This is a genomic window from Kitasatospora sp. NPDC058046 (assembly GCF_042885595.1).
GTDB lineage: Bacteria > Actinomycetota > Actinomycetes > Streptomycetales > Streptomycetaceae > Kitasatospora.
The window spans coordinates 1-56,949 of the sequence record NZ_JBHVRS010000012.1 but is presented as its reverse complement, the minus strand read 5'-3'; the positions used below and the strand labels follow the sequence as shown (position 1 = coordinate 56,949).

The window sequence follows — 56,949 nt, the reverse complement described above, 5'->3', positions numbered from 1 at the left end:
TGCGGGCGGAGCCCCGGCCGAAGCGCGCCCGTTCTCCCGGACCGAGCCGTAAGGTCACCGTGTCGTCGCCGTTCCCCTCCGGCAGGTGGACGACAATCCCGCTCACCGTTCCTCCGTCCCGCGCACCGCTCCCCCGTTTCGCGCGCCGGCTCTTGCCGGACGGACGAACGGTACCTCTTCGCGTACGACAATAAACCGGATGCCGCAGGCTACTTGACAAAGCGGGAGCGGAGGGTACAGGCGTTCGGTCAGCGCATCGGCGCCCCCGAACGCACGGGTGCCACCGCACCCATCGGCGCCCCCGGTCGCAGCGGCGCCACCGGCCGGTCGCCGAAGGCGGCCCACGGCCGCCAGCCGCCACCGGGCCGGTCCTGGACGCGGGTGCGCACCCGGCCGTCCTCGGCCACCGCGAAGACGTGCAGCCGCCCGGTGGAGTCGGCCGCGGCCGAGGGCGGCGCCGCGAGCACCAGGCCGGGCTCGCCGAAGTCCTCGCCGAGCACGTCCGTCGGTGCCCAGGCTCCGGCGGGCGCCGACTGCCAGCGGTGGGCGAGGCGTTCGCCGCCCGGGGAGAGGGTGAAGGCCTCCAGCCGGCCATCCGAGCCGGCGATCACCGGCGGCGCGGCGGTGGACCAGCCGAGCAGCGGCTGCCAGGCGTCCCAGCCCCCGCTGGGCACCGACTGGCGGCGATGGAAGGCGGCCGTGCCGGACGGGGCGATCGCGGTGACGTTCAGCCGCCCGGTGCCGTCGCGGGCCACCCGCGGCGCGGCCCCGGCGGGCGTCCCGAAGCGCTCCCAGGCGGACCAGGCGCCGCCGGGCGAGGTCTGCCAGCGGTGCAGCAGCGCGGCGCCGCCGGGCGCGAGCGCGAACACCTCCAGTCGGCCGTCGGCGTTGGCGGCGACGGCCGGCGGCGCGCCCGCCGGGCCGCCGAAGCCCGGGTCCCAGTCGTCCCAGCCGGTCGAGCCGGGCGTGGTCTGGCGGCGGCGGGCGATCAGGGCGCCGCCGGGGGCGAGCGCGAACACCTCCAGCCGGTCGTCGGCGTTCCGGGCGACGGCGGGGGCGGCGCCGGCCGGGCCGCCGAAGACCTCCCAGTCCGACCAGCCGCCGTCGCTCCGCTGGACGCGGTGGTGCAGGGCGGCGCCGTCGGGGGCGAGCGAGAACACCTCCAGCCGGCCGTCGGCGTTGCGACCCAGGACGGGCACCGCGCCGGCGGGTGTCCCGAACACCTCCCAGTCCGACCAGGTGTCGGTGTCCGGGCCGGTCTGGACCCGGCGCAGCACCGACCGGTCGGCGGCGTCGAGGGCGAACACGGTCAGTCGGCCGTGGACGTCCGGGGCGGCGACGGGGTTGTCCGGGCTCTGCCAGGGCGGCGGGGTGGACCGCCAGTCCAGCGGGGCCAGGTAGAGGCCGCGCCGGAACCAGCCGGCGGCGCTGGCCCACCACTGCCGGCCGTCGGTGACCACCTCCACCGCGTGGCCGGGCACATGGCCGGCGTAGCCGTCGAGAGAGAAGCGGAACGGGTCCTGGGAGGCGAGGACGTCGGTGCCCTCGTACCCGTTGCGCGGTCCGATGAACAGGTGGTACCAGCCGTCCCGGGCCACCACGAAGGGCGACTCGGTGACCGAGACGCCGTCCGTGGCGGTGGCCGCGTCGGCGAAGGCCACGCCGGGCTCGCCCCAGGTCAGCAGGTCGGCGGAGCGCCGGTAGCAGACCTGGTGGCGGCCGCCGGGGGCGGACAGCTCGGTGTAGTACATCACCCACTCGGTGCCGATCCGCAGCACCATCGGGTCGCGGGCGGCGGTCCCGCGGAACAGCGGACCGGACGGCAGCCTCGTCCAGGTGGACAGGTCGGTGGAGGTGGCGGCGTTGACCGCCGCCCCGGCGCGTCCGCCCGCCGCGTAGAACATCCAGTGCACGCCGCCCGACTCGACGACGTGCGGGGCCCACAGGTGCTCCTCGCCGAAGTACGAGGCGTCGACGGTCAGCGCGTCCGGGTGGCTCCGCCACGGCCCGGACGGGGAGGGCGCCGAGGCGTGCGCGAGCGAGACCTCGGCCGCGCTGTCGGGCGCCTGCCCGGGCGGCGCGCTGTCGCCGACGATGCTGAACAGGTGCCAGCGCCCGTCGGCCTGGACCAGGGTGTGGTCGTTGAGGTAGCGGCGGCGCGCGGTGGACGGGTCGTAGACGTGGTCGAACGGGCCGGCGCCGACCCAGGCGGCGCCGACGGAGGCGCCGGTCGGGACGGCGTAGGCCGCCGGGGCGGTACGGCCCGCGAGCGGGAGCACGAGGGCTCCCGCTCCGGCCGCCCGCAGCAGGCCGCGCCTGCTGATCGGGTGCATCGCTGCGCTCCAGAGGGCTTCCGGCGGGGTCTCCGGCGTGGTCAGCCGGCGGCGGGTCCGTGGGTGGTGTTCAGCCAGGCCCACTCGGACCAGGTGGAGAAGCCGGTCTGCCACTTGTGGTGGACGCCGTCGGTGTTGGCGCCGAAGACCTCGATCCGGCCGTCGGCGTTGTTCGCCGAGCCGATCTCGGTGCCGCCGGTGCCGAAGGTGTCCCACTGGCCGTACGGGGCGTTCAGGCCGGTCTGCCAGATGTGCTGCGCCGTACTGCCGTTGATGGCGAACACCTCCACCCGGCCGTCCGGCGAACGCCCGCTGGTCAGCTGCGCGTCGGCGGGGCCGCCGGTGGCCTCCCAGCCGGACCAACTGGTCGGGTCCGTCTGGTACTTGTGGTAGACGCCGGCCGGGCCGGAGGCGAAGACCTCGAGCCGGCCGTCCTGGTTGTGGCTGACGGTGAGGTCGTGGCCGCCGGTGCCGAAGGTGGAGTCCCAGGCGGACCAGCCGCCGTTGACGGCGGTCTGCCACTGGTGCTGGAAGACGCTGCCGTTGAGGGCGAAGACCTCCAGCCGCCCGTCGGGGGCCTTGCCGAGCTCGATCTCACTGTCGGCGGGGCCGCCGCCGGTGCCCTCCCAGCCGGACCAGCCGCCGTTGGGCGCCGTCTGGTACCGGTGGAAGACGCCGACCGGTCCCGAGGCGAAGACTTCGAGCCGCCCGTCCTGGTTGGCGCCGACGGCGAGGTCGTGGCCGCCGGTGCCGAAGTCCTCCCAGCCGGACCAGGCGCCCGACGGCTGGAGCTGGTAACGGTGCTGGAGGGTGGTGCCGTTGAGGGCGAAGACCTCCAGCCGACCGTCCGCGTTCAGGCCGATGGCGAGTTCGGCGCCGGCCGGGCCGCCGAGGTCCTCCCACTCCGACCAGCCGCCGTTGATCGCGGTCTGCCAGGCGTGCGAGACGCCGTTCTTCCCGGCCGCGAAGACTTCGAGGCGTCCGTCGGCGGACCGGGCCGAGACCACCCGGCCGGACTCCGCCGGGTACTCCAGCGGCGCGGGACCGGGCTCGTGGTGGCCGAGCCGGTCGACGGCGGCCTGGGCCTCCTCCATGTGCCGCAGGTGGGCGCGCGCGCTGTAGGTCGACCACTGGTGCCAGTCGAGGCCGCCGTTGGAGATCCGGTAGGTCTGGTCGGCGTTGCACTGGGCGTCGTAGGCGCACGCGTCGGAGACCTCACCGTGAAAGTGGTCGTTGATCTCCCACAGGCCACGGTCGACGGAGTAGTCCGGGGTGTTGCCCTCGCGGTTGGAGGCCAGCGGGTTGCAGCTGGACTCGGCGAGGCCGACGGCGATCGCGGTCACCAGGGCCTCGCCCCGGAAGCCCGCCTGGTAGGCGACCTCGGCACACAGGTCGCTGCCGGTGGCGGCCGGAGCGGAGGGGGCGGCGACCGTCAGGCCCGCCGTGACTCCCAGGGCGGCGATCGCGGACAGCAGGGCACGGTGGGGCGCCCGGCGGGCGCGCTGCTGGCCGGTCACGGGGTGGCTCCTCGACTGACGGCGGGTCCGGGGGTGGTGTTCAGACTGACGGCGGGTCCGGGGGTGGTGTTCAGCCAGGCCCACTCGGACCAGGTGGAGAAGCCGGTCTGCCACCGGTGGTGGACGCCGTCGGTGTTGGAACCGAACACCTCGATCCGGCCGTCGGCGTTGGCGGCGGCGCCGATCTCGGTGCCGCCTCCTCCGAAGGTCTCCCACTGGCCGTACGGGGCGTTCAGGGCGGTCTGCCAGATGTGCTGCGCCGTACTGCCGTTGATGGCGAACACCTCGACCCGGCCGTCCGCGGTCAGTTCGCTGGTGAGCCGGGAGTCGGCGGGGCCGCCGGTGGCCTCCCAGCCGGACCAACTGGTGGGGTTCGTCTGGTACTTGTGGTAGACGCCGACCGGTCCCGAGGCGAAGACCTCCAGGCGGCCGTCCCGGTTGTGGCTGACGGTGAGGTCGTGTCCCCCGCCGCCGAAGGTCGCGTCCCAGGCGGACCAGCCGCCGTTGACGTCCGTCTGCCACTGGTGCTGGAAGGTGTCGCCGTTGAGGGCGAAGACTTCGAGCCGGCCGTCGGGGGCCTTGCCGAGCTCGATCTCACTGTTGGCCGGGCCTCCGCCGGTGCCCTCCCAACCGGACCATCCGCCGTTGGGCGCGGTCTGGTAGCGGTGGAAGACGGCGGCCGGTCCCGAGGCGAAGACTTCGAGCCGCCCGTCCTGGTTGGAGCCGACGGCGAGGTCGTGGCCGCCGCCGCCGAAGTCCTCCCAGCCGGACCAGGCGCCGGACGGTTGGAGCTGGTAACGGTGCTGGAGGGTGGTGCCGTTGAGGGCGAACACCTCCAGCCGGCCGTCCGCGTTCGGACCGATGGCGAGTTCGGCGCCGCCCGGGCCGCCGAGGCCCTCCCACTCCGACCAGGCGCCGTTGACCACGGTCTGCCAGGCGTGCGAGACACCGCTCGCCCCGGCGGCGAAGACCTCCAGGCGCCCGTCCGCGGACCGGGCCGAGACCACCCGGCCGGACTCCGCCGGATACACCAGCGGCGCGGGCCGGGGACCGCTCCCGGGGACGCAGGGCACGGTGACGCCGCGCTCCGTGAGGTACGGCTCCGGGTCGGTGCGCTGGGACGCGTTCGGGTCGGCCCAGACCCGCAGGTGCAGGTGCGGGCCCGTGGAGTTGCCCTCGCTGCCCATCAGCGCGATCTGCTGGCCGGCCCTCACGTCGTCGCCCTCGAACACGTCCCGCCGCTGCATGTGCCCGTACTCGGTGATGGTCCCGTCCGGGTGCAGGATGCGGATCCACTGGCCGTAGTCGGACACCGGGCCGGAGATGACGACCTTGCCGTCGCCGACCGCGTAGATCGGGGTGCCGCGGTTGTTGGCGATGTCGATGCCGTTGTGCTCCGCGGTGTAGTGCTGGGTGATGGCGCCGTCGGTCGGGCAGGCCGCCGCGAACCCGGCGGCAACAGCGGGAGCAGCGGTAGCGGCGGGAACGGCGACAGCGGGGGCGGCCGGGACGGCGACCGGCAGCAGCAGGGCCACCACGGCCAGGGCCCGCCGCGAGGTGCGGGAGATCATCGGTGCGGCCCCCTCACGCCTTGCGGAGGCGGCCGATGATGCCGTCGATGTCGCGCCGCATCATGTCGGGCCGGATGAAGTGGCCGCCCGACTCCTCGTGGGCCTCGTACGGGATGCCGGCGCCGTCGAGCAGGGCGCGGAACTCCCGCTGCCCGGCCAGCACCGCGGTCTCGTTGAAGGTGTCGAAGGGGTTGGTCGGGTCGGGGCTGGTGCCGGCGACCAGGAAGATCCGCTTGTTGCGGTAGCTCTCCAGGCGCTCGACCGGGTTGTCGGCGGTCACCCTGGCCTGGTCCCACAGCGGCGCGCCGTAGATGGTGCCGCCGGCCAGGTCCTTGACGGCGGCGGAGACGTTGGCCCAGTGGACGACCGCGCCGTTGTCGCGGCGCAGGCTGGCCGGGCCGGAGTGGGCGCTGACCGAGGCGAAGTGGCCCCAGTACTTGGCGGCGTACTTCAGCGCGCCGAAGCCGCCCATGGAGAAGCCGGAGACGGCGCGGCCCTCGGGCTCGGCGAAGGTGCGGAAGTTGGCGTCGACCCACGGGATCAGCTGGTTGATGTGGAAGGACTCCCAGTTGCGGGGGCCGACGTTGGTGCTGACCGGGTTGGAGTACCAGCCGGCCTGCCCGCCGTCGGGCATCACCACGATCAGGGGCTTGCCGATGGTCCAGTCGCGGACGCCCTGGCGGTCGAACTCGATGAAGTCCTGGAGGCCGCCGTGCAGGAGGTAGAGGACGGGGTAGGTGCGCCCGCTGGTGTGGTAGTCGTCGGGGAGCAGCACGTTGACGGCCGGGTCCCAGCCGATCTCGGCGGTGTGGAAGCGGTAGTACCACATCCGGGCGTCGGCCTCGCCGCGGTCGGTGATGTGCAGGCCGAAGCCGTCGTCGGCGGCGTGGGCGGTCGAGGCCGTCGCGAGGACGCTCGCGCCGCCGAGCGCCAGCGCGGCGCCGAGCCCGCCGGCGGACTTGAGGATGCTCCTGCGGGTGGGGTGGTTCGCGGTCACCGTGACCTCCTGAGGATGCGTGTCGGCGGCCGGTCCGCGACCGCCGGATGTCCGTCGTTCGGACGGTTCGGACGGTAGCCACCCGCCGGGGGGCGCGGAATCCGGAACCATACGGACTGACAGCGGCGGGGCCGGGCGCGGAGACTGGTGCGTTCCCGGAGCGTCGGGTCGTCGGCCGCGCGTCCCTGTCCGACGGTGCGCTCTTGTCCGGCGGTGCCGCCGCCACCAGACTGGTGACCGGACGCGGACAGGAGGGGTGCTGTGGCCAGGATCAGGATGCCCGACCGGGTCTTTCTCGCCTTGGAGTCCGCCACCACTCCCCAGCACGTGGCGCTCCTGGCCACCTTCGGTCCGCCCGCCGGTGCCGAGCCCGGGCCGTACGTACAGCGCCTGTTCGAGCGGCTCCTCGCCGCGCCCGTCGCGGCCCCCTTCACCTTCCGGCCGCGCCACGCACGCTGGGGAGCCCTCGACGGCACCTGGGAGGTGCTCGCCGGGCAGGACGTCGACCGGTCGTACCACCTGCGCCGATCCGCGCTGCCCGCGCCCGGCGGCGAGCGCGAACTGACCGACCTGGTCTCCCGGTTGCACTCCCGGCCGCTCGACACCACGCGGCCGCTGTGGGAGTGCCATCTGATCGAGGGCCTGGCGGACGGCCGGTTCGCCCTGTACGTCAAGGTGCACCACGCGCTCACGGACGGGCTCGGCGTCCAACAGCGCCTGCGGCGCATGCTGAGCACCGATCCGCGGGACGAGGGGCTGCGCCCGCTGTGGAGCATCGCCGCCCCCGCCGACCACAGCACCGGGGCAGCCGGACCGACGGCCCGCGGGCTCGCGGCCACCGCGCTGGGCCTCGGCCGGGCCGCCAGGACCATGGCGCGGGGCGTGCGGGCCAGGGCCGACCGCACCCGCGCGGTGCCGTTCCTGGTCCCGCGCTCCCCGCTCAACGCCGCCGTCGGGCGGCAGCGCCAAGTGATCACCCGCAGCTACGAGTTCGACCGGTTCCGGGCGGTGGCGAAGGACGCCGGCACGACCGTCAACGACGTCCTGCTGGCGGTGTGCGGGGGCGCCCTCCGGCAGTGCCTGGCCGCGGCCGGGGCGCTTCCGGCGCGGTCCCTGACCGCGGGCACCCCCGTCTCGACGAGGGAGGCGGGCGACGCGTCCACCGCCAACTCCTTCGCCATGACGGTCATGAGCCTCGGCACCGACGTGGCCGACCCGCTGGAGCGGCTGCGCGCCGTGGCCCGGTCCAGCGCGCTGGCCAAACGGGAGCTGGGCGAGCTGCCGAAGGGCTCCACCGGGCTCTACGGGGCCCTGTTCACCTGGCCGTTCGTCGCGCAGAACGTGCTGGGCCTGGGCGGCGCGACCCGCCCCCCGTACAACGTCGTGGTGTCGAACATCCCCGGTTCCTCGCAGCGGATGTACTTCGCCGGCTGCCCGTTGGAGACGGTCCACCCGCTGGGCAGCGTCTGCCACGGGGTCGGCCTGTTCATCGCGGCCCGCTCGGCGGGCGGCCGGTTGAATCTGGGCCTGGTGGGGGACCGCTCCCTGCTCGCCCCGCTGGACGGGCTGGGGGACGCGCTGGGCGACCAACTAGGCCTCCTGGAGGAGGCGTTGGAAAGGACGTAGGTCAGCGCAGCAGCCCGTCGGCCCGCAGCCGGTCGAAGATGATCTGGTCCACGGGGGACGTCCGGTGCCGGTCGGCGTGGGTGAGCCACACCAGCTCGGCGATCTCACTGGCCGGCGCGAGCACCCCCTCGTACGCGGCGGTGTAGCAGGTCATGCGGACGACCACGCCCTGGCCGTGCCCGTGGGCCTGGGCCTCGAAGACGCCCAGCAGGGCGGCCGAGTCCCGTACGACGGCGACGGACAGCTCCTCCTCGATCTCCCGGCACAGCGTGTCGAGGTCGCTCTCCCCCGGCTCGCGCTTCCCCCCGGGCAGGTAGTAGGCGTCCTTGCCGTGGGAACGCGTGCTCAGCACCAGGCCGTTCTCCAGGTGGATCCACGCCACCTTGTCGATGAGCGCCGCCATGGACCAGTCCTCCTGTTGCTCCGACCGGTTGCTCCGGCCGGTCCCCGAGGATACCGCCCCACCGGCCGTCAGCCGTCCAGCAGTTGCTCCGTACAGGTGGTGACGACCTGCCGCACGGCGTGGGTCAGGTCGGCCGCCAGCGCTTCGTCCAGCGTGAGCCAACGGGGCGCCTCACCCTCCTCGTTGACGGTGACGCGGCCCCCGTCCGGCACCGTCAGCAGGTACACGTGCCAGACGTGCGCGTCGGATCCGCGTCGGCAGGAGTCGCCCGGGATCGGGAACGTGGCGACGAACCGGAGCCGGTCGCCGGCGGTCAGGCCGACCTCCTCGCGCAGTTCGCGGGCCGCGGCGTCGGCCGGGTCCTCGTCCCGGTCCACATGGCCGGCCGGGACCGTCAACGCGTAGGGGAACGCGACGCGTTGGAAGAGCAGGAACCTGTCCGCCGGATCGCGGACGAAGACCGCCGCGGTCTCGTGCCAGTACTCGCCGTCCTCGGCGGACCACCAGGAGAGGCCGGGGTCGATGACGATGGCCCGGGCGCTGCGCCCACCGCAGTTGCCGCAGCGGACCTCCCGCCTGCCCCCGGCCGTGGTCCAGGTGACGGGGCCGCCCCGGCAGAGCACGCAGTACTCCGCGTAGGTGTCCGGGGCCGGGCGTAGCGTCTCGATGTTCATCCTGGCCTTCCGCGCTGGTGGACGCCCACGGGCGCCCACGGACGCCGGCGGGCGGGGTGCGCCGCCCCGGTCAGGGCAGCAGGTCGGGCAGCTGCCGTACGTCGTCGAGGACGTGCTCGGCACCGGCCCGTTCGAGGTCCTCGCGCGTGTGGAAGCCGGTGGCGACGCCGACGAAGCGCAGCCCGGCCCCGGTGGCCGCCGCGAGGTCGATGAGGGCGTCGCCCACGTACCAGACGTCGTCCACGCCGACCCCCCTTCCGCTCAGCGTCGCCAGCGCGGCGTCGAACACCCGGGGGTCCGGCTTGTGGTGGGGGCTGTCGTCCGCTCCCTGGAGCAGGACGAGCCGGTCCGTCCGCACACCGATCCGTTCGACGTCCCGGAGGGCCGAGAGGCGGTTGGTGGACGTGACGACGCCGACGCCGACGCTCCGGCGCCAGAGCTCGTGGACGACCTCGACGGCGCCGGGGAGGGGCCGTTTGAGGAACTCCTCCTCCAGCGAGAGGTTCGCCTCGCGCATCCGCTCCAGGGTGTCGCTGTCGCGGTAGAGGGCGCGGATCATCGCGTCGAAGGGCTTGCCCCAGTGCAGCGCCAGCTCGGCGTCCGTCAGGTCGATCCCGTAGAACCGCCGGGCGACCGCCTTGTGGTGCGCCCACTTGACCTCCGCGGTCACCACCAGGGTGTCGTCCAGGTCGAAGAGGACGACACGGGGCCCGCGGCCCGCACGCGTTCCGGACGTCATGACGTGAGATCCCTTCCGCCGGGTCCTCCGTACGGTACCGCCGCCCGGTCCCCCGCCGCCTCCGCCCGACCGTCGCGTAACCGGGGTCGGGCGGGACCGCGCGGCGCGGGCAGGGAGACCGCCAGGAGCAGCGCGACGCCGACCAGCGTGAAGGCCAGCGCGGCCAACCCGGCGCCGGCCCATCCGGCGCCGTCCACGGCCAGGCTGAAGGCCGGCGGCCCGACCAGTGTGCCGAGGCTGCCGAGCTGGGCGACCAGCCCGTTGGTGACGTCGGCGCGCCGGGGGCTGCCGGCGATCCGCGGCACCGCCGCGAACATCGCGGAGATCATCACCCCGTCGACCACCAGGCCGAAGCAGGCCAGGACCATCACGGCCACCACGGGGAGGCGCAGCGCGAAGACCAGGAGCGCCGAGACGGGCAGCAGGGCCAGCACCGGAGTCATCGCGAGCAGCCCGACGCCCCGGCGCAGCAGCAGCCCGCTGAGCGCGCTGCCGAGCACGCTGCCGAGGGAGACCACGGCGGCGACGACGCCGGCGGTGGCCGTGGACGCGCCGCGTTCCTCCGTCAGGAACGTGGGCAGCAGCACGACGATCGCGACCCCGGCCAGGCAGACGCAGGCGAAGCTCAGCGCGAAGAGCACCGGGGGGATCCAGCCGGTCCGCGGGGGCGGCGCTCCGGTGCCCTCGGCGGCCGGGTCCGCCGTCGGCGCGCGGGCGGCGGCGGGGCGGGTGGCGCCGACCGCGACCGCCAGCACGAGCGGGAGGAGCGCGGTCGCGCCCATCCAGCCGCGCCAGCCGATCGCGCCGCTGACCGCTCCCCCCAGGGCGGTGGCCAGGGCGAGTCCGGTGGGGACGCAGGTGCCCCACAGCGCCAGCGCCGTGGCCTGCGCCCGCCCCTCGGCCAGCCGGGTCAGCATGATCGGCCCGCCGACGAAGACCAGGAGGTAGCCGAAGCCCTGCGCGGTGCGCGCCGCCAGCAGCGGCGACCAGCTGCCCGCGAAGGCCGTCGCCGCCACGGACAGGGTGGTGAGGACGAGCCCGCCGGCCAGCGCCTTCCGGGCGTCGAGCCGGCTGATCCACCACCCGGCGGGGACGCCGAGGACGGCGCTCACCGCGGTGATGCTGGAGGTCGCCCAGGCGAACTGGCCGAGGGAGAGGTGCAGGTCCCCTCGGATCTCGGACCCGAGCGGGGAGAGCGCGCCCAGCCCGAAGGCGGCGAAGACCCCGGAGAGCCAGGTGGTCACGATGGCCGGCCACGGTGACCCGGTGCTCTCGCGGCGCGCGACACCGTTCTTGCGCATGGTTCGCTCTCCAGGGAAGTGGACGGGCTGACGGGCGGGCCGGCACCGGCCGGTCGTGTGATGAGAGGGGAGGAGGAGTCGGCACCCTCCCATCACACGACGCGTCAGTGCTGCGGGCCGTAGGCCGTCAGCAGTTCGACGTCACCGGTCACGTACGTCGTGTCGGTGATGACGGTCTGGTCGGACGGGCCGCGGCTGCACATGCACATGTGCCGGCCGCTGGACTCCACGCGGACGGCGCGGGCCCCGCCGGAGGCCATGATCTCCTCGGCGATGTCCTTCACCAGGTGCTCCTGGATCTGGAACCGCTTGCTGAAGGCCTGGACCAGGCGCGGGAACTTGCCGAGCCCCAGGATCCGGTTCCCGGGGACGTAGGTGATGTCGACCTTGCCGTAGAAGGGCAGGAAGTGGTGGGCGCAGATCGAGTAGTAGTTGATGTCGTGCACCCGGACGACGCCCTGGTGGTCGCCCTCGACCAGGACGGTCGTCTTGAGGATCTTGGAGGTGTCGGTCTCGTAGCCGCTCAGCAGCTCCCGGTACGCGCGGACGATGCGGGGCTCGCACTCGGGCTCGGTGTACCAGTCCAGGGCCCGCTTGTCCGTGGTGACGTTGTCCCGTAGCCACTCGGCGATCGTCATGTGGTCTCCGTTCTCGGTCCGTCCGGCGGACTCCGCCGCCGGCCTCGCCGGGGCTCCGGCGAAGTCTTTTGGTGGGGTGGGAGGTTGAAGACCGTCGGCGGTGCTCAGCGCGGCGGCTCCCCGGGTGCCAGGCGCGCGTCGGCGTAGGCGTCGAGGGAGGCCGTCTCCGCGTACTCGTGGGCCCGGCGTCCCAGCGCGTGGAGTTCGGCGTGGTCGACGCCGAGGTGCCGGACGTTCTCCGGCGCCGCCCAGCCGATCCCCTCCAGCCAGTCGTCCAGGGGGCGGGCGTACCGGTCGAGTCCGGCGGTGCTCCGGCCCAGGTCGGCCAGCGAGAGCCCGGCGGCGCTCCCTCGCCGTCGCACCTCCGTCCACCAGTCCGCCCGGAACCGCCGGTGCTCGCCGGGCGTGAAGGCGCGCACGCCGCCGTCGTAGACGGCGCACTTCTCGAAGAGGCTGTCCCGGTGGCCCAGCCGGTGCAGTTCGAAGTCCGGGGTCGACCAGCGGGGGGACCGCAGGAAGTCGAAGGGCAGTTGGGGGAAGGACTGCCCGAGCCGGGTGCGGTCGGGCAGCTCGAACAGTGCCTCCAGGGCCACGATGACGGCGCTGAACCGCTCGCCCCGGTGGGCCAGTTCGGCGAAGTAGTCCCGCAGGCGCCGCACGCCCTGCCGGGATCCGACGGTCAGCACCAGGTAGCCGGCGATCTCCGCGCCGCGGCCGTGCGCCGCCTGCCGGGCGGCCCGGAGCACCTTCTCCACCGTCGCCCCGGTGCCGATGATGTCCCCGAGCACCAGCAGCTGCCGCCCGGCGAACTCCCAGCGCTCGTACGAGATGTCGAGCGGGTGGGCGGCCCCCCGGTCGGTGCCGACGAAGCTCACCGCCTCGGGGGGGCCGAAGCGGTGCGACAGCGCGCTGTCGACGCCGAAACTGAGGCCCCCGCGCAGGATGGTGACGACCGTCGTCGCCTCGGTCGCCAGGGCTCCGGCCACCGCCGGATCGGCCTCCGCCACCAGGTCGAGCGCGGTCGACACCGCGGTGCCGAGCAGCGAACGGTACCGGTGGCCCGAGACGGCCGGGTCGGTGAGGAGGGTGCGCGAGGCCGCGGTCGAGCAGACGAGGACCCGGGTCGGGGAGCCGGCGGGGTCCAGGCCGTAGCAGGCCGCGTCGTCGCTGTGCAGGAGGTACTTCACCGGATGATCCACCAACTCCACGGGTAGGGTCACGGTTTGAGCGCGGGCCGCCTCGGCGTTCGCCCGGTGCGTTCGGCCAGCACCCTCTCCACCTGGTACGAGGACTCGACGCCGTCGACCGTCTTCAGCGCGTCCGGTGCGGGTGCCCGGTTGTGCACGGAGGCGATCAGCACCGTGCCGGACAGCGGCAGCACCTCCGGCACCTGGTGCGGCGCTTCGACGAGGACCGACTTCAGTCCGACGGCGCCGAAGAGCGCGCTCCAGTCCAGGGCCGTCCCACGACTGGGCAGCCCGCCGCCGGACTCGTACAGGTGGTTGTCGATGACGGCCAGCGTGTAGTTGCCGAGCCTCGGCAACTGGTCGCCCAGTGCGGTGAGTACGGACAGGTTCATCAGGAAACCGCCGTCGGTGTCGATGCCGACCACGGACAGCGGGGCCGCCGCCATGGCCATTCCCAGGGAGATCGCGGTGACGTCGCCCATGGTGTCGGTGAAGAGGGTGTCGGCGGGACGGAGCGCGTACATCACCTCGCTCGTCCGACCGAGCGGCGCGACCGACACCGAGTCCGCGGGGAGCCTGGCGTACAGGGCTTCGAGGAATTCGGCGGTTTCTATGGCGCACCCCTCAGTTCCGCCGTCATCCCGGCGTTCGCCACGAGTGCCACGCTCCGCTGCCCGGTGTCGAGCGTGGCATAGGCCTTGCGGAGGCATTCCGCCAACTCCGCGCAGGAATGGACGTCCGCGGTCACCAGCGAGAGCATCGCCGTGTGCCGGTGCATCGTCTCCTCGTGCGGAATTCCCCACCAGTTCGGTTCGCCGAAGGCCCCGCGCCGGGACATCAGCAGCGCGGTGTGCAGCCGGTGGCTCATGGTCAGGCGGGCCAGGGTCTCGCAGGCCCGGCGCAGCCCCGAGTTCTCCATCACGACCAGCGAACGGGCGCCGGCCAGTCGGGCGCCGGCCGCCAGGCCGACCGCCGTGGCCTCGTCGTTGACCTGCACGTACCGGATCTCACGCCGTGCCGACGCCTCCCGGCACAGCGGTGCCAGGAGCGAGTCGGGCACCGCGTAGACGATCTCCACACCCGCCTCGACGAGCGCCTCGTACGCCGCGACAGCCGACATGGGGCAGCCTCACCTGGTGGTGGCCAGCAACTCGACGATGATGTTCGAGTAGTGGCCGTCCCCGATGTTCCGCAGCAGGTGCGGCTGCCCGGCCTCGTGGTAGACGGCGTCGCCGAGCTTGTCCTCCCCGACGTAGCCGGTGCCGTCCTTGTGCACGGTCTCCGCCCGGCCGCTCTCCGTGGCGACGTAGACGTAGTCGCAGGGGTGCTGGTGGATGATCGTCTCCTCCCCCGGGTCCAGCTCCAGGACCCACACCCTGACGCGGTCGTCGGAGTAGACGAGTTTGGTACCGACCTGCTCGATGTGCTCCTGCATGTGCGTACCCCGATCTGTCCCGTGAGCCGCTGCTGGTGGCGTGTTTCGCGTGACCGAGAATCTGCGGGTATCGAACGTCGTCAGACCACGGCCGATGCCGAGACTCTAGAGGCGCGCCCAACGGACAGCAACGGGCCACTATCACCCCAACTCGTAATGAGCCAACCTGAGTTGGGCCAACCCGCGGACGGCGCGGCGCCCCGGGAGACGGATCCGCCGACCCGCCGGACCGACGCCTGACCAGCCGTCTCCCGGCGTCCGCCGACCGGCCGGGGAAACCGGAACCCCGTCACCCGGAAGTGGCATGACATGACCGAAAGCAGCCACCGGGCTCCAGGGGGCCTTGTCCTCCCCGGCCCGGCGGGGTCTCCTGAAGCCCGTCAGAAGGTGCGCCCGCACGACTCATGAGGAGCCCTCGGTTCTATGGACGTCGAGGTCGGGGAAACGACGACGAGAACGGCGTTACCGGAAACCCGGTGGGAGACACCGGCCTACCTCTACGACCTGGCCGCCGTGAGCGACGCCCACCGCCGACTGGTGGGCTCACTGCCCGGCCCGGCCACCCTGCTCTACTCCCTCAAGGCCAACCCGCACCCCGCCGTCCTCGGCCGGCTGGCGGCGCTCGGCTGCCACGCCGAGGTCAGCTCGCCCGGCGAACTGCGCGCCGCCCTCCAGGCCGGCTTCCCGGCCGACGGGGCGCTCTACACCGGCCCCGGCAAACGCGACGAGGACGTGGGCGAGGCCCTCGCGGCGGGCGTCCGGCAGTTCTCCGTCGACTCCCCGCACGCCCTGGACCAGCTCGACCGGATGGGCCGCGCCGCGGGCACGCGGGTGCGCGCGCTGCTGCGGGTCAACCCGCCCGTCCCCCCGGCCGGGGCCGGTCTCGCGATGACCGGCGGCCCCTCCCAGTTCGGCGCCGACCTGGCCTGGGTGCTGGAGCGGCCCGAGCTCTTCGCGGACCGGGAGCACGCGGAACTGGCCGGCCTGCACCTCTACATGGGCAGCAACCTGACCCGGGTGGACGCGCTGCTCGCGGTGTTCCGCTACGGGCTCGACGTCGTGCGGCGGATCGAGACGGCGCTCGACCGCCGGCTCCCCGTGATCGACCTCGGCGGAGGCTTCGGCGCACCGTACGCCGTCCCCGGCGAACTGCCGCGGTTCGACGCGCTCAGGAGCCGGCTCGACGCCCTGCTCGAGGAGGGGCTCCCCGGCTGGCCGGACGGGGAGCGGCGGGTCGTCTTCGAGTCGGGCCGCTACCTGACGGCGGGCTGCGGCCGGCTGCTGGCCAGGGTGCTGGACGTCAAGCGCTCGCAGGGGCGGCGCGTCGTCGTCCTGGACACCGGCGTCAACCACCTGGGCGGGATGTCGGGGCTCCGCAAGGAGGACCGGATCGAGCCGCGGTTCCAGTGCGGTGACGATCCCCACGCGTCCGCCGTCCCCGACGGGACCATCGTCGCCGGTCCGCTCTGCCACCCGCTGGACGTCTGGACCAGGGACGCGCGCCTTCCGGACGTGGCCGTCGGAGACCTGCTGACGGTGCCGAACGTCGGCGCCTACGGCCTGCACGCGGGGCTGGCCCTGTTCCACTGCCACCCCATGCCGCTGGAGGTGGTGCTCGACGGGGAACGGGAGGTCGCCCGCGGCAGGTACGTCCTGGGCCGCGAGCGGAGCCCGCGGTGATCCGCGCCGTCCCCGGCCACCACCTCGCGCACCCCGACCACCACCTCGTACGCCCCGACCCGGGCTCCGACGTCACGACCCGCATCGAGGCCCCCGCCACGGGCGCGTTCACCATCGTCATGCGCGACGACACCTCCTACTGCGTACGGACCCTGGGCCGCGCACCGGCCGGGGGCGGCACCGTGTCGCCGGGCGGCTCGGCTCCCGCCGTCGCGGAGGCCTACCGCGCCTTCCAGCGGGACCTGAGGGACGCGCTGCGCACGGTAGTGCCACGGCCGGGCGGCCTCCGGTTCCACCTGGTCGACGCGCACCACCTCGAACTGGCGGTCCGCCGCCGGGTCACCGGCGGGCCGCCGGTGAGCCTCGATCCGCTCCTCGACCGGGCGGTCCGGCCGCTGCGGGTATCCCGGGGCTTCCTGCTCGGCGGCCGCCGGCAGGTCGGGCTGGTGCCGCGGCCCGGCGCCGCCCCCATCCGCGACCAGATCGCCTCGCTGCCACCGGACCCGGCCGGGCGGGGCTACACCCTCATCGAGGACGACATCGCCACCGGCGGGACCGTCGCCGCCGTCATCCGCCTGTTCCAGGACACGGGACGGCGGGTCCGGCACGTCATCCCCGGTATCCGGCTGGGCGGTTCGGCACATTCCCCCATCCTGGGCGCCGCCGTCGACCCCGTGCTCCACTACCGGACCGCCGCCGGGCCGGACGGGCCCGCCCTGGAACTGCTCGACCCGAGGAACTTCCTGCTCGGCCTCTCGGGGCTCGTCGTCCGGCTGCCGGACGGAACGTGGGGCCGCACACCGTACTGGCTCCCCTTCGTCCGGACCTCGGCCCGGCTCGGCAGCCCCGCCGGGGCCGACCGGGAGTTCGCCGTCCTCATGCTGGAGGCCAACGCGCGCTTCGTCGCCCGCGTCGACCACCTGCTGCGGCGCACCCTCCGGGTGGCCGACCTGCGACCCGACGCGCGCCGGCCGCTGTTGTCGCTGGGGATGGCGGAGCCGGGCGAGCCGGTCAGATCCGTCCTGCGCAAACTCCAGGCAGGGATGGACAGTTGGTCCGAACTGATCGCGGAGGTCGAGGAGCGGAGCACGGACGTGCCGGCCGGATCGGCCGCCCGGTGACCGGGCCCGGCCACGAGCCGTTCGCCGTGGTGCTCCTCGACGTCAACGGCACCCTGGTGCCCTCCGTCCCCAGCGGCCCTCCGGACGCCCTCGCCCTGCAGCGCTTCCGGCGGCTGGTGCGGCACCTGACCTCCGCGGGCGTCGCCGTGGGCCTCTGCTCGGACTCGCCGCTCCGGCAGCTGCGGGAGTTCGGCACCCGGATCGGCCTGGGCGCGGCACCCGGGTTCCCGGTGATCGCCGAGAACGGCAACGTGGTCGCGGTCGACGGGACCGTGCGCGTCACCACCCCGTTCCCGGCGCTGCGGAGCCTGCGCGCCGAGGTGGCGGAGGCGGCCGCCGCCCACGGACTGACCCGGGTCGGCGACGCGGTGGCCCCCGAGTTCGGGGGCCGGCCGCCGACCGGCCGCACCTGGGCCTTCGGGGCGAACCGCCTGGCGTCCGCCAGCGTCTTCGGGCCCCCGGACTTCATCCACGACGTACGGCACCGGCTGACCGGCTGGAGCGCCGGGAGCCGCGTCTCCGTCTCCGTCGAGCTCGGTCCGGGCGGCTCGTACGCCGGGATCCACCCCTATCCGCGCACGGAGTCCGGAAAGCGCGTGGCCCTGGCCGGACTGGCCGCGCGCGACCCGAGGAGCACCCTCCTCGTCGGGAACTCGCCCGCCGACTGGGTCCCCAGGGTGCCGGGCGTCAGGTGCGCGTTCGTGGCGGACCCCGCCGTGCCCCGGCACGTACGGGACGCGGCCTGGTACGTCTCGCCGGCGGCCGACCTGGAGGGGGTCGTCGACGTCCTGGGGCACGTGCTCCGACGACAGCCGCCGGCACCAGGACCAGCCCGTTTCTGAGGAGGCCGATATGGTACGTGTCCGTGTGGGGGTCGTGGGCTGCGGGATGATCGCGCAGCTGGTGCACCTCCCGTATCTGGCGGCGCTGCGCGACCGCTTCGACATCGTGGCGCTCTGCGACCGGTCCTACGACCTGGCCCGGTCGGTGGCCGAGCGCTTCCACGTCCCGAACGCCTACGCGGCCGTCGAGGACATGCTGGCGAAGACACCCGAACTGGACGCGGTCCTCGTCCTCACCACCGACCACCGGGAACCGGTGCTCACCGCCCTGGAGCACGGCAAGCACGTGTTCACCGAGAAGCCCCTCGGCCACACGATCGCGGAGACCGAGGAGGTGATCGCCGCCGCCGACCGCACCGGCTCCAAGGTCATGGTGGGCTACATGAAGCGGTACGACAGCGGCGTCCGGCGGGGCCTGGAGGAGATCGCGCGGATCACCCGGCCCGTCATGGCGAGGATCCACATCGTGGTGGGCCCCGAGTACGGGAACTGGATCATCCCCGAGCTGTCCCGGATCACCCGCCCCGGCGATCCCGACGGGGCGGCGGGGCCGGACGAGCGGCGCGGCCGGGTCGCCCGGGAGTTCGGCGCCGCCTCGCCCGAAGCGCTGGAAGCGTACATGGACATGTTCGGGGTGTGGAGCCACGACGTGAACGTCTACCGGGCCGCCTTCCCCGCGCCGCCGGCCTCCATCAAGGCGCACTGCTCGCCGGACGGCACGACGCTCACCGCCTCGCTCCTGTACTCCGACGGGTTCCAGTGCGTCTTCCAGGGCTCGTCCACCTCGGTCCGCCGGTTCGAGGAGAGCCTCACCGTCTGGGGCGAGGACCGCACGGTGATGCTGGACATCTCCAACCCCTTCCTGCCCAACGCGCCGTCGACCGTACGGATCTGGCGTGACGAGGCACCGGCGGGGCCGGGCTCCGCCAGGGGGGCCGCCGTGGAGGAGACCGTCACGGGGTCCTACGAGGAGGCGTTCAAGGCCCAGCTCGCGCACTTCCACGAGTGCGTCGGCGCGCCGGGAGCGCAGCCCCTCACCAACGCGCACGAGGCGCTCCTGGACACCCGGCTGATGATCGACATCGTCCGGGCAGCAACGGAACGGCCGTAGCGCCGTGAGCGGTTCCCCGCACGACCTCGACGGAGCACGGGCCGACGCCGGGACCCGGGCCGACGCCGGGGCGCGCCTCCACCGGCTGTTCGCCGAACAGGTGGCGCGCACACCGGAGGCGCCGGCCCTGCTCTGGCAGGGCCGGCGGATCTCCTACCGTCGGCTCCTCGACAGGTCCCACCAGCTCGCCCGGTTCCTGCTCGCCCGCGGGACCGGCGCGGGGGACCGCGTCGGGATCTGCGTGGAGCGGGGGCCGCACCTGATCAGCGCGCTGTTCGGCATCCTCCGGGCCGGCGCCGCCTACGTCCCGCTCGACCCCGACTACCCCGTCGAGCGGTTGCGGTACGTCCTGGAGCACAGCGGCGCCGCCACCCTGCTGACGCGGAAGGGCCTCACCCCGCTCTTCGCCGACTACCGGGGCGGGATCGTCGACCTCGACGACGTCCGGACCCACCTCGACACGCTGCCCACCGAACCACCGGCCGGCTCCACTTCAGCCGACTCCGGAGCGGACCCCGCCTACGTCATCTACAGCTCCGGCTCCACCGGCAGGCCCAAAGGCGTCCTGGTCGGTCACCGCTCGCTCGCGAACCACAGCTCCGCGGTGAACCGTCACTTCCGGTTCGGGCCGGGCGACCGGGTCCTGCAGTGCCGGCCCCTCGGCTTCGACGCCGCCGCCGAGGAGATCTTTCCGCCGCTCCTGCACGGCGCCGCCCTGGTCCTCGACGGCGACCCGCTCCGGCAGACGTACCGCGCCCTCACCCGGCAGGTGATCGACACCGGAACCACCTTCCTCAGTGTCCCCACCGCCTTCTGGCACGGCTGGGTGCGGGAAGAGGACTGCCTGGTCCGGCTGGCCGAGGAGTCGTCGCTCCGTCTGCTGGTCGTGGCGGGCGAGCAGGCGTCGCGCCAGGCCCTGCTGACCTGGCGGCAACGGGTCGGCGAGCGGATCCGCTGGTGCAACGTCTACGGCCCGACCGAGGCGACCATCACCTCGACCGTCTTCGAACCGGGGGCCGACTGGAGCCCGGACCGCTTCTCCTCCGTCCCCATCGGCCACCCCGTCGCGAACGTGCGGTGCCACATCCTCGACGAGTCCCTGGCCCCCGTCCCGGCGGGCACGGTGGGCGAGCTGTACCTGGGCGGCGCGGGCCTGGCCATCGGCTACCTCGACGCGCCGGCCCTGACCGCGGAGCGCTTCGTGGCGGACCCGTTCCCCGGAGCGCCGGGAGGCCGCCTCTACCGCACCGGGGACCTGGCACGGTCGGACGCCGACGGCTGCATCGAGTTCGTCGGCCGCCGGGACCACCAGGTGAAGATCCGCGGCTACCGGGTCGAGCCGGGCGAGATCGAGGCGGTGGCCGGCGAACACCCCGCCGTCCGGGCGTGCGCCGTGGTGCTGGACGACAGCGACCCGGACAACCCGGCCCTGGGTCTTCACGCGGTCGTGAACGCGCACATGGCCCTGACGGAGCGGGAGTTGATCGGCTTCCTCCGCCGGAGACTGCCGTGGTACATGGTTCCCCCCGGCGTCCGCTTCCTCGCGGAGCTGCCCCTGACACCGCACGGGAAGATCGACCGCGCCGCCCTCACCTCCCCCGTGGACACCGGCTCCGCCGACGCCGGCGCCGCGTACACCGCTCCGCGCACACCGGTCGAGGCCGCGCTGGCGGCCATCTGGGAGGAGCTCCTCGACCGGCGCGACATCAGCGTGGACGCCGACTTCTTCCAGCTCGGCGGCCACTCCCTGCTCGCCGCCGGCCTGATCACCCGGATCCGCGCGCGGCTGAACGTCAGCCTTCCGGTCCGCGTGCTGTTCGAGTCCCCGACCATCGAGGGGCTCGCCGCGGCCGTGTCGGACGCCCTGCTCTGACCGCGCTCCCGCCGACCGTTCACACCCCACTTCCACCTGCCACCTCCACCGACATCCGGAGTCATGGATGACCATCGACCTGTCGGATCCGCTGCTCTACCAGACCTCGGATCCGGAGCCGGTGTGGGCGCGGCTGCGCGCCGAGCAGCCGGTGTACCGGAACGAGCGGGCCAACGGCGAGTTCTTCTGGGCGGTCATGACGCACCGCCTGTGCACGGACGTGCTGACGGACCCCCGGGTGTTCAGCTCCGAGAACGGCATGCGGCTGGACTCCGACCCGCGGGTGCTGGCCGCGGCGGCGGGCCGGATGCTCAACGTCACCGACCCTCCCCGGCACGACAGGATCCGCAAGGTCGTCAGCTCGGCGTTCACGCCCCGAACGGTCGACCGGCTCGAAGCCACCATGCGGCGGACGGCCGCGCGCGCCATCGAGGAGGCGGTGGCCGAGGGCGGCTGCGAGTTCACCCGCGTCGCGCAGACGCTGCCGGTCTCGGTCATCTGCGACCTGATGGGGGTCCCGGAGGCCGACTGGGAGTTCATGGTCGACCGGACCCGCTTCGCCTGGAGCTCCACCGCGCTCGACGCGGCGGAGGAGGCCAGGAAGGTCCAGGCGCACACCGAGATCCTCTGCTACTTCCAGGAGCTGGCCGAGGAGCGGAGGAAGCAACCGCGGGACGACCTCCTGAGCGCCCTGGTGTGCGGCGAGATCGACGGGGTGCCGCTGACCGAACAGGAGGTCTTCTACAACTGCGACGCCCTGATATCCGGCGGGAACGAGACGACCCGGCACGCCACCGTGGGCGGGCTGCTGGCCCTCGCCCGCGACCCGGAGCAGTGGCGAATGCTCCGGGCGGACCCCGGCCTGATGCCCTCCGCGATCCAGGAGATCATCCGCTACACGTCCCCGGTCATGCACTCCCTCCGCACGGCCAGGGAGGACGTGGAACTCGGCGGGCGGCCCGTCCGCGCCGGCGACCACGTCGTGGCCTGGCTGCCGTCGGCCAACCGCGACGAGGAGGTCTTCGCCGACCCGGAGCGCTTCGACATCGAACGCTCCCCCAACCGCCACCTGGGTTTCATCGTGGGCAACCACTACTGCATCGGCGCGGCGCTCGCCAGGCTCGAACTGACCGTGCTGTTCCAGGAACTCACCCGGCGGGTCCGGACGGTGGAGGTCACCGGCCCGGTCCGTCGCCTGCGCTCGAACCTCCTCTGGGGGTTCGACTCGCTCCCGGTGGCGTTCGTCCCGAGCCTCGACAACCACTAGCGGAAGCCGATCCGAGGAGGCCGGTCACCAGTGCCCCGTACCGTGCGAAGAGACGCTCTCCTCCCCGACGCCCGGCGCACGGTGGAGACGTACGAGCGGAACCACGACACCCGCTTCACCCACCTGCTGCGGTTCGACCCCCAGGCGCTGGAGTCCCTGCACGCCCCGGGCGACCTGCCGGACAGCGTACGGGTCGCCTCCGACGAGCACCCCGGCGTGGTCGAGCGGATGGCGGTGGTCACGGCGGTCGCCAACCTCCCCGAGCAGCAGGCGGCGCACCGCCGCCGCTACCTCCGCGCCCTGCTCGACATCTACGGCATGCTGCCCGTCCGGGTGGCGGACGCCGCGTCCGTGCCGGGGGCGGTCGTCGTCGCACCGGAACGCGAGGGGCGGATCCTGGCCGAACTGCTCGGTGTGCTGCCCCGCCACCAGGGCTGGACACCGCAGGCCAAGCGCATGCCCGCGGCCGGCGGCCTGCTCGTCGGCGTCGACCACCGGCTTCCCGCCCGGAGCGACCGGCTGGTGGTCGTCGACGGCGTCGTGGCCAGCGGAGTGACCCTCATGGCGGTGATGCACCTGACGGCCCGGCCGGGCGCCGCCGTCGACGTCTTCACCTGCCACGCGACCGCCGAGGGAGCGCTCGCGCTGGCCCGGTACGCGGAGCGGCGGGAGGTCTCGTTGACGCTCCACGTCGGCCACCTGTCGGGCGTCCTCGACGAGAGGTTCTACTCGGTGGACCCGGAGGACCGGGCGACCCTCCTCCTGGGCGACATCGGCGACACCATCAGCCCGGTCGCCCCGGGGACGTAGAGACGCCGGAGCGGTACGGCGGCGGCCGGACCGCCGCCGTACCGCTCCCCCCGACGGGCGGTCGCGCGGCGAGCGGGGCCGATTCGTCGTGACGGGCTTTCACACCGCGGGCGGCGGCCTGCCAGACTGGTGCCGGGGGCCGGTCAGGGGCGGATGGCCACGGCGGCGAGGCAGGACGCCTCGGCGTCGCTGACGTGCGGGGCGTCCGGTTCGGGGCGCCAGCGGGGGGTGGAGGTGATGCCGGGGGCGAGGATGTCCCAGCCGGTGAAGAACCGGGCGAACTCGTCGGCGGCCCGGGCGCGGACCGGGTTGCCGTTGTCGCGGTAGACCTGCTCGATGCGGGCCGCGTCCTGGGGGGCGTAGTCGGGGGTGAAGTGGCTGATCACCAGGGCGGAACCGCGGGTCGGCAGCGCGTTCCCGAGCGTCTCGGCGATCTCGTGGGCGCCCTCGGGGACGAAGTGGAGCAGGGCGACGAGGCTCAGGGCGATCGGCCGGGTGAAGTCGAGGACGCCGGTCGCGCGGACCGCGTCCAGGAGGGCGTCGGGGTCCCGGACGTCGGCCTGGACGTAGGCGGTCCGCCCTTCGGGGCTGCTGCGCAGGAGCGCCTGGGCATGGGTGAGGACGATGGGGTCGTTGTCCGCGTAGACGATCCTGGCCCGCGGTTCGATGCCCTGGGCGATCTCGTGGAGGTTGGGCGAGGTCGGGATGCCGGTGCCGATGTCGAGGAACTGGGTCACGCCGCCGCGGGCGAGCGCGCGGGTGGCGCGGTGCATGAACGTCCGGTTGGCGCGGGCCGCCGACCGGGCCTGGGGGAAGACCGCGAGGGCGTGCCCGGCGGCCTCCCGGTCGGCGGGGAAGTTGGTCGTGCCGTCGAGGAAGTAGTCGTAGATCCGCGCCGAGTGCGGGCGGTGGATGGCGAGGTTGACCTCGGCGCCCGGCGGAGTGGCGATGTCGTCGTGCTGCTCTGCTGCCATGGTGCGTTGTCCCCCTGCGTCGGCGTCATGTCGTGCCCGCAGGCCGGCGCGCCACAACCCGTGGCGCAGCGTGGCGAACCCTTGCGCGGGCCATCGTTCAGCTCAACGTGACGATATCTGATCGCATGTGACTGATCACCATCTGACAAGTCATCACATGCCAGTTCATACAAACCTTTTTGGGATCCCCTTCACATCAGGCTTTTCAGGACGATTGGATGTCCGTACGGAGGACGGCCGTTCTCCACCGGACTCCACCGTTCCCGACCCCCGGGTCGGCCGAACGTCGTCCGCACGGGCGACGAGGAGGATCATTTGACCAGCGACGACGAGTGGGCAGCCGTGCGCCCCACTCATCGGCTGTCCTACCAGGCTTTCTGCGACAGCCGCGAAGAGACCTGGCGCGGAGTCGCCTGGGCCCGGTTGCACGACCAGGAACTCGTCGACCAGGCGGTCCGCAGCACCCGCCGGGAACTGGGGCAGGACTGGCTCGGCGCGCTGAGCCAGCCCGACATCGAGGCCCACGCCTGGATGATCGCCAAGCGGTGCATCGCCGACCGGGAGATGAGCGCCGGCCAGGCCCCGCCCAGCGCGGTCGTCCCGGACTGGATCGTCGCCATCCGAGGCGCCCAAGCCCTGGCCCGCGTCAGCCTGGAGAACCTCGACAACGACTACGAGGAGCTCTACAAGGCGATCCTGCGGCTGCCGGAGCGCCAGTACGACATGATCGTGCTCCGCTACATGCTGGACATCGACTACCCGACGATCGCCACCTACCTCGGCATCACCGAGACCAACGCCCGCACCACCACCAGCCACGGCCTGGCCAAGCTCCGCCGCCTCCTCGGCACCGACACCACCATGGGGGACATGCAGTGACACGGGGACACGACCGCCGGGCAGCCACCCCCCGGAACCGGTACGACGGGAACGGCGACGGACCCGACGGACCGGTCGAGCTGCCCGACGGCGTGTCCGGTCCCGACCTGCGCCGACTCGTCCGCGCCCGCGCCCCCCTCGGCGCCGAGCACCTCCAGGCCCGCCACGAACTCGACCTCGCCGCGACCCTGATCATCGCCCAGCCCGAGGCCACCGACTCCCTGGAGGCCCTCACCAACAACCGGCGCCGCATCCACCCCGGCGGCGCGCTCGTCCTGGCCGCACTGCTCCACCTCGCCGGACACGACGACGGCTGCCAGTTCTGGCTGCAGTTCGCCGCCGGCGGCGGCAGCACGACCGCCGCCAGCTGCCTCTCCTTCCTGCACGCCGCCCGCGGCGAGTTCCGCGACGCCGACTACTGGCGCAACCAGGCCGACCAGCTCGCCGCCGAAGCCCGTAACCCGACCGCGCCGCCCGCGCCCTGGCCCGGCCGGCCGCTCCCCCCCGCCGTGTGGGCCGACACCCTCGCCGCCTGCCACGACGGCCTGACCCTGCGCCTGCCACCGCGCGTGGCCGCCGTCGTCCACCAGCTGCCCGTCGCCACCGACGACGAGGACCACGGCGAGATCCCCCAGCCCTCCCCCACCCTCGTGGACGACCTCGCCCACGCCTCCGCCCCCGCCGCTCGCGCCTGAGCCCCGACCCGCCCCCGCCCCGCCCCGCCCCGCCCGGGCGGTCGCGCAGCGGGTGGGCGGATCCGGCCATCTAAGATGCCTGAGTCACTGGTACGGGCCCAAACCTCCGTGCCGGCGGCGCAGGCCATGTCCGATGCGGTGACGGCGAGACGAGGGAGCACCGGTGCCCAGCCAGCGGTCCATCAACGAGGCGGAGCGGCTCGTCCAGGCGAAGCTCGGCGGCATTCCGATCCGCCGGGAGCGGATGGCCGCGGTGGCCAACATCTACCGGGCCGCGTCCGCCGTCCGGCAGCACCTGGAGAACTCCGTGCTGCGGGGCTCGGACCTGACCTGGACCGCCTTCGTCGTGCTGTGGGTGGTGTGGGTCTGGGGCGAGTCCGAGACCCGGCACGTCGCCGAGGAGGCGGGGATCTCCAAGGGGACGCTGACCGGGGTGTCCCGCACGCTGGAGTCGCGCGGGCTGCTGCGGCGCACCGACCACCCCACCGACGGACGGCTGGTGCTGCTCGCGCTCACCGAGGAGGGCGAGGAGTTCATGCGCGAGGTGTTCCCCGCGTTCAACGAGGAGGAGTCCTTCGTCACCGGCCGGCTGAGCGACGCGGAGTGCGTCGGCCTCGCCGACGGGCTGCGGCGCGTGGTGCTCCAGGTCGAGGAGTCGGGCGAGGAGCGACGCCGCGCGCTGCTGAACGGCGAGGAGCCCGCCCCGCGCCGCAGCGGCCGGCGCGCCCGCCGGTAGGACTCAGTCGGCGGCCCGCACCAGGGCGTCGAAGAGGCGCTGCTGGGCCGGGTCCTCGTGGGCGGTGTCCTCCGGGTGCCACTGCACGGCGGCGAACCAGCCCTCGTAGTCGGGGAGTTCGACGGCCTCGACGGTCCCGTCGGCGGCCCGGGCGGTGACGGCCAGGCCCTCCCCGAGGCGGTCCACGTGCTGGTGGTGGTAGCAGGACACCCGGACCTCCCCGGCGCCGGTGATCCGGGCCAGCGCGGAGCCGGGCGCGAGCGGGACGGGGTGCCGCAGGTGGCGGTGGTCCCGTCCGGGGCCGCCCATGTCCTGGTGCAGGGTGCCGCCCAGCACCGTGTTGACCACCTGGAGTCCGCGGCAGACGGCCAGCAGCGGCAGTCCGCTCGCGAGGGCCCGCCGGGCGAGTTCCAGGTCGAACGCGTCCTGCTCCTCGTCCACGTCGTAGACGGCCTCGTGGGCGTCGGGCGCCCCGTAGCGGTGGGGTGCCAGGTCGCCGCCGCCGGGGAGCAGCAGCGCGTCGAAGCGGGAGAGCCGGGCGGCGACCTCCTCGGGGTCGGCGGTGCCGCCGGGCGCGTGCGGGTGCAGGGTGGCGGGCTCGCCGCCGGCCCGCCAGACGGCCTCGACCAGCGCGCGGGCGTTGACCTCCGCGGCGTACCGCAGCGCGGAGGTGGTGGCGGCGAAGCGGGCCGGCACCGCGATCAGCGGGCGACGGGCCGTGGGCGGGCGACGGGTCACAACTGGATCCAGGTGGTCTTGAGTTCGGTGTACTTCTCCAGCGCGTGGGCGGACTTGTCGCGTCCGTTGCCGGACTGCTTCATGCCGCCGAAGGGCACGGTGAGGTCGCCCTCCTCGTAGCAGTTGACCCAGACCGTGCCGGCCCTGAGGGCGCGGGAGACCCGGTGGGCGGTGGACAGGTCGGAGGTCCACAGGCCGGCCGCGAGGCCGTACTCGGTGGCGTTGGCGAGGGCGACGGCCTCGTCGAGGTCGTCGAAGGCGAGGACGGAGAGCACCGGGCCGAAGACCTCCTCGCGGGCCAGCCGGCTGTCGGGGGCGACCCGGTCGAAGACGGTCGGTTCGAGGTAGGAGCCGCCGGTGCCGGTCAGGGTGCGCCCGCCGCCCGCGCGCAGGCGGGCGCCGTCGTCGAGGGCGGTGCGGACGTGGCCGAGCACCCGGTCGAGGTGGTGCTCGCCGACCAGGGCGCCCATCTCGGTGGCCGGGTCGAGGGGGTCGCCCACCCGCAGGGCGCGGGCGCGCGCCACGACGGCCTCGGTGACCTGCTCGGCGACGGAGCGGTGCACCAGCAGCCGGGAGGGCGCGGTGCACATCTCGCCCTGGTTGAAGAAGATCCCCCAGGCGGCGGTGGCCGCGGCCCGCTCCAGGTCGGGGGCGTCGGGCAGGACGATGTTGGGCGACTTGCCGCCCAGCTCCAGCCAGACCCGCTTGAGGTTGGAGTCGGCGGAGTAGCGCAGGAAGTGGCGTCCGACGGCGGTGGAGCCGGTGAAGGCGAGGACGTCCACGTCGGGGTGGAGGCCGAGGGCGCGGCCGGCCACCGGTCCGTCGCCGGCCACGACGTTGAGCACGCCCGGCGGCAGCCCGGCCGCGAGACCGATCCGTCCGAGCAGCAGGGCGGACAGCGGGGAGTGCTCCGAGGGCTTGAGGACGACCGTGCAGCCGGCGGCCAGGGCCGGGGCGATCTTCCAGCCGGCCAGGGTGAGCGGGAAGTTCCACGGGACGACCGCGCCGACGACGCCGGCGGGCTCCCGGGTGACGAGGGCGAGGGCGTCGGGCGCGGTGTGCGGGGACTCGTCGGTGAGCTTGTCGGCGAGCCCGCCGTACCAGCGGAAGGTGGTGATGACGGCCCGCAGTTCGATGTCGTGGGCGTCGGTGACCGGTTTCCCCATCTCCAGGCTGATGGTGAGCGCGAGTTCCGTGCGCCGTTCCTCCAGGAGGTCGGCGAACCGCAGCAGGATCCGTCCGCGGTCGGCCGGGGAGAGCCGCGGCCAGGGGCCGTGGTCGAAGGCGCGGCGGGCGGCGGCGACGGCCGCGTCGACCTCGGCCGGGCCGGCGTCGGCGGCCTCGGCCAGCACCCGGCCGTCGCGGGGCGACACCACGGGGAACGCGCCGTCGCCGGGTTCGTCGGCGCCGTCGATCAGGTGCGTGACGGCCGGTTCCAGCGCCTCGGCCCGGCGCAGCCAGTCGTCGTGGGTGGCGAGGGTCATCGGGTCCTCCGGAGCACGTGGGTGCGGGGTGGGTGGCGCGCGCCCTGCCTGCGGGCGCGCGCCGGGGAAAGCGTCAGCTGGGGGGGGCGCGTCAGCCGGTGCGTCGGCGCCGGATGCGCTGGTTGGCCACGCCTAGCGCCATGACGACCGGCACGGACAGGACGAGCCACAGCGCGGTGCCCGCCTCGCCCCCGATCAGGGTGGTGAAGTTGGCCAGGATGAGCCAGATGGCACCGGCGATGCCGAGCGCGCCCAGCACGGGGGCGATCACGGTGTTCCACAGCCTGGTGTCGACCCGTCGGCGGCGGAAGTACACCACGACGGACACCGAGGTGAGCAGGTAGAGCAGCATCATCGCCAGGACGGCGAGTCCGCTGAACCAGGAGAAGAGGGTGAGCACCGGGTCCTTGCCGGCCAGCGCGAAGGGCACGACCAGGAGGACGGCGATGGCGGTCTGCACCCGGCCCGCGACCGCCGGGGCGTGCCGCCGGTTCAGCCGGCACAGCGGCGCGGGCAGCTGCCGGTCCCGGCCGAGGCAGAACAGGTACCGGCTGGCGGAGTTGTGGAAGGTCAGGACGCCGGCGAACAGCGAGGTGGCGAGCAGGACCGGCAGGACGCCGCCGATCCAGCCGCCGAACAGGTCGGCCACGGGGGCGAAGACGAACCCGGCGGAGTCCCCGGCGGCCACCGCCTTGGCGGCAGCCGCGGGGGCCTTGGCGGCGCCGTACGCGGAGATCAGCATCCACGAGGTGAGGGCGAAGAAGACGGTGACCACGGTCACCGAGAGGTAGGTCGCCCTCGGTACGGTCTTCTTGGGCTCCTTCGCCTCCTCGCCGTAGATGGCGGTGGCCTCGAAGCCGAACATCGAGGCCAGGGCGAACATCACGGCGACGCCCGGCGCGCCCTGGAGGGCGGCCGACGGGGAGAAGCTCTCGGCCACCCCGAGCCCTTCCGGCCCGCCGCCCTTGACCAGGGTGACCACGCCGAAGACCAGCAGGATGCTGAACTCGGCGAGGACGAACGCGGCCAGCACCCGGGCGCCCATCTCGATGCCCAGGGCGCCGAGGGCCTGCACCACGGCCATGGTGACCAGGGTGTAGACCCACCACGGGAGGTGGAGCGGGGTGTGGTCGGAGACGAGCCCGCTGACGATCGAGCCGTACAGGCCGTACATCGCCGCCTGGATGACGCAGTAGGCGAACAGGGCGACGCTCGCGCTGCCCGCGCCGGCGGCCCGGCCGAGGCCGGTGCCGATGTACGTGTAGAAGGCTCCGGCGTCCACGACGTGCCGGCCCATGGCGATGAACCCGACGGAGAAGAGCAGGATCACCGCCCCGGCCACCACGTAGGCCGCGGGGGTGCCGGAGCCGTTGCCGAGGGCGACCGAGATCGGGGCGGCGCCGGCGATGCCCGTCAGCGGGGCCTGGCCGGAGAGGACGAAGAAGAGGATGCCCAGGACACCCAGGGCGTTGGGTTTGAGCGTGGCCGCGGTGGGGGCGTCCCGCTCGGTCCGTTCGGAGGACGTCGTCCGACTGTCCACACGGATCACCTGCCAGGTCGAAGTGGGGGAAGGTCCGGAGAAGGTCGTTTCAGGTCAAACGAGTTGCCTCATCGTGGGGCGGCGCCATGCGTTTGACAAGGGGTCGGGACGCAGGAAAAAAGGGGGGTGGGGCGACGCCGCGTCAGCGCCCGTCGGGCTCCTCGGCCAGCCCGGCCAGCAGGCCCCTGAGCTCCGCCAGCGCCTCCTCGGTGGCCTCCCGCTCACCGAAGACCAGCTGGTGCAGCACCAGGCCCTCCAGCGCGGCGAAGACCAGCCGGGACATGCCGCGGCTCACCGGGCCGGGCAGGATCCGGCCCAACTCGCTCCGGCTGGCCTCGAAGTACTCCTCGTAGAGGCCGCGCAGGTGCGGCAGCAGCTCCGGCCGGCGGCGGGCCTCCAGCAGCAGCTCGTACTGGAAGGCCTGCACCTCGGGACCGGACTCGACCATCTCCACGAGACCGGTGGCGAAGTCGGCCGCGGGGCCGGTGCCGACGCCGAGCGCGCTGACGCTCAGCGAGGAGCGGATGGCGTGGGTCAGCGCCTCCTCGATCAGCGCGTCCCGCGTACCGAAGTAGTGCACGACGAGCCCGTGGGTGACACCGGCCTCCTGGGCGACGGCCCGGTAGGTGAGCTTGCGCAGACCGCCCCGGGCCACCACGCGCACGGCGGCGTCCAGCAGGGCCGTCCGTCCCGTCCCGTAGTTCGTCACGCGCTTGCGGGGGCCGCGCTCGACGGTGGTGGGCTTGACGGGATCGGTCATGTGATCGACCCTACCGGCGCGCACCGGTCAGCGCTTCGGCGGCCGGATGCCGCGGAACTCCCAGTCCCCGCCCAGGGCGGTGGACAGCACCTCCTCCGACTCGGTGGGCTGCGCCCCCACGTCGGTGCGCACCGGGGTCGGCCCGGTGACGATGCGGTTGGCGAGCCGGCCGAGGCCCTCCACCTCGACCTCGACGAGGTCCCCGGGCGCCACCGGCCGGGAGTTGGCCGGGGTGCCGGACAGCAGCACGTCGCCGGGGTACAGGGTGATGGTGCGGGCGATGTCGGCGACGAGGTAGTGCATGTCCCAGGTCATCTCGTCGGTGGAGCCGTCCTGGACGACCTCGCCGTTGACGTAGGTCCGCAGCCGCTTGCCGTGGAAGTCCCAGTCGGTGACCAGCCCGGGGCCGAGCGGGCACAGGGTGTCGGAGCCCTTGACCCGGAGCATGGAGCCGGCGTCGGTGTCCCGGAAGTCGTGCAGGCCGTAGTCGTTGGCCACGGTGTACCCGGCGATGTACTCCCCCGCCTCGGCCGGGGAGACGTTGCGCGCGGTGCGGCCGATCACGATGGCGACCTCGCCCTCGTAGTTGAGCCACTTGCAGCCCTCGGGGCGGACGACCGCGCCCCGGTGGGAGTTGAGCGCCGAGGTCGGCTTGTGGAAGTAGGTGGGGCTGTCGGGCAGGCCGATCCGGAACTCCTCCACCCGGCTGCGGTGGTTGAGGTGGACGGCGATCACCTTGGAGGGGACGACGGGCGGCAGGTGGTGGGCGTCCTCGGCCGCGACGCGCCGGCCGTCGCCGGCCACCAGGTCGTCGCCCTCGCGCACGGTCTGGACGGCGGCGCCGTCGAGCAGGATGCGGCGGTACTCGGGCATGGCGGGGCCTTTCTAGCGGAGGCTGTGGGGGTTGCGCGGGCCGGCCGAGGCGGCGGACGGGCCGGTGCCCGTCCAGCCGCCCTGCGGGCGGTCGAACCAGAGGTGGGCCTGGCCGGTGCCGATCGCGTTCTCGTACTCCCCGTACTGGCGCGCCGTCGCGGTGCAGGCCCGCTCGCCGAGGGCGCCGGCCATCATCAGGTAGTGGGAGAACCCGGCCTCGGGCCGGTGGCGCCGGAACTCGTCCATGGTGTCGAGGACCCGGTCGTGGCGGCCCTCCTTGAACCAGGCGATCCGCTCCCGGTCGGCGGCCCGGGCCTCGGGGGTGAAGATGTGCGCCGGGTCGCCGGACTCGTGGTCGCGCAGCTCGCGCAGCGGCCAGAAGGTGTGGGACAGGGCCCCGGAGGCGATCAGCAGCACCCGCCGGCCCGGGGTGGCGGCGATGCCGTCGGCCAGGGCGCGGCCCAGCCGCAGGTGGTCCTCCGCGTCGCCGGTCTGGCAGACGCCGATGGTCACCCAGCGCTTGTCCGGCAGGCCCTCGCCGAGGAACTTCCACAGGTTGACGGTGGCGTAGTAGATCGGCAGGTACGCGTCGTCGACCGGGGTGATCCAGGTGCCGTGCCGGTCGGCGAACGAGGCGATGGCGCGGGCGAGTTCGGGGTCCCCGGGGAAGTCGTACGGCATCCGGCACATGCCGCGCGGCAGCTCCTCGGAGGTGAACAGCCCGGCCCGGCGCTGCTGGGCGGTGACCACGAACTCGACGGTGGTCGCCCAGTGGGAGTCCAGGACGACGACGGTGTCGTAGTCCGCGCGCTCGAAGACCTCCTCGCGCAGCTGCCGCAGGCCGGTGACGAGGGTGATCTCCCGGCCGTCGTTCAGTCGGCGCCTGGTCTCCTCGGGCAGCACGATGGTGGGCACGTGGGCCAGCAGGCCGGCCCCGACGATCTCACCCATGGCTGGTCCACCCCTTCGGCGAGGTGACGGTGTTCTTGACGTCGCAGTAGAAGTCGAAGCTCCAGGTGCCGCCCTCGCGGCCGACGCCCGAGTGGCGGGAGCCGCCGAACGGGGCCTGGAGGTCCCGGACGAAGAAGCAGTTGACCCAGACGGTGCCCGCCACCAGCCGCGCGGTGACGCGGCGGGCGCGCTCCGGGTCGCCGGTGGCCACGGTGGCCGCCAGGCCGAAGCGGGTGTCGTTGGCCAGCCGGACGGCCTCCTCCTCGGTGCCGAAGGTCTGGAGGGTCAGGACGGGGCCGAAGACCTCCTCCTGGACGATCTCCGCGTCCTGGGCGACGTCGGTGAGCAGGGTCGGCGCGTAGTACCGGCCGTCCCGGGGCCGGCCGCCGATCACGGTGCGGGCGCCGGCCGCGACGGCCCGCCGGACGAAGCCGTCGATCTTCTCCAGCTGGCGGGGGTGGACGGTGGGGCCGATGTCGGTCGCCTCGTCGCGCGGGTCGCCCTGCACGAGGCGTGCGGCCCGCTCGACGAAGCGCCGGGTGAACTCCTCGGCGACCGTCTCCTCGACGAGGAGGCGGGTGGCGGCCAGGCAGACCTGGCCGGCGTTGTCGTACTGCTCCACCGCGAGGTCGACGGCGAGGTCCAGGTCGGCGTCGGCGAAGACCAGCAGCGGGGACTTGCCGCCCAGTTCGAGGCTGAGCGGGGTGAGGTTGGCGGCGGCCGACGCGGCGATCCGGCGGGCGGTCGGCACGGACCCGGTGAAGCTGATCCGGCGCACGTCCGGGTGCGAGGTGAGGGCGTCGCCGATCTCGGCGCCGTACCCCTGCACCACGTTGAGCACGCCGGCCGGCAGCCCCGCCTCGGCGGCGATCGCGGCGAGCAGCGAGGCCGTCAGCGGCGACCACTCGGCGGGCTTGAGGACGACCGTGTTCCCGGCCGCGAGGGCCGGGGCGACCTTCCAGGTGGCCAGCATCAGCGGCGCGTTCCAGGGGGTGATCAGCACGCAGGGGCCGGCCGGGTCCCAGCTGACGTGGTTGGTGTGGCCGCGGGTGTCGAAGTCCTCGTGGCCGAGCCGCAGCAGCCAGTCGGCGAAGAAGCGGAAGTTGTGCGCGACCCGGGGCATGACGCCGCGGCGGTGCGAGCGCAGCAGGGCGCCGTTGTCGGCCGTCTCCACGACGGCCAGCTCCTCCAGCCGGCGCTCCACGCCGTCGGCGACGGCGTGCAGGAGGCGGGCCCGCTCCTCGCGCGGGGTGGCCGCCCAGGCGGGGAAGGCGGCCTTGGCGGCGGCGACCGCGGCGGCGGCCTCCGTCGCGGTGCCCCGGGCGATCTCGCCGAGGACGGCGCCGTCGACGGGCGAGACGTCGGTGAAGGTGCCGGCGGAGGCGACGCGTTCGCCGCCGATCCAGTGCCGGGTGTCGACGGCGACCCCGGCGACGGTGGTGGTGTGTTCGCTCATGTCCTGCGCTTCCTCGTGTCTCCGGGTTCCTCGTGGTCGGTGCGGCGGGGGGTCACTCGGCGCCGGAGGTGCCGGACTCCAGCAGCCGGCCGCCGTCCCACACCACGCCGACCTGCCGGTAGTAGGCGGCGATCGGCTCGCGGACCTCCAGCCGGGCCAGCTCCTCGGTGGGCGCCTCGAACAGCTCCAGCTCGGCGTCGCCCACCCAGGGCTGCCCGGCCTCGAAGGAGGCGGCACCGGACTCGACCAGCTCGTCCAGGGCGAGGCCCTTGCCCTTCTCGATGGAGGGCAGCCAGCGGTGGTGGAGCATCGGGTGGCCGTTGACGAAGCCGTTGCTCTCCGACGGCTCGCGCAGCGTGACGACGGCCTGGGCCAGGCGCCGGTCCGCGGCGGCGAGGGTCGCGCCGAACCGGGCGCCGGCCTCGATCCGCGGGGCGGGCCCGTACGGGTGCGGCCGGGTCTGGTGGATGGAGCCGAGCTTCTTCGGGTAGCCCTGGTGCAGCCCCCGGGCGATCGCGAAGTCCTTGTCGACCCAGATGTGCGCGCAGCGGCTGTACGTCCGGCCCCGGTACGCGCAGCGGACGACGGCGAACGCCTCCTTGTACTGGGCGCGCACCGGGTCGAGCAGCTCCCGTCCGGAATCGGAGCAGGACTGCCAGTCGGCCCAGATCAGCGCGACGGCGCCCGGGTCCTCGTCGGCGAGTTCCAGCGGCTCGGGCAGCAGTTCGCGCACCCGGGCCGGGTCGGTGCGGTACTCGACGGTGAGCAGGTCGCCGGAGTAGCGCCACGGCGGCGGGGGGATCAGCGACGAGTCGCCGGTCGCCGTCTTGGGGTGGAAGTATCCACGGACACTGGCCACTTGGGGTTCCTTACGCGGTGGGAGCGGGGTGGGGGAGGGCGGGCCGCGCTACGGCCGGCTGCGGGAGGGCGGGCTGCTCTACGGCCTGCTGCCCTACGGCCGGCTGCTCGACGGCCGGCTGCTCGACGTCCGGCCGCCGCAGCAGCTCGGCGCGGTAGCGGGCGGCGGCCGCCGCGGCGCCCCGCCCGCCGAGGGCGACGACGCCGACCAGGCGGCCGGCCCGGTGGTAGCCGACCAGGACGTCCCCGTCGGGGTCCCCGTCGAGGTCGCCGTCCAGGACGCGCGCGTCGTCCCGGCCGAGGCCGGGGGCGCCGAAGGACTGCAGCCGGAAGTCGTGCTGGTCGCTCCAGAAGGTCGGCAGCGGGGCGAACGGCGCGAGACCGTGGTCGGCGCCGGCGAGGTGGGCGGCGAGCACCCTGGCGGCGTGCTTGGCCGTGTCGGTGGGGATGGACCAGTGCTCGACGCGGCGCGGGACGCCGTCGTACCGGGCATTGGGGAAGCGGGCGACGTCACCGACGGCGACCACCTCCGGCCGCCCGCCGGCCCGCAGGTGCTCGTCCGTGCGCACGCCGTCGGAGAGGTCCAGGCCGTTGCCCTCGAGCCACTCGGTGTTGGCCACCGAGCCAACCGACTCCACCACCACGTCCGCGTCCAGCACCCTGCCGTCCGCCAGCGCCACCCCGGTGACCCGGTCCTCGCCCCGGAAGCCGGTCACCCCGGTGCCGAGGGCGAAGCGGACGCCCCGCCGCCGGTGGCGGCCGAGCAGCGACCCGGCGAGCAGTTCGCCCAGCGGGCCGACCATGGGCAGCGGCTGCGGGTCGACCACGGTGACCTCGGCGGCGCCGAGGGCGACGGCGGTGGCGGCCACCTCGCAGCCGATGAAGCCGGCTCCGACCACGACCACCCGCGCGCCGGGCCGGGTCAGCGCCTCGCGCAGCCCCCGGGCGTCGGCCTGGGTCCGGACGGTGTGCCGTCCGGTGGCGGGGCCGGGGCAGCGCAGCCGCCGGGCGCGCATGCCGGTGGCCACGACGAGGGCGCGGTAGGGCAGGGTCTCGCCGCCGTCGAGTTCGACGGTCCGGCGGTCGAGGTCGGCCCGGACGACCGCGGTGCCCAGGCGCCAGTGCACGTCGGAGACGCCGGCCCGGGGCCGGAGGGCGAGCGAGTCGAAGGAGGCCGTGCCCGCCAGGACCTCCTTGGACAGCGGGGGCCGGTTGTAGGGCATGTGGGGCTCGTCCCCGACGAGGGTGATCGGCCCGTCCCAGCCCGCGGCGCGCAGCTGTTCGGCGGCGCGCAGCCCGGCCATGGAGGCGCCGGCCACGACGACGGGTGCGCCGGCCCCGGCGGTCGGCGTGCCGGCCCCGGCAGTGGGTACGCCGGCCCCGGCGGTGGGTGCGGTCACGGCTCAGTCCTCGATCCGGATGGCCTGGAGCGGGCAGACGTCGGCGGCCTCCTCGACGTCGGCGCGCAGGCCCTCGTCGGGGTGGGCGACGTACGCGAGGTGTCCGTCCTCGTCGAAGCGGAAGACGTCGGGGGCGGCGAAGACGCACTGGCCGTGGTCCTGGCACTTGTTCATGTCGACGACGACCTTCATGGCCGGTCCTCCTGGTGGTGGGGGAGCGTCGCGGGAAAGGGAGGGAACGGGAGGGAACGGGGGGATCGCGAGGGGCGTGGGGCCGCGGGGGCCGGATCACGACCGAGGGGGCGGCGGACGCCGGAGGCAGGGGGCGATGGCCGCCGAGGAAGGCGGTGACGAGCGACCGCCAAAACGTTTGATGTCAAATAACATAGGAAGCAGCCGGCCTCTGGTCAAGAGCTATCCGGATGGATAAATTTCTGGGGCAGACCCCTTGCGGGAGAGCGACCGGCGTCCCTACCGTTTGCCACCAGCGAGCGAGCGTGTCCTGCCCCACCCCGCAGCCCGAAGCCGCCGCGCCCCCTCCCCCACCCCGCCACTGCCGTGCGCCCTGGCCCTCCCGACGCCGTGAACGCGGGGAGGCGCCCCACTTCCCCCAGAGGAGACACCGGTGAGCGCATCCGACATCCCTCCCGTCCGCCACCACCTGGAGCGGCTGGCCGCCCAGGGCATCGACGTGGTCCGGGTGACCTATCCCGACCTCATCGGCACCGAACGGGCCCGGGACGTCCTGCTGGACCACCTGCCCTCGGCCTGCGAACACGGCCTCGCCTTCTGCCGCGCCGTCTACCACACCAGCCCCCAGGGCGACGTGGTCCCCGTCCCCGGCGGCCTGGACGCCGGCCTGCCCGACATCTGCGTGCGCCCCGACCTCGACACCCTGGCCGCCCTGCCCTGGGAGCCCGGAGTCGCCAGCTGCCTCGGCGACGTCACCGACCCGGCCACCGGACGGCCCGCCCCGGAATCCCCCCGCGACCTGCTGCGCACGGTCGTCGACCGGTGCCGGGAGCACGGCCTGCACCCGGTCGTGGGGCCGGAGTTGGAGTACTTCCTGTGCGACGCCGCACCCGGGACGCCGCAGGGCTGGCGCCGCTACAGCGAGGCCGCCGGCGTGGTCTACACGGCGGGGCTGCGCGCGGACGCCGACAACCACCTGCTGCGCACCCTGCGCCTGCTGCGCGACCTCGGCATCGGCATCACCAACGGCAACCACGAGTTCGACGGCTCCCAGTTCGAGATCAACCTCAACCACTCCGACGCCATGGCGGCCGCCGACCGCGCCTTCCGCTTCAAGTCCGCGGTCAAGGAACTCGCCCGCAAGGAAGGCCGGTTGGCCACCTTCATGGCCAAGCCCTTCCAGGGCGCCGGCGGTTCCGGCTTCCACCTCCACCTGTCCTGCGTGGACGGCGCGGGCGGCAACGTCTTCGCGGACCCGGCCGCGCCGTACGGGCTCAGCGCGACCGCGCGCCACGCGGTGGCCGGCGTCCTCGCCCACGCCCCGGCGCTCGCGGCGCTGGCCAACCCGACGGTCAACTCCTACAAGCGCTTCGGCCCCGACACCCTCGCCCCCTGGCTGATCGACTGGGGGCTGGACAACCGCAGCGCCATGGTCCGGATCCCGCCGGAGCGCGGCTCCGGCAGCCGCTTCGAACTGCGGCTGGGGGACGCGAGCGCCAACCCCTACCTGCTGATCGCGGGGACCGTCGCGGCGGCCCTGCTGGGCGTCCTCGCCGGCGAGGAGCCCACCGCCCCGCTGGAGGGCTACGGCTACGACCGCGCCAGGTCCGCGCTGCTGCCGACGTCCCTGCCCGAGGCGCTCGACGCCCTGGAGGCGGACCAGGCCCTGACCGGGGTGCTCGGCCGGGACTTCGTCGACGCCTACCTCTCGTACAAGCGCGACGAGGTCGCCCGCTTCCAACGGCACGTCACCGACTGGGAGTTCACCGAGTACGCGTACCACCTGTGAGACCGAGGAGACCAACCGTGACCACCGTGCCGTCCACGCCGCCCGCCTCCGGCGCCATCGACGAACCGCTGCCCCTCGACCAGGTGGACCTGGCCGACCTCGACAACTTCACCGACGGCGTCACCCCGTGGCGGATGTTCCACACCCTGCGCCACCAGGACCCGGTGCACTGGCAGCCGGAGGAGGCGCCCAACTCCGGCTTCTGGGCGGTCACCCGGCACGCCGACATCGCCCGCGTCGACCGGGACGCCGAGACCTTCACCTCGACGAGGTTCGTGAACCTGGAGGAGGTCGACGACGACCAGATCAAGAAGCGCGCCTCCATCCTGGAGCTGGACGGGGTCCGCCACCGCGCCCTGCGCAGCATCCTCCAGCGCCAGTTCGGCGCGGGCGTGATCAACAGCTACGCCGACTTCCTGCGCGGCCTGACCGCCACCACGCTGGACGCCGCCCTGGCCAAGGGCCGCTTCGACTTCGTCAAGGAGGTCTCCGCCGACTTCCCGATCAACGTCCTCGCCCGCCTCCTGGACGTGCCCCCGGAGGACAACCAGCAGCTCATCGACTGGGGCAACCGGATCATCGGCAACACCGACCCGGACTACGCCGACGTCCTGCTGCACAGCGCGGAGAGCGAGAAGTACCGCGACCTGCCGTTCCGTTCGCCCGCCTCGCTGGAGGTCTTCGCCTACGGCCGCGAACTCGCCCGGCAGCGGCGCGGCGGCGCCGGCACCGACCTGGTCTCCAGGCTGGTCAACGAGACCCCCCGCGACGGGGTGCCGCTCTCGCCGCAGGACTTCGACAACTACTTCCTGCTGCTGGTCGTCGCCGGCAACGAGACCACCCGGCACACCATCAGCCACTCCATGCTGGCCCTCCTCCAGCACCCCGAGCAGCTCGCCCGCCTCCGGGAGGACCCGTCCCTCATCCCCGGCGCGGTGGAGGAGTTCCTGCGCTGGGCCTCCCCCGTCTACCACTTCCGCCGCACGGCCACCCGAGACGTCGAACTCGGCGGCAGGCGGATCAGGGAGGGCGAGAAGGTCGTGATGTGGTTCGCCTCCGGCAACCGCGACGAGGAGGTCTTCGGCAACCCCTACGACTTCGACGTGACCCGCCGCGACAACGACCACGTCACCTTCGGCAAGGGCAGCCCCCACCTGTGCCTGGGCAACCTGCTCGCGCGCACCGAGATCCGCATCATGTTCGAGGAGCTGATCCCGCGGCTGGCGGGCATCGAACTCGCCGGGGACGTCCCGCGGGTGCGCTCCAACTTCGTCAACGGCATCAAGCGGCTCCCGGTCGAGGTCACCCTCGCCTGACCCCGCCGCACGAGGTCGGACGGGCCGCCGCCGTTCCGGGAACGGCGGCGGCCCGGAGGCCCGTACGACGGCGCGTCAGCGCCGCAGGACGGTGACGGTGAGGCCCGGCGCGGAGCGGATCTCGGCCTCGGTGAAGCGCTCGGTCACCCACTGCTTGCGGGCGTAGACGCGGGTCTGGTCGGTGAAATGGGGCGAGGTCGGGTCGGCGGACTCGCCGTAGGTGAGCAGCGTCCTGGTGCGCGGACCCCGGTCGGTCAGCTCGGTGGCCATCAGGAAGGTGCCGCCGTGCGGGACACTGCCGAGGTTCGTCGGGTAGGTGCCGCCGCCGGTGCCCGAATCCGGCCCCGCCGTCAGCACGTTGAAGCAGCCCAGCTGGTGGGAGCAGCCGTGCAGCGGGATGCCCGCCCAGCGCTGGACGAGGCCGATCGGGGCGTCCACCGGCAGGCCGCGGGCCGCCAGGCCCTTCACCGCGTCGGCCAGGGCGCGCTGGGCCTCGGGGTTGGCGGCGTCGATGCCGCGCGGGGTGGTCAGCGGCCGGGCCGGATCGGCCGGGACCGTCTGCCAGGCGGTCGTGCCGGTCCCCGCCAGCGCGTCCCGGTACGCCTGCCAGAGCACGGTGCCCCGGCTGTCGGCGTCGGCCCGGGTGTTCCAGGCGGCGAGCGCGTCGCAGGCCGGGCGGACGTCGACCCGGCTGCCGTCGGAGGCGGCGATCTCCGGGTGGGCGCGGCACAGCGCCACGGCGTCGTCACGGTCGAGTTCGGCGCTCTGCACCCGGTTGCCGAACATCGTCGCCTGGAGCGAGGCGAGGGTGAACCCGGGGGCGCCGAGGCCGTCGGTGCCGGCCCGGCGGTCGGCGATCATCCGCAGGCCCAGCTGGCTGCGCAGCATCCGCGCGGAGGCGCCCTGGTACATGGCGGGAAAGCCGGTGAGCGGGGCCTCCGCGTTGGTCAGGTACGGGCCGTTGTTGGAGTTGGCGACGTAGTCGGTACGGGTCAGGCCCGGCTGGTTGGCGGGGCCGAAGACGCCGGGCACGAGCGCGTCCGGGTCGGTGCCCGGGTCGCAGGCGGCGGTCGAGCCGTCCAGCACCTGTCCGAAGCCGCCGCCCGCGACCAGGCAGCGGTCGCGCTGGGCGTCGGGGAGGTTCGGGACGGCGGAGGCGTCGGTGAACCAGGTGGTGCCGGTGGAGTCGACGGCCGTGGTGTACACCCACGGGAGGCCCTGGTAGGTGCGCTGGGCCTGGCGGAGCTGGTCGAGGTTCTGGGCGCGGCCGACCGCCAGCCACTGGTTCAGGGAGCGGAGGTTCTCGGCGTTGGCGTCGCCGAGGGTGTAGGCGTGCTCCCCGGTCCAGCCGTCGGCGAGGACGTAGCCGTGGCGGGAGCGGTAGAGGCTCCGGTCGACGGTGGAGAGCGTCCCGTCGGCGGCCCGGACGGTGACCTTGACGGTCTCCTGGGCCATCCGCTCGGCCTTGCCGTCCACCAGGTACGCGGTCGGGTCGCCGGGCACCAGGCTGAGCCGGTGGAGGGTGTAGTGGTCGGCGTAGCTGGTGGTGTGGCTCCAGGCGAGGCCGCGGGTGTGGCCGATCTGGAGGAACGGGATGCCGTACAGTCCGGCGCCGGCGACGTCCAGGACGCCGGGGATGGTCAGCTGGGCCTGGTAGAAGCGCTGCTCGCCGGCCCACTGGAGGTGCGGGTTGGCCAGCAGCAGGCCGGTGCCGTCGCGGCTGGCGTCGCGCCCGATCGCCCAGGCGTTGCTGCCGAGTTCGGGGTTGTCGGCGGAGTGGCCGGGGGCGGCGATCCGGGGTGCGTCCGCCGCGGGTCCGGCGGCTTCGGCGCCGGACCCGGCTGTGGCTGCGGGCCCGGTCGAGGCCGCGGGGACGGCCGTGGCGATCTGCTGCTTGGCGGCGCCGCTGCCCGCCAGGGTGTTGGCGGAGTAGAGGATGTTCCACAGGTCGTCCGCGGTGATCGGCCCGACCCAGGCCTTCCCCCGGCAGGACGGGTCCGGCAGGTGGTCGGGGCCGGTGTCGCGCAGGTAGCGGTTGTACCCGGCGACGTAGCCGTCCACCAGCTGCCGCACCTCGTCGGTCGGGCCGAGCGGCGCGGGGGCGGCCTGCAGCCGCCGCACCGTCCCGGCGCGCAGCAGGCCCTGCTGGTAGGTGTCGCTCACCAGGTTGCTCACCCGGTCCACGGACTCGCCGTCCGGGCCGAGGTGGCGCGAGCGCTCGCCGCGCACGGTGAGCACCTGGTCGGCGAGCTGGCAGAGGTTGTCCTGGGCGAAGGCGTACCCGTAGCCGTAGCCGAGGCCGCCGAAGTCGCGGGCGAGGACGTGCGGGACGCCGTACTCGGTCCGGCTGATCTTCGCGGTCCAGCCGCCCCGGTCGGCGTCCGGGCCGGTCCCGAGGTCGGTGCCGGCGGCCTGGGCCACGGCGGGCACCAGGGCCGTCAGCAGCGCGGATGTCAGCCCGACCGCGAGCGCGACCGAGGTGAACCGCCTTATTTTCGATGTGAACTGACGTTCCTTCATGTTCTTCACTTCCGTCATGGCCTCACCCTGTGGCCGCCGGCACCCGCCGGTCATCGCCCCTCGGGACGACCTGCCCTCGACCCTACGACCTATCCGTGTACACCCCGGGGAGGAGACGTTCCCTACCCGCACGACCCTCCCCTCGGACGATGCGGTCGTCGATCACAGAGTCCGACGCCCGCTCACCTGGCGCGGGGGCTCCCGGCGCACAGGGCGTGGTCGATCAGCTTCGAGGCCGCGTCCTCCTGGGCCTTGATGTGCTCCCAACTGTCGCCGAGCGCCTCGGACATGGAGACCACGGCGCTGCGCTTCCCGTCCTCGGTGACGCCGTTGAGGGTGATGAAGCCGCCGTCCCCGCCGTCGTGGCCCCAGTAGGTCCCGCCGCAGGTCAGCGAGCGCTTGACCAGGCCGAGCCCGTACTCGCCGCCGTGCCACATCTCCGAGGTCTGGTCGTCCACGGGCACCGTCCGCCGCATCTCGGCCAGTTGCCGCGCCGGCAGCAGCCGGCCCGCGAGCAGTGCGCGGAGGAGGACGTTCTCGTCCCGTGTGGTGGTGGCCCAGGAGAGCCCCTGGTCCATCGGCACCTGCTCGGTGACGTCCACCCGGCCGTCGGGTTCGGGGAAGAGCTGGTAGGCCTGGGCGTGCGGCCGGGGCAGGGTGGGCGAGGTGCCCATCAGCCGGGTCCGATCGAGGCCGAGCGGGCGCAGGATCCGGTCCTCGACCTCCCGGTGGGCGGGGCGGCCGGTGGCCCTCTCGACGACCATGTCGAGCAGGAGGTAGCCGACGTTGGAGTACCTCCAGCTCTTGTCCGTGCCGAACTCCGCCCCGGCCACCAGGTCTTCGGGCTGGTAGACCTTGTAGCGCTCCCGCTCGTACCCGTCCTTCGAGTCGTATCCGGGCAGGTGGTCCACGATGCCGCCCTGGTGCTGGAGCAGCTCGCGGACGGTGGTCCCGCCGCCGGCTCCGCCCTTGGCCCGTACCACCTCCGGCAGCCAGTGGTCGAGCGTGTCGTCCAGCGACAGCCGCCCCTCGGCCTCCAGTTGGAGGACCACGGTCGCGACCATCGTCTTGGCCGTGCTGGCCATCCGGAAGTAGCCGTCGGGGGAGACCGGGCGGCCGGTGGTGACGTCGGCGGTGCCGCTGGTGGCGACCGTCTGGCGGCCGTCGGGCCCGATCACCCGGGCCTGCACGCCGCTGATGCCGAGGTCGTGGATCGCCGCGGCGTCCCGGCGCAACTGCTCGGCGACGGACGGACCGGCCGGGCGGGCGACGGCGGTGGCCGCGTTGGCGGCGAGCAGCACGGTGACGCCGGCCGCCACGACGAGGTGCCTGCGCAGGGTCGAACCCATGATCGAAGTCATGGCCGCACGCTAACCGGTTCCGGTCCGAACGGGCCGCGGTGCTCCGCTACTTGGGGGAGGAATGGGGGATGTCCCCCAGTCGTCCCCCAGCGCTGTCCCGGGACTCCCCCGCACCGACTCCGTGGCGACTCAGCCCACCGAGGCCGTGACCGGCCGCGCCGGTTCGGCCCCCGCACCGTCGGCCGCCCCGCCCAGCGCCGCCAGCCGCCGCAGGCTGGCCCGGCGCTGGAGCGCGCCGAGGCCGACGGTCGCCGCGCCGAGCCCGAGCCAGCCGACCGGCCCGGCCGCCATCACCACCCCGGTCAGCAGCAGCGGCCCCACCGACTTCTGCGCCGACTGGGACATACCGGCGACCCCGAGGTACGAGGCCTGGGCGCCCGGCGGGGCCAGCACGACCGCCAGCTCCCAGGAGCTCACCGAGCGGAGCAGTTCCGCCAGCGTGATCAGCATCGCCGCGGCCAGCAGCGCGACCGAGGCCAGGACCGGTCCGGCGCCGGTGGCGAGCGCGATCAGCAGGCAGCCCCCCAGCACCGTCACCCCGTACCAGCGGACCGCCGCGGCCGCCCCGAGCGCGCCCTCCGCCCAGGCGGAGACCCGCAGTTGCAGCAGCACCACGAGCACCGTGTTGAGCACCAGGAAGACCGGGACGACGGCGTGCGGCGCGCCGGTGTGGTGGACCAGCCAGAGCGGCAGCCCGACGTTGAGGACCGAGTCGTCCAGGTTCAGCGGCATGTCCAGCAGGACGAACCGCAGGTAGCCGCGGTCGCGCCAGGGGCTGGGCGCGGCGGTCGGCGCCCCGGCGGGCGCCTCCCCGGCCTTGGCCGCGACCAGGCCGCGCCCGGACGGCTCCCGGGTGCGCCAGACCAGGACGGCGGCCAGCACGTAGGACAACCCGTTGGCCAGGATCAGCACCCGGTAGGCGGCGGTGGTCCCGACCGCCAGCCCGATCGCCGCGACACCCGCGCCGAGCGCGTACCCGGCGTTGGCCACGCTGCGGAACAGCGCCTGGTAGGTGGCCCTCCGCTCGCCCGCCACCCGGGTCGCGAACAGCATCTCCAGGGTCTTGGCGGCCCGTTCGGCCAGGCAGATCAGGGCCACCACGGGCAGCAGCGCGGCGAAGTCGTCGACCACCAGCAGCAGCCCCATCGCCCCGAGCCGCAGCAGGTGGCAGCCGATCAGCAGCCACCGCACCGGCACCCGTTCGGCCGCCCGCCCGGCCAGCGGGGACCCGGCGATCCCCGCCACCGCCCCGACCCCGAGCAGCAGTCCCAGCTGCCGCGCGTCCATCCCGCAGACGTAGGTGAAGTAGAGCACCGAGGCCGCTGCCCACACCCCCGTGCCGGTCCGGTCGACGCACTGCGCCAGCAGCATGATCCGCGCGTCCCGCCCGCCCGGCGGCCGCCGCAGCTGCGCTATCAGTCCGTTCCCCCGCATGGCAGGCCCCCGTCGTGTGCGTGGCGCGAGTCGCGCGATCGGCATCAATCTCGATATCAAGATACTTCACATCAAGAGACTTTTGGAAGCCCCGAACCCCCGACGGCCGCCGGGCGCGGACGGCCGCACGACCCTCGACGCACGACGGGCGGTGCGCCACACTCTCCCCAGCAGCACCCGCGCTCCCAACGCACCGGCACGACGCCACGACGCCACGACCACCGCACTACGGAGAGCCGATCGGTGACCACTCGCCAACTGCTGGAGCTCGCCTTCTCGTCCGGACGGACCGGGACCGGACCGGCCACCTGGGGCCAACGGGCCATCTGGGACGCCGTACGACGGCTGCCGCCGGCCGACGCGCCGCGCTACAACATCGCCACCGCCGCGCCGCTGGACCCGGGGCTGCCCCTGCCCGTCCTGCTCGCCGCCCTGGAGCGACTGCTGCACCTGCACGACTCGCTGCACACCCGGCTGCTCCCCGACGAGGCCGGCGGCCTCCGCCAACTCGTCGACGGCGAAGGCACCCTGGACGTCCACCTGTGGCCCGCCGGAGAGCACGAGGACCCGGCCGAACTCGGCACCCGGCTGCACGAGGAGCTGGCGGCACAGCCCTTCGACACCGCCACCCAGTGGCCGGTGCGGGTCGGCGCGGTGACGGCGGGCGGGCTGGTCCGGCACATCAGCCTGGTGCTCTCGCACACCGCGGTGGACGGCTCCGGGATGAGCCGGCTGGTCGCCGATCTGTCCGCGCTCTGCCTCGGCAGCTCCCCCGAGGAGCTGGCCGAGCTGCGCGAACCCGCCCAACAGCCGCTGGAGGAAGCCGAGTTCCAGACCTCCGAACGCGGCCTGCGGCGCGACGCGGGGGCCCGCAAGCAGTTCGTGCGCAAGCTCCGGCTCGGCCCGCCCCGACTCTTCCCGCCCCACCCCCTCCCGCCGACCACCGCAGAGCCCGCCCGGTTCCCGAACGCGGTGCTCCGCTCCCCCGCCCTGCCCCGGGCCGTCGAGCGGGTCGCGGCCCGGCACCGGGTCAGCACGGGCTCGGTGCTGCTCGCCGCGACGGCCGCGATGACCGCCCGGCTCGCCGGCTCCACCGAGGCCGTGCTGAACGTCGTGGTCAACAACCGCTTCCTGCCGGAGCTGGCCAACGCGGTCGGTGTGATCGCGGGCGACGGCCTCTTCCATCTCCCGGACGCCACCGCCGAGTTCGGCGAGGTCGTGCGCCGCACCCATGCCGCGGCGATCGGCACCTACCGCCACGCGTACTACGACAGGCTGGCCCTGGCCGCCGAGATCGACCGACTGACCGCCGAGGGGGTCCAACTGGCCGACCGCTCCTGCGTGTTCAACGACACCCGGGAGCTGCTCCCGGCCCCGGCCGCCCCCGGCGAGGAGCACACCACCCTCAGCTGGCCGGTGGAATTCGAGCCGCGCCCCGGCCTGACCTACGCCCTGGACGCCCTGCAGTCCGCCGAGGCGCTGAGCCTGGCCATGACGGCGGACCCGGCCCTGCTGCCGCGCCCCGCGATGGAGCGGTTCCTGTACGGGATCGAGGAGTTGATCCTCACCGAGGCTGCCGCGCCGGCGGACGGAGCGGCCGTCGGCGCTTGAACCTGACACTGATGTCAAGTTCTACCGTACCGGCATGACCACGACCGCCACCGCATCCCTGCTCACCCCGTACCGCCTCGGCGCGCTCGACCTGCCGAACCGCGTCGTCATGGCCCCGATGACGCGCTACCGGGCCGCCGAGGACGGCACGCCGCTGCCCGTCGTCGCCGAGTACTACGCCCAGCGCGCGAGCGCCGGCCTGATCGTCACCGAGGGCATCTGGCCCAGCCGGCAGGGCCAGTCCGGCTGGCGCCTGCCCGGCCTCGAGACGCCCGCGCACGCCGCCGGCTGGCGCGCCGTGACCGGGGCCGTGCACGCCGCCGGCGGGCGGATCGCCGCCCAGCTGATGCACGGCGGCCGCCAGGGCCACCCGCTCAACCGGCTGCTCGGCGACGTCCCGGCCGGCCCCTCCGCCGTCCCGGCCCCGGGCCCGGTGCACGTCAAGGACGGTGGCAAGGCCGAGGCCGTCACCCCGCGCGCCATGACCCGCGAGGAGATCCGCCGCACCGTCGCCGACCACGTCGACTCCGCCCGCCTGGCCCTCGCCGCCGGCTTCGACGCCGTCGAACTGCACGGCGCCAACTCCTACCTGATCCACCAGTTCCTGGCCGACAACACCAACCTGCGCACCGACGAGTACGGCCCCCGCACCCTCGCCGACCGGCTGCGCTTCCCGATCGAACTGGTCACCGCCGTCGCCGAGGCCATCGGCCCCGACCGCCTCGGCCTGCGGCTGTCCCCCGGCAACCCGCAGTTCGGCATGGACGAGGCCGACCCCGCCCCCGTCTACCGCGCCCTGCTCGCCGAACTCGACGGCCTCGGCCTGGCCTACCTCCACCTCACCGACAACGACGACTACCCGGCCCTGGCCGACCTGCGCCCGCGCTGGTCCGGCCCGCTGATCGGCAACGTCGGCGAGAACCGCGCCGCCACCGACCGCGAGCGCGGCGAGGCCGTGCTGGCCGCCGGCCTGGCCGACCTGGTCTCCTACGGCCGCGCCTTCATCGCCAACCCCGACCTGCCGGAACGGTTCGCCGCGAACGCCCCGCTCACCCCCGTCGACCCCACCCACCTCTACGGCCAGGAGGCCACCGGCTACACCGACTACCCCCGCCTCCCGGCCGGCCACCCCGCCGTCCGGCCGACCACGAGCTGACCCAGGGCACCCCCGTCCTGACCCACTGTCAGTGCCACCCGCTATGGTCGGCCCCGAACCATCCAGTACCAACAGCACCGCCGTCACCAGGGGGCACCATGACCACACCGGGCACCCGCCCGCTCACCACCGCCGACCTCGTGGAGGGCTGGCACCGGGTGGGCGTCCGTGAGGGCATGGCGCTGATCGTGCACTCCTCGCTCTCCAGCCTCGGCCGGGTCGAGGGCGGCGCGGCGGCCGTGGTGGCCGGCCTGCGTGAGGCGGTCGGGCCCGGCGGCACCGTCGCCGTGCCCGCCTTCACCTCCGGCACGGTCCACGACCCGGCCCCCGGGCACAGCGGCCCGCCCGGCCCCGAGCTGGCCGAACTCCGGGCCGCCGTCCCGCTGTTCCACGCCGGGCTGCCGTGCGACACGGGCGCGGTCGCGGAGGCGCTGCGCGCCCTGCCGGAGAGCCTGCGCAGCACCCACCCGCAGGTCTCGGTCGCCGCCGTCGGCGCGCACGCCCGGGAGGTCACCGCCCGGCGCTCGCTCGGCTTCGCCGTCGGCCGGGAGTCGCCGTTCGGCGCGCTGCACGACCTCGGCGGGCACGTGCTGCTGGTCGGCGTCGGCCACAACCGCAACACCTTCCTGCACTACGCCGAGACCTTCGCCCCCAACCGCCGGCTCAAGCTCCGCCGCTTCCCGATGGCGATCCAGGGCGAGCGGGTCTGGATCGAGGCACCGGACGTGGGGGACGACAACGACACCCACTTCCCGGTCGTGGGGCGGGAGTTCGAGGAGCTGGCGGGCATCCGCGAGGTCCTGGTCGGCGCCGCGCCCTGCCGCCTGGTCCCGGTCCGCGAGCTCATACCCTTCGCCGTCCGCCGCCTCACCGAACTGCTGGCGGCGGACGGCCCCGGGGAGGCATAGGCCGGGCCGACGGTCCCCGCAGCGCGCGCGGAACCGCCGACCCGAACGCCCTCGTACCGCCCTGCCGTCAGTGCCGGCCCTCGTGCACCGAACCGGCCTCCTGGATCTTCTTCCAGGACTTCGGCTCGACCGGCGCCGCGTCCCGGCCGGCGTCCGCGCCCGGCGCCAGCGAGGCCGCGGCCGCGGCACCCGGCGGCACCGGTCCGACGGCCGGCTTGCTCGGGGTGAACAGCCAGGTGTTCAGCAGATCCCCGAGCTTCTGGCCGGAGACCTTCTCGGCGTACGCCTGGAACTCCGGGATGGTGGCGTTCCCGTAGCGCCGCTCGGTGGGCCAGCCCTTGAGGATCTGGAAGAACTTCTCGTCCCCGACGGCGTTGCGCAGCGCCTGGATGGCCACCGCGCCGCGGTAGTACACCGCACCGGAGAACTGGTTCTCCTCACCCGGGTCGCCCGGCTTGACGGTCCAGAACGGGTCGTCGGCCGGGTGCGAGGCGTAGATGTAGTCGGCCACTGCCTGCGCGGTGCCCTCGTTCTCGTGCTCGGACCAGAGGAACTGCGAGTACTCGGCGAAGCCCTCGTTCAGCCAGATGTCGCTCCACTTGGAGAGCGAGACGCTGTCGCCGTACCACTGGTGGGCCAGCTCGTGGACGACCACCGAGGTGTTGGTGCCCCGGGCGAACAGCCCGGGGCCGTAGGAGACCCTGGTCTGGGTCTCCAGGGCGCCACTGGACGAGGTGTTGGCGACGTAGCCGCCGACGGAGCTGAACGGGTACTCGCCGAAGTAGCCGCTCAGCCAGTCCACCAGCTCGCCGGTCCGCTCGATGCTCGCCCGCGCCGCGGCGCCGTTGTCGCCCAGGTCCTTGCTGTACGCGTTGTAGACCGGCAGCCCGCTCGCGGTGGTGTCCTGGGTGATGTCGAACTTGCCGATCGCCAGGGTCGCCAGGTAGGTCGCCTGCGGCTTGTTCTCCCGCCAGCTGTACCGGGTCCAGCCCGCCAGCGAACTGGTCCCGGTCAGCACGCCGTTGCTGATCACCTGGTTGCCGTCCGGCACCAGCACCGAGACGTCGAAGGTCGCCTTGTTGCTCGGGTGGTCGTTGCTCGGGTACCACCACGCGGCCGACACGGGCTCGCCGGCCACGACCGCACCGTCCGGGGTGCGGCGCCAGGCGGTGTAGCCGCCGTACCTCTCCACGGTGGACGGCACGTCCTTGTAGCGCACCACCACGGTGGCCTGGTCGCCCCTGGCGAGCGGCCGCGCGGGGGTGATCTCCAGCTCCTGGTCGCCACTGGTGGCGAAGGTCGCGACCCGGCCGTTGACCCGCACCTCGGAGACCTTCAGCGCGAAGTCGAGGTTGAACCGGGAGAGGTCCTGGGTGGCCGTCGCGAGGATGGTGGTGGTGCCCTCCAGCTCGTCGGTGGCGGGCTGGTACTTCAACCGGATGTCGTAGTGCGAGACCCGGTACCCGCCGTTGCCGAGGGTCGGGTAGTACGGGTCCCCGACGCCGTCCGCGCCGGGTTGGAAGCCGGAAGCCGAGGCCGGGACGGCCAGGAACAGGCTCAGGGCACTGGCAGCAGAGACGATCAGCCTCTTGCGCACATGGTCCTCCAGGGATCACCGGAACGATGGGGTTGAACCGATCCTTGTCCCGTCAACCCCTCCCCCACTCCCTTCCGGTGAGATGTTCATAAAAAGAAACGCGCCGACATGACGGCTTCGCGCCCGCGCCCCGAAGCCGTCACGCCGACCATTCCGACATGTCGTCAGCTATGGGACTGGTGCACCGAGTTGGTCTCCTGGATCTGCTTCCAGGACTTCGGCTCCGCCGGCAGCTGACCCTCCGCCCGGCCCGCACCCGGCGCCAGCGAGGCGGCGGCCGCGGCACCCGGCGGCACCGGCCCGACCGCCGGCTTGCCGGGGGTGAACAGCCAGGTGTTCAGCACGTCCCCGAGCTTCTTCCCGGAGACCTTCTCCGCATAGGCCTGGAACTCCGGGATGGTGGCGTTGCCGTAGCGGCGCTCGGTGGGCCAGCCCTTCAGGATCTTGAAGAACTTCTCGTCCCCGACGGCGTTGCGCAGCGCCTGGACGGCCACCGCACCCCGGTCGTACACCGCGCCGGAGAACTGGTCGTCCGGGCCCGGGTCGCCCGGCTTGACCTTCCAGAACGGGTCGTCGGCCGGGTGCGAGGCGTAGACGTAGTCGGCGAGCTCCTGCGCGGTGCCCTCGTTCTCGTGCTCGGACCAGAGGAACTGCGAGTACCGGGCGAAGCCCTCGTTCAGCCAGATGTCGCTCCACTTGGAGAGCGACACGCTGTCCCCGTACCACTGGTGGGCCAGCTCGTGGACGACCACCGAGGTGTTGGTGCCCCGGGCGAACTGCCGGGGGCTGTAGAAGATCCGGGTCTGGGTCTCCAGGGCGTAGCCGGTCGGCACATTGGGGACGTAGCCGCCGACCGAGCTGAACGGGTACTCGCCGAAGTAGCCGCTCAGCCAGTCCACCAGCTCACCGGTGCGCTCGACGCTCGCCCGCGCCGCGTCCGCGTTCTCGCCGAGGTCCTTGCTGTACGCGTTGTAGACCGGCAGCCCGCTCGGCGTGGTGTCCCGGGTGATGTCGAACTTGCCGACCGCGAGCGTGGCCAGGTACGTCGCCTGCGGCTTGTTCTCCCGCCAGCTGTACCGGGTCCAGCCGGCCTGCGAGGTGGTGCCCGTCAGCACGCCGTTGCTGATCACCTGGTTGCCGTCCGGCACCAGCACCGAGACGTCGTAGGTGGCCTTGTTGCTCGGGTGGTCGTTGCTCGGGAACCACCACCAGGCGGCCTCGGGCTCGTTCGCCGCCACGGCGCCGTCCGGGGTCCGGTGCCAGCTGGTGAAGCCGTACTTCTTCACGGTGGAGGGCACACCCTTGTAGCGCACCACCACGGTGGCCTGGGAGCCCTTGGCGAGCGGCCGCGCGGGGGTGATCTCCAGCTCCTGCTCACCGCTGGTGGCGAACTTCGCGACCCGGCCGTTGACCCGCACCTCCGAGACGTCCAACGCGAAGTCGAGGTTGAACCGGGAGAGGTCCTGCGTGGCCGTGGCGAGGATGGTCGTGGTGCCCTCCAGCTCGTCCGTGGCGGGCTGGTACTTCAACCGGATGTCGTAGTGCGAGACCCGGTACCCGCCGTTGCCGTAGGTCGGGTAGTACGGGTCGCCGACCCCGGCCGCGCCCGGCTGGAAGCCGGAAGCCGAGGCGGGAACGGCCAGGAACAGGCTCAGGGCACTGGCAGCAGAGACGATCAGCCTCTTGCGCACGTGGTCCTCCAGGGATCACCGGAACGATTGGGTCGGATCGATCCTTGTCCCGGCAGCCCCTCGTCCACTCCCCTCCGGTGAGATGTTCATGAAAAGAAACCCGCCGACACGACGGCTTCGCAGCCCGGCCGCGAAGCCGTCACGCCACCCCACCCACCCCTGAGGCCCTTGAAGCCCCTCGCACCCCTCCTGCCCTTCCTCCCCCTCACGCCCCGAGCACCACCGGCGCCCGCACCAACGAGCCGTACTCCGTCCACGAGCCGTCGTAGTTCTTCACGTGCGGGTACCCGAGCAGCTCGGTGAGCGCGAACCAGGTGTGCGCGGACCGCTCGCCGATCCGGCAGTACGCGATCACCTCGCGCTCCGGCTCCACGCCCTTCCCCCCGTACAGCGCCCGCAGCTCCTCCGCCGAACGGAACGACCCGTCGTCGTTGGCCGCCTGGGACCACGGGATGTTGACCGCGCCGGGGATGTGCCCGGGCACCTGCGCCTGCTCCTGCGGCAGGTGCGGGGGCGCGATCAGCTCGCCCCGGAACTCGGCCGGCGAGCGGACGTCCACCAGCACCGCGTCCGCCCCGGGCTTGGCGAACACCTCGGCCCTCGCCAGCACCTCGTCCCGCAGCGCCCGCAGCTCCGGCCGCTCGGGCCCGCTCAACCGGAACCCGCTGTGCTGGTAGTCCATCACCGCACGGGTGAGCTCCCGCTCCTCCAGCTCCCACTTCTTGCGCCCGCCGTCCAGCAGCCGCACCGGCCCGAAGCCGCGCAGCCGCAACAGCCAGTAGGCGTAGGCGGCGAACCAGTTGTTGTTGCCCCCGTAGAGCACCACGGTGGTGTCGTCCTCGACCCCGGCCGCCCGCAGCAGGTGCTGGACGCCGTCGCGGTCGATGTAGTCCCGGCCGACCTGGCTGTGCAGGTCGGTGGTCCAGTTCCAGCCGACCGCGCCGGGGATGTGGTCCCGGTCGTAGGCCTCGGTGTCCTCGTCCACCTCGACGACCCGGATCGTCCCGTCGTCCAGGTGGTGGGCCAGCCATTCGGTGCGGACCAACGCCTCGGGGTGCGCGTAGCCGTTGCCGGTCATCCCAGGCCCTCCTTCGCTCTGCCCAGGCTGCGGCGCCCGACCACGGGCACGGCGGGCCGCGCGACGACGACAGGCGTACGGGCACGGCGAGGGGCCGGCGACCGGGCCGGACAGTTCGAACCTACGCCGCCCGCCCGGCCCCGGCCACCCCGCGCTCCCCCGCGCTCAGGAGAAGACCACGGAGCGCAGCTTCAGCCGGTCACCGAGCTTCTTGCCGGGGTTCATGACGTAGAAGACGTCGCCCGAGCAGCCGAAGTCCAGGAAGACCGTGGCCGTGGACTGGGTGCGGTTCTCCGGCGCGAAGCCCGGGTCCTCCTCGGTGGTCCACGGCAGGTCGATGCACTCGCGGCTCTGCGGGTCGGCCAGGCCCACGGGGACCCCGGGGCCGACCTTGTAGAGGAAGTCGCCCGTCGCGGCATTCGCGGAGAACGGGACGGCGAGGACGAGGGCGACGGCGCTGGCGGCGGCGAGCATGGCGTTGCGGAGACGCATGAGTGAGGGCCTTTCAGGTGGTACTCGGCAGTACCCGGTTAATTGGTGCGAGATCACCCTAGAGGCCCAAAAACCGCAGAAACGGTTCTTCTAATCCACCCATTCGAGTGGTTTAAGGGTTAAAACCGCGACCTGCCCCGTCATGCGAAACTCAGTTCGGCGGAGCCGTGAAGAGATACCCCGAGTCGACGAGCACCGGCAGGTACGCCTTCAACGCCGCCACCGTCTGCGACCGGTCCCCGCCCCCGTCGTGGTTGAGCACGATCGACCCGGGCCGGACGTTCTTGAGGACCCGGTCGATGATCGCCGAGGTCCCCGGCCGGGCCCAGTCCCGCGGGTCCACCGACCAGGCCATGTTCCGCATCCCCAGGTCGGCGGCCACCTTGAGCGAGACCGCCGAGAAGTCCCCACCCGGCGCGCGGAACCAGGTGGGCTGCCGGCCGGTGGTCCGCTGCAGCAGGTCGGAGGTGCGCTCCAGCTCGTCCCGCACCTTGCCCTCCGACATGTGCCGCAGGTCGGGGTGGGTCCAGGTGTGGTTGGCGATGTGGTGGCCGCGGTCCGCGATCTCCCGCACCAGGGCGGGGTGCTCGACCGCGTTCTCCCCGATCAGGAAGAACGTGGCCCTGATCCCGTACTGCTCGAACATCGATAGCACGGTCGGCGTGTACCGGGGGTCCGGCCCGTCGTCGATGGTGAGCGCCACCACCTTCCGCTCCGGGTCCAGGTCGTACACCGGCTTGCTCTCCGCCTCGGAGAGCGCCCGGCGCACGGGCACCGCGCTCGGCGCGGCGCCGGACGGCGGCGCCGGCGAGGGCACCGCGGACGGCGTGCCCCCCGGGGCCGCCACCGACGGCGCGGCCGACGCCCCCGCCGGCCCCGCCGGGTCGGCCGGAACGGCGGCATCGGCCGCCCCCGCTGCCGCACCGCCCTCCCCGCCACCCCAAGGGCTCCGACATCCGGCGGCCGTCCCCAGCAGGGACATTCCGGCCGTAACCAGCAGCAATCTGCGCGAAGTAATCTGACGATCTGACAGCATTCTGGATGCTTCCCCCGGCCGTCCCCGCCGCTCCCCGACGGCAACTCCGACGGCCCCCATCACCACTCCGACGGCCCAGGGCGTGTCTGACGATTCCCGCCGTCCACTCCGCTTCCGAAGATCTTCCACGGATCTTCCCCGACCGGACGCTCCACCTCCCGTCCGGACCGCTACGCTGTGCCTTCCCCAGTGTGATGATCTGCCATCAGAGGACGTGGCCATGACGACAAGTCAGGACTCCCCCCGCCAGGGCCCGCAGGACGACGACGCCACCGAGCTCAGCCAGTGGGAACGCTTCGGTGTCGACACCACCGCCCCGCACTCTGCGCGCGTGTACGACTACTGGCTGGGCGGGAAGACCAACTTCCCGCCGGACCGCGCCATGGGGCAGGCCATCGAGCAGGCCGTACCGAGCGTCAAGGCGATGGCCAAGGCCAACCGGGCGTTCCAGGGCCGGGCCGTGCGCCACCTCGCCCAGGAGCACGGCATCCGCCAGTTCCTCGACCTCGGCACCGGCATCCCGACCTCGCCGAACACCCACGAGATCGCCGAGGCGGTCAGCCCCGGCACCCGGGTGGTCTACGTCGACAACGACCCGATCGTGCTCGCCCACGCCCGCGCCCTGATGGTCTCCAGCCCGGCCAGCCGCACCACCTACATCCACGCCGACCTGCGCAAGCCCGAGGAGCTGTTCGCCGACCCGGCGCTCACCGCCACCCTCGACCTCACCCAGCCCGTCGGCCTGCTGATGATCGCCGTACTGATGCTGATCGCCGACGAGGACGACCCCTGGGGCCGGGTCGCCGCACTGCGCGATGCCCTGCCCGCCGGCAGCTGCATCGCCCTGACCACCCCCACCCCGGACTTCGACCCCGAGGCCGTCGGCAAGGTCGCCGAGGCCGCCCGGGCCGGCGGGATGACCCTGGTACCGCGCGGCTACGACGACGTCGTCCGCTTCTTCGACGGCTGGGACCTGGTCGAACCGGGCGTCGCCCCTGTGCTGGCCTGGCGCCCCGACGGCGAGCCCCCGGCCGACCCGAAGGCCGCCTACTACTGGGGCGGCGTCGCCATCAAGCGCTGACCAAACGCCGACGACCGGGTGGGACGGCCAGAACCCGTCCCACCCCTCACTTCCCCTCCCCTCCCCACTCCCCCTCCCCTCCCCCTCACTTCTCCTCCCCCTCACTTCAACAGCCGCGACAACCGCCGGTCCGCCAACGGCTTGCCCCCGGTCTGGCAGGTAGGGCAGTACTGGAACGAGGAGTCCGCGAAGGACACCTCCCGAATGGTGTCCCCGCACACGGGGCAGGGCTCACCGGTCCGGCCGTGCACCCGCAGCCCGAGCTTCTTCTCCGCCTTCAGCTCCCCCGCCGCCAGCCCCCGCGAGCGCTCCACCGCCTCCCGCAGCGTGCCCCCGAGCGCCTCGTACAGCCGGGCCACCTCGTCCTCGGTCAGACTCGCGGCCAGCTTGTACGGCGACATCCGGGCCGCGTGCAGCACCTCGTCCGAGTAGGCGTTGCCCACCCCCGCCAACACCCCCTGGTCCCGCAGCACCCCCTTGAGCCGACGCCGCTCGCCCCGCAGCAACGCCGCGAAGTCCGCCAGCCCGAAGCCCGGATCCAGCGGATCCGGCCCGAGCCTGGCCACCCCGGGCACCTCGGCCGGCTCCCGCACCACGTACACCGCCAGCCCCTTCTTCGACCCGGCCTCGGTGAGATCGAACCCGTCCCCGGCCTCTCCCGCCAACCGCACCCGCAATGCCAACGGATTGCGCGGAGAAGGCCGCGGCGGCTCAGCGGGCAGACCGTCCTTCCACCGCAACCAGCCCGCCCGGGCCAGGTGGACCACCAGGTGCAGCCCCTCCGCCTCCACGTCCAGGAACTTGCCCCGCCTGGTCACCGCCCCGACCGTCCGCCCCTCCAACGCCGTCACCGGCGGGTCGTACGTCTTCAACGCACTGATCGCCACCGGCTGCACCCGAGCGATCACCCGCCCGGTCAACCGCTCGGACAGGAAAGCACTCAACGCCTCGACCTCAGGCAGCTCCGGCATGCCCCCAGTCTCCCCCGACCCCCCACCCCCCGCCTGCGCTCCCACCCAGCGGGCGCGCAGGGCGAAAGCCCGCGCGCCCGCAACAAAACCTCCCCCAGCACCCACCCACGGCAACCCCCACCCGCCCGCCCCTCCCCACCCGACCAGGCGAGAGGGACGCGCTGCGGGAGGGGGTGGCGCAGGGGGTGGCCGCGGAGAGGGGCGTGACGGGTGATTTTCAGACTGCCAACGGTCTGAACGCCCCACC

The 56,949-nt window shown here is 73.5% G+C and carries 51 protein-coding genes (1 of these 51 only partly in view); 17 read left to right on the top strand and 34 right to left on the bottom strand.

Annotated elements, in window-relative coordinates; genetic code table 11:
• The 5 genes from ACFVU7_RS23830 to ACFVU7_RS23810 all read right to left on the bottom strand — a co-directional run.
• Positions 1-106: the 5' portion of a serine/threonine protein kinase gene (locus ACFVU7_RS23830; RefSeq protein ID WP_375877050.1), read on the bottom strand. The gene continues 656 nt to the left of window position 1, outside the view; the window shows 106 of its 762 coding nt (coding positions 1-106); it begins with the start codon at positions 104-106; its stop codon lies off the left edge, out of view.
• 142 nt (positions 107-248) lie between these two features.
• On the bottom strand, positions 249-2,333 hold the full coding sequence (locus ACFVU7_RS23825; protein WP_388047001.1) for a glycosyl hydrolase family 32: 2,085 nt from the start codon (positions 2,331-2,333) through the stop codon (positions 249-251).
• Between the two features lie 41 nt (positions 2,334-2,374).
• Positions 2,375-3,850, bottom strand: a complete 1,476-nt coding sequence (locus tag ACFVU7_RS23820; protein ID WP_388047000.1) for a hypothetical protein — start codon at positions 3,848-3,850, stop codon at positions 2,375-2,377.
• On the bottom strand, positions 3,847-5,421 hold the full coding sequence (locus ACFVU7_RS23815) for a peptidoglycan DD-metalloendopeptidase family protein (protein ID WP_388046998.1): 1,575 nt from the start codon (positions 5,419-5,421) through the stop codon (positions 3,847-3,849). Before ACFVU7_RS23815 ends, ACFVU7_RS23820 begins: the two co-directional genes overlap by 4 nt.
• 13 nt (positions 5,422-5,434) lie before the next feature.
• The gene (locus ACFVU7_RS23810; RefSeq protein ID WP_049655836.1) at positions 5,435-6,418 is read right to left on the bottom strand and encodes an alpha/beta hydrolase family protein; all 984 of its coding nucleotides are present in this window, start codon (positions 6,416-6,418) and stop codon (positions 5,435-5,437) included.
• Positions 6,419-6,679: 261 nt separating this feature from the next.
• Here ACFVU7_RS23810 and ACFVU7_RS23805 point away from each other — a divergent pair, with 261 nt between their 5' ends.
• On the top strand, positions 6,680-8,044 hold the full coding sequence (locus ACFVU7_RS23805; RefSeq protein ID WP_388046997.1) for a wax ester/triacylglycerol synthase family O-acyltransferase: 1,365 nt from the start codon (positions 6,680-6,682) through the stop codon (positions 8,042-8,044).
• Position 8,045: 1 nt separating this feature from the next.
• On the opposite strand, the gene ACFVU7_RS23800 is transcribed toward ACFVU7_RS23805, so the two are convergent.
• The 9 genes from ACFVU7_RS23800 to ACFVU7_RS23760 all read right to left on the bottom strand — a co-directional run bounded on the left by ACFVU7_RS23800 (position 8,046) and on the right by ACFVU7_RS23760 (position 14,421).
• Positions 8,046-8,447: an NUDIX domain-containing protein gene (locus tag ACFVU7_RS23800; protein WP_049655840.1), complete on the bottom strand. Its 402-nt coding sequence runs from the start codon at positions 8,445-8,447 to the stop codon at positions 8,046-8,048.
• Positions 8,448-8,515: 68 nt separating this feature from the next.
• Entirely contained in the window at positions 8,516-9,121 is a 606-nt protein-coding gene (locus ACFVU7_RS23795) for an NUDIX hydrolase (protein ID WP_387972987.1), read from the bottom strand.
• Between the two features lie 70 nt (positions 9,122-9,191).
• A complete protein-coding gene (locus ACFVU7_RS23790; RefSeq protein WP_388046996.1) occupies positions 9,192-9,860 on the bottom strand; it encodes an HAD family hydrolase in 669 nt (222 codons plus the stop codon).
• A complete protein-coding gene (locus ACFVU7_RS23785; RefSeq protein ID WP_388046994.1) occupies positions 9,857-11,161 on the bottom strand; it encodes an MFS transporter in 1,305 nt (434 codons plus the stop codon). Before ACFVU7_RS23785 ends, ACFVU7_RS23790 begins: the two co-directional genes overlap by 4 nt.
• A gap of 104 nt (positions 11,162-11,265) precedes the next feature.
• The gene (gene folE / locus ACFVU7_RS23780; RefSeq protein ID WP_049650735.1) at positions 11,266-11,799 is read right to left on the bottom strand and encodes a GTP cyclohydrolase I; all 534 of its coding nucleotides are present in this window, start codon (positions 11,797-11,799) and stop codon (positions 11,266-11,268) included.
• A gap of 104 nt (positions 11,800-11,903) precedes the next feature.
• Complete coding sequence (locus ACFVU7_RS23775) at positions 11,904-12,986, bottom strand: phosphoribosyltransferase (RefSeq protein WP_388046993.1); 1,083 nt, start codon at positions 12,984-12,986, stop codon at positions 11,904-11,906.
• A gap of 29 nt (positions 12,987-13,015) precedes the next feature.
• Positions 13,016-13,510, bottom strand: a complete 495-nt coding sequence (locus ACFVU7_RS23770) for a thiamine pyrophosphate-dependent enzyme (protein ID WP_198959482.1) — start codon at positions 13,508-13,510, stop codon at positions 13,016-13,018.
• Positions 13,511-13,596: 86 nt separating this feature from the next.
• Positions 13,597-14,106 carry a thiamine pyrophosphate-binding protein gene (locus ACFVU7_RS23765; protein ID WP_388046991.1) on the bottom strand — a complete coding sequence of 170 codons (510 nt, stop codon included), beginning with the start codon at positions 14,104-14,106 and terminating at the stop codon, positions 13,597-13,599.
• A gap of 9 nt (positions 14,107-14,115) precedes the next feature.
• Positions 14,116-14,421, bottom strand: a complete 306-nt coding sequence (locus ACFVU7_RS23760) for a hypothetical protein (protein ID WP_198959481.1) — start codon at positions 14,419-14,421, stop codon at positions 14,116-14,118.
• A gap of 423 nt (positions 14,422-14,844) precedes the next feature.
• On the opposite strand from ACFVU7_RS23760, the gene ACFVU7_RS23755 reads away from it, so the two are divergent.
• The 7 genes from ACFVU7_RS23755 to ACFVU7_RS23725 all read left to right on the top strand — a co-directional run bounded on the left by ACFVU7_RS23755 (position 14,845) and on the right by ACFVU7_RS23725 (position 23,125).
• Positions 14,845-16,101 (top strand): type III PLP-dependent enzyme, encoded by a 1,257-nt coding sequence (locus tag ACFVU7_RS23755; RefSeq protein ID WP_388046989.1) that lies wholly within the window; start codon positions 14,845-14,847, stop codon positions 16,099-16,101.
• Positions 16,098-17,222: a hypothetical protein gene (locus tag ACFVU7_RS23750; protein WP_388046987.1), complete on the top strand. Its 1,125-nt coding sequence runs from the start codon at positions 16,098-16,100 to the stop codon at positions 17,220-17,222. Before ACFVU7_RS23755 ends, ACFVU7_RS23750 begins: the two co-directional genes overlap by 4 nt.
• Positions 17,219-18,064: a hypothetical protein gene (locus ACFVU7_RS23745; protein ID WP_388046986.1), complete on the top strand. Its 846-nt coding sequence runs from the start codon at positions 17,219-17,221 to the stop codon at positions 18,062-18,064. Before ACFVU7_RS23750 ends, ACFVU7_RS23745 begins: the two co-directional genes overlap by 4 nt.
• A gap of 10 nt (positions 18,065-18,074) precedes the next feature.
• Positions 18,075-19,175 (top strand): Gfo/Idh/MocA family protein, encoded by a 1,101-nt coding sequence (locus ACFVU7_RS23740; RefSeq protein ID WP_388046984.1) that lies wholly within the window; start codon positions 18,075-18,077, stop codon positions 19,173-19,175.
• A gap of 4 nt (positions 19,176-19,179) precedes the next feature.
• Positions 19,180-21,048, top strand: coding sequence for an amino acid adenylation domain-containing protein (locus tag ACFVU7_RS23735; RefSeq protein ID WP_388046982.1), 1,869 nt, complete (start codon positions 19,180-19,182; stop codon positions 21,046-21,048).
• Between the two features lie 67 nt (positions 21,049-21,115).
• Positions 21,116-22,315 carry a cytochrome P450 gene (locus tag ACFVU7_RS23730; RefSeq protein WP_074005217.1) on the top strand — a complete coding sequence of 400 codons (1,200 nt, stop codon included), beginning with the start codon at positions 21,116-21,118 and terminating at the stop codon, positions 22,313-22,315.
• 30 nt (positions 22,316-22,345) lie between these two features.
• Entirely contained in the window at positions 22,346-23,125 is a 780-nt protein-coding gene (locus tag ACFVU7_RS23725) for a hypothetical protein (RefSeq protein ID WP_388046981.1), read from the top strand.
• Positions 23,126-23,268: 143 nt separating this feature from the next.
• On the opposite strand, the gene ACFVU7_RS23720 is transcribed toward ACFVU7_RS23725, so the two are convergent.
• On the bottom strand, positions 23,269-24,099 hold the full coding sequence (locus ACFVU7_RS23720; protein ID WP_117486936.1) for an SAM-dependent methyltransferase: 831 nt from the start codon (positions 24,097-24,099) through the stop codon (positions 23,269-23,271).
• Between the two features lie 315 nt (positions 24,100-24,414).
• Between ACFVU7_RS23720 and ACFVU7_RS23715 the strand changes: the two genes are divergently transcribed.
• The 3 genes from ACFVU7_RS23715 to ACFVU7_RS23705 all read left to right on the top strand — a co-directional run bounded on the left by ACFVU7_RS23715 (position 24,415) and on the right by ACFVU7_RS23705 (position 26,409).
• The gene (locus ACFVU7_RS23715) at positions 24,415-24,978 is read left to right on the top strand and encodes an RNA polymerase sigma factor (protein ID WP_147409059.1); all 564 of its coding nucleotides are present in this window, start codon (positions 24,415-24,417) and stop codon (positions 24,976-24,978) included.
• Entirely contained in the window at positions 24,975-25,673 is a 699-nt protein-coding gene (locus ACFVU7_RS23710) for a hypothetical protein (RefSeq protein ID WP_388046979.1), read from the top strand. The genes ACFVU7_RS23715 and ACFVU7_RS23710 overlap by 4 nt, the downstream gene beginning before the upstream one ends.
• A gap of 163 nt (positions 25,674-25,836) precedes the next feature.
• Entirely contained in the window at positions 25,837-26,409 is a 573-nt protein-coding gene (locus tag ACFVU7_RS23705) for a MarR family winged helix-turn-helix transcriptional regulator (RefSeq protein ID WP_049650724.1), read from the top strand.
• Between the two features lie 3 nt (positions 26,410-26,412).
• Here the strand turns inward: ACFVU7_RS23705 and ACFVU7_RS23700 are convergent, their stop codons facing one another.
• From ACFVU7_RS23700 to ACFVU7_RS23655, 10 genes are all read right to left on the bottom strand, one after another.
• Complete coding sequence (locus tag ACFVU7_RS23700) at positions 26,413-27,147, bottom strand: gamma-glutamyl-gamma-aminobutyrate hydrolase family protein (protein ID WP_388046977.1); 735 nt, start codon at positions 27,145-27,147, stop codon at positions 26,413-26,415.
• Positions 27,144-28,631, bottom strand: a complete 1,488-nt coding sequence (locus ACFVU7_RS23695) for an aldehyde dehydrogenase (RefSeq protein ID WP_388046975.1) — start codon at positions 28,629-28,631, stop codon at positions 27,144-27,146. Before ACFVU7_RS23695 ends, ACFVU7_RS23700 begins: the two co-directional genes overlap by 4 nt.
• Before the next feature lie 91 nt (positions 28,632-28,722).
• A complete protein-coding gene (locus tag ACFVU7_RS23690) occupies positions 28,723-30,171 on the bottom strand; it encodes an APC family permease (protein WP_049650721.1) in 1,449 nt (482 codons plus the stop codon).
• A gap of 142 nt (positions 30,172-30,313) precedes the next feature.
• Positions 30,314-30,931, bottom strand: coding sequence for a TetR/AcrR family transcriptional regulator (locus tag ACFVU7_RS23685; RefSeq protein ID WP_049650720.1), 618 nt, complete (start codon positions 30,929-30,931; stop codon positions 30,314-30,316).
• 27 nt (positions 30,932-30,958) lie between these two features.
• Positions 30,959-31,804, bottom strand: coding sequence for a fumarylacetoacetate hydrolase family protein (locus ACFVU7_RS23680; protein WP_117486939.1), 846 nt, complete (start codon positions 31,802-31,804; stop codon positions 30,959-30,961).
• A gap of 12 nt (positions 31,805-31,816) precedes the next feature.
• Complete coding sequence (locus ACFVU7_RS23675) at positions 31,817-32,755, bottom strand: 3,4-dihydroxyphenylacetate 2,3-dioxygenase (RefSeq protein WP_117486940.1); 939 nt, start codon at positions 32,753-32,755, stop codon at positions 31,817-31,819.
• Positions 32,748-34,211, bottom strand: coding sequence for an aldehyde dehydrogenase (locus ACFVU7_RS23670; protein ID WP_388046972.1), 1,464 nt, complete (start codon positions 34,209-34,211; stop codon positions 32,748-32,750). The genes ACFVU7_RS23675 and ACFVU7_RS23670 overlap by 8 nt, the downstream gene beginning before the upstream one ends.
• Positions 34,212-34,263: 52 nt before the next feature.
• Positions 34,264-35,070, bottom strand: a complete 807-nt coding sequence (locus tag ACFVU7_RS23665) for an acetoacetate decarboxylase family protein (protein WP_049650716.1) — start codon at positions 35,068-35,070, stop codon at positions 34,264-34,266.
• A gap of 10 nt (positions 35,071-35,080) precedes the next feature.
• The gene (locus tag ACFVU7_RS23660) at positions 35,081-36,388 is read right to left on the bottom strand and encodes an NAD(P)/FAD-dependent oxidoreductase (protein ID WP_388047219.1); all 1,308 of its coding nucleotides are present in this window, start codon (positions 36,386-36,388) and stop codon (positions 35,081-35,083) included.
• An 84-nt stretch (positions 36,389-36,472) separates the two neighbouring features.
• Positions 36,473-36,661 (bottom strand): ferredoxin, encoded by a 189-nt coding sequence (locus ACFVU7_RS23655; protein ID WP_049656520.1) that lies wholly within the window; start codon positions 36,659-36,661, stop codon positions 36,473-36,475.
• Between the two features lie 433 nt (positions 36,662-37,094).
• Here ACFVU7_RS23655 and ACFVU7_RS23650 point away from each other — a divergent pair, with 433 nt between their 5' ends.
• On the top strand, positions 37,095-38,450 hold the full coding sequence (locus tag ACFVU7_RS23650; RefSeq protein ID WP_388046971.1) for a glutamine synthetase family protein: 1,356 nt from the start codon (positions 37,095-37,097) through the stop codon (positions 38,448-38,450).
• Between the two features lie 26 nt (positions 38,451-38,476).
• Entirely contained in the window at positions 38,477-39,766 is a 1,290-nt protein-coding gene (locus ACFVU7_RS23645) for a cytochrome P450 (RefSeq protein ID WP_107086561.1), read from the top strand.
• Positions 39,767-39,841: 75 nt separating this feature from the next.
• Here the strand turns inward: ACFVU7_RS23645 and ACFVU7_RS23640 are convergent, their stop codons facing one another.
• The 3 genes from ACFVU7_RS23640 to ACFVU7_RS23630 all read right to left on the bottom strand — a co-directional run bounded on the left by ACFVU7_RS23640 (position 39,842) and on the right by ACFVU7_RS23630 (position 45,081).
• Positions 39,842-42,304 carry a penicillin acylase family protein gene (locus tag ACFVU7_RS23640; RefSeq protein WP_388046969.1) on the bottom strand — a complete coding sequence of 821 codons (2,463 nt, stop codon included), beginning with the start codon at positions 42,302-42,304 and terminating at the stop codon, positions 39,842-39,844.
• 164 nt (positions 42,305-42,468) lie between these two features.
• Positions 42,469-43,647 carry a serine hydrolase domain-containing protein gene (locus ACFVU7_RS23635; RefSeq protein ID WP_388046967.1) on the bottom strand — a complete coding sequence of 393 codons (1,179 nt, stop codon included), beginning with the start codon at positions 43,645-43,647 and terminating at the stop codon, positions 42,469-42,471.
• A gap of 129 nt (positions 43,648-43,776) precedes the next feature.
• Positions 43,777-45,081, bottom strand: coding sequence for an MFS transporter (locus ACFVU7_RS23630; RefSeq protein WP_388046965.1), 1,305 nt, complete (start codon positions 45,079-45,081; stop codon positions 43,777-43,779).
• Positions 45,082-45,324: 243 nt separating this feature from the next.
• Here ACFVU7_RS23630 and ACFVU7_RS23625 point away from each other — a divergent pair, with 243 nt between their 5' ends.
• The 3 genes from ACFVU7_RS23625 (at position 45,325) to ACFVU7_RS23615 (ending at position 48,756) form a co-directional block, all read left to right on the top strand.
• A complete protein-coding gene (locus ACFVU7_RS23625) occupies positions 45,325-46,692 on the top strand; it encodes a condensation domain-containing protein (protein ID WP_388046963.1) in 1,368 nt (455 codons plus the stop codon).
• A gap of 34 nt (positions 46,693-46,726) precedes the next feature.
• On the top strand, positions 46,727-47,848 hold the full coding sequence (locus ACFVU7_RS23620; protein ID WP_388046961.1) for an alkene reductase: 1,122 nt from the start codon (positions 46,727-46,729) through the stop codon (positions 47,846-47,848).
• Between the two features lie 98 nt (positions 47,849-47,946).
• The gene (locus tag ACFVU7_RS23615; RefSeq protein WP_375874903.1) at positions 47,947-48,756 is read left to right on the top strand and encodes an aminoglycoside N(3)-acetyltransferase; all 810 of its coding nucleotides are present in this window, start codon (positions 47,947-47,949) and stop codon (positions 48,754-48,756) included.
• Positions 48,757-48,823: 67 nt separating this feature from the next.
• Here ACFVU7_RS23615 and ACFVU7_RS23610 read toward each other — a convergent pair whose 3' ends face one another.
• The 5 genes from ACFVU7_RS23610 to ACFVU7_RS23590 form a co-directional block, all read right to left on the bottom strand.
• Positions 48,824-50,353, bottom strand: a complete 1,530-nt coding sequence (locus ACFVU7_RS23610; RefSeq protein ID WP_388046959.1) for a M1 family metallopeptidase — start codon at positions 50,351-50,353, stop codon at positions 48,824-48,826.
• A 164-nt stretch (positions 50,354-50,517) separates the two neighbouring features.
• Complete coding sequence (locus tag ACFVU7_RS23605) at positions 50,518-52,044, bottom strand: M1 family metallopeptidase (RefSeq protein ID WP_387973058.1); 1,527 nt, start codon at positions 52,042-52,044, stop codon at positions 50,518-50,520.
• Positions 52,045-52,249: 205 nt separating this feature from the next.
• On the bottom strand, positions 52,250-53,122 hold the full coding sequence (locus ACFVU7_RS23600) for a sulfurtransferase (protein WP_049658298.1): 873 nt from the start codon (positions 53,120-53,122) through the stop codon (positions 52,250-52,252).
• A 165-nt stretch (positions 53,123-53,287) separates the two neighbouring features.
• Complete coding sequence (locus tag ACFVU7_RS23595) at positions 53,288-53,614, bottom strand: hypothetical protein (RefSeq protein ID WP_049658296.1); 327 nt, start codon at positions 53,612-53,614, stop codon at positions 53,288-53,290.
• A 151-nt stretch (positions 53,615-53,765) separates the two neighbouring features.
• Positions 53,766-54,431 (bottom strand): polysaccharide deacetylase family protein, encoded by a 666-nt coding sequence (locus ACFVU7_RS23590; RefSeq protein ID WP_158077770.1) that lies wholly within the window; start codon positions 54,429-54,431, stop codon positions 53,766-53,768.
• 439 nt (positions 54,432-54,870) lie between these two features.
• Between ACFVU7_RS23590 and ACFVU7_RS23585 the strand changes: the two genes are divergently transcribed.
• A complete protein-coding gene (locus ACFVU7_RS23585; RefSeq protein ID WP_074005195.1) occupies positions 54,871-55,731 on the top strand; it encodes an SAM-dependent methyltransferase in 861 nt (286 codons plus the stop codon).
• Positions 55,732-55,832: 101 nt separating this feature from the next.
• On the opposite strand, the gene ACFVU7_RS23580 is transcribed toward ACFVU7_RS23585, so the two are convergent.
• Positions 55,833-56,702, bottom strand: a complete 870-nt coding sequence (locus ACFVU7_RS23580; RefSeq protein ID WP_049660526.1) for an Fpg/Nei family DNA glycosylase — start codon at positions 56,700-56,702, stop codon at positions 55,833-55,835.
• Positions 56,703-56,949: the final 247 nt, after the last annotated feature.

What these genes read in the sequence shown, in the direction of transcription:
- ACFVU7_RS23620 (WP_388046961.1), top strand. Translation starts at nt 46,727, where the DNA reads ATGACCACGACCGCCACCGCATCCCTGCTCACCCCGTACCGCCTCGGC.
- ACFVU7_RS23770 (WP_198959482.1), bottom strand. Translation starts at nt 13,510, where the DNA reads ATGTACGCGCTCCGTCCCGCCGACACCCTCTTCACCGACACCATGGGC.
- ACFVU7_RS23760 (WP_198959481.1), bottom strand. Translation starts at nt 14,421, where the DNA reads ATGCAGGAGCACATCGAGCAGGTCGGTACCAAACTCGTCTACTCCGAC.
- ACFVU7_RS23670 (WP_388046972.1), bottom strand. Translation starts at nt 34,211, where the DNA reads ATGAGCGAACACACCACCACCGTCGCCGGGGTCGCCGTCGACACCCGG.
- ACFVU7_RS23655 (WP_049656520.1), bottom strand. Translation starts at nt 36,661, where the DNA reads ATGAAGGTCGTCGTCGACATGAACAAGTGCCAGGACCACGGCCAGTGC.
- ACFVU7_RS23740 (WP_388046984.1), top strand. Translation starts at nt 18,075, where the DNA reads ATGGTACGTGTCCGTGTGGGGGTCGTGGGCTGCGGGATGATCGCGCAG.
- ACFVU7_RS23635 (WP_388046967.1), bottom strand. Translation starts at nt 43,647, where the DNA reads ATGACTTCGATCATGGGTTCGACCCTGCGCAGGCACCTCGTCGTGGCG.
- ACFVU7_RS23785 (WP_388046994.1), bottom strand. Translation starts at nt 11,161, where the DNA reads ATGCGCAAGAACGGTGTCGCGCGCCGCGAGAGCACCGGGTCACCGTGG.
- ACFVU7_RS23685 (WP_049650720.1), bottom strand. Translation starts at nt 30,931, where the DNA reads ATGACCGATCCCGTCAAGCCCACCACCGTCGAGCGCGGCCCCCGCAAG.
- ACFVU7_RS23600 (WP_049658298.1), bottom strand. Translation starts at nt 53,122, where the DNA reads ATGACCGGCAACGGCTACGCGCACCCCGAGGCGTTGGTCCGCACCGAA.
- ACFVU7_RS23675 (WP_117486940.1), bottom strand. Translation starts at nt 32,755, where the DNA reads ATGGGTGAGATCGTCGGGGCCGGCCTGCTGGCCCACGTGCCCACCATC.
- ACFVU7_RS23765 (WP_388046991.1), bottom strand. Translation starts at nt 14,106, where the DNA reads ATGTCGGCTGTCGCGGCGTACGAGGCGCTCGTCGAGGCGGGTGTGGAG.
- ACFVU7_RS23795 (WP_387972987.1), bottom strand. Translation starts at nt 9,121, where the DNA reads ATGAACATCGAGACGCTACGCCCGGCCCCGGACACCTACGCGGAGTAC.
- ACFVU7_RS23720 (WP_117486936.1), bottom strand. Translation starts at nt 24,099, where the DNA reads ATGGCAGCAGAGCAGCACGACGACATCGCCACTCCGCCGGGCGCCGAG.
- ACFVU7_RS23800 (WP_049655840.1), bottom strand. Translation starts at nt 8,447, where the DNA reads ATGGCGGCGCTCATCGACAAGGTGGCGTGGATCCACCTGGAGAACGGC.
- ACFVU7_RS23825 (WP_388047001.1), bottom strand. Translation starts at nt 2,333, where the DNA reads ATGCACCCGATCAGCAGGCGCGGCCTGCTGCGGGCGGCCGGAGCGGGA.
- ACFVU7_RS23815 (WP_388046998.1), bottom strand. Translation starts at nt 5,421, where the DNA reads ATGATCTCCCGCACCTCGCGGCGGGCCCTGGCCGTGGTGGCCCTGCTG.
- ACFVU7_RS23680 (WP_117486939.1), bottom strand. Translation starts at nt 31,804, where the DNA reads ATGCCCGAGTACCGCCGCATCCTGCTCGACGGCGCCGCCGTCCAGACC.
- ACFVU7_RS23790 (WP_388046996.1), bottom strand. Translation starts at nt 9,860, where the DNA reads ATGACGTCCGGAACGCGTGCGGGCCGCGGGCCCCGTGTCGTCCTCTTC.
- ACFVU7_RS23695 (WP_388046975.1), bottom strand. Translation starts at nt 28,631, where the DNA reads ATGACCCTCGCCACCCACGACGACTGGCTGCGCCGGGCCGAGGCGCTG.
- ACFVU7_RS23630 (WP_388046965.1), bottom strand. Translation starts at nt 45,081, where the DNA reads ATGCGGGGGAACGGACTGATAGCGCAGCTGCGGCGGCCGCCGGGCGGG.
- ACFVU7_RS23615 (WP_375874903.1), top strand. Translation starts at nt 47,947, where the DNA reads ATGACCACACCGGGCACCCGCCCGCTCACCACCGCCGACCTCGTGGAG.
- ACFVU7_RS23640 (WP_388046969.1), bottom strand. Translation starts at nt 42,304, where the DNA reads ATGACGGAAGTGAAGAACATGAAGGAACGTCAGTTCACATCGAAAATA.
- folE (WP_049650735.1), bottom strand. Translation starts at nt 11,799, where the DNA reads ATGACGATCGCCGAGTGGCTACGGGACAACGTCACCACGGACAAGCGG.
- ACFVU7_RS23595 (WP_049658296.1), bottom strand. Translation starts at nt 53,614, where the DNA reads ATGCGTCTCCGCAACGCCATGCTCGCCGCCGCCAGCGCCGTCGCCCTC.
- ACFVU7_RS23755 (WP_388046989.1), top strand. Translation starts at nt 14,845, where the DNA reads ATGGACGTCGAGGTCGGGGAAACGACGACGAGAACGGCGTTACCGGAA.
- ACFVU7_RS23585 (WP_074005195.1), top strand. Translation starts at nt 54,871, where the DNA reads ATGACGACAAGTCAGGACTCCCCCCGCCAGGGCCCGCAGGACGACGAC.
- ACFVU7_RS23580 (WP_049660526.1), bottom strand. Translation starts at nt 56,702, where the DNA reads ATGCCGGAGCTGCCTGAGGTCGAGGCGTTGAGTGCTTTCCTGTCCGAG.
- ACFVU7_RS23730 (WP_074005217.1), top strand. Translation starts at nt 21,116, where the DNA reads ATGACCATCGACCTGTCGGATCCGCTGCTCTACCAGACCTCGGATCCG.